General features: G+C 44.2%; 45 protein-coding genes (2 of these 45 running past the window's edge). 21 read left to right on the forward strand and 24 right to left on the reverse strand.

Annotation, left to right across the window (positions count from 1 at the left end):
• Positions 1 to 700, forward strand: the 3' portion of a protein-coding gene (locus AB4513_RS01925) for a NarK family nitrate/nitrite MFS transporter (protein ID WP_009844888.1). The gene continues 770 nt to the left of window position 1, outside the view; the window shows 700 of its 1,470 coding nt (coding positions 771-1,470); its start codon lies off the left edge, out of view; it ends in the stop codon at positions 698 to 700.
• 147 nt (positions 701 to 847) lie between these two features.
• On the forward strand, positions 848 to 2,638 hold the full coding sequence (locus AB4513_RS01930; RefSeq protein ID WP_009844887.1) for a bifunctional protein-serine/threonine kinase/phosphatase: 1,791 nt from the start codon (positions 848 to 850) through the stop codon (positions 2,636 to 2,638).
• Positions 2,639 to 2,694: 56 nt separating this feature from the next.
• On the opposite strand, the gene cra is transcribed toward AB4513_RS01930, so the two are convergent.
• A complete protein-coding gene (gene cra / locus AB4513_RS01935) occupies positions 2,695 to 3,699 on the reverse strand; it encodes a catabolite repressor/activator (RefSeq protein ID WP_009844886.1) in 1,005 nt (334 codons plus the stop codon).
• Positions 3,700 to 4,090: 391 nt separating this feature from the next.
• On the opposite strand from cra, the gene fruB reads away from it, so the two are divergent.
• The 3 genes from fruB to fruA are packed head-to-tail and all read left to right on the forward strand — an operon-like array spanning position 4,091 to position 7,987.
• On the forward strand, positions 4,091 to 5,224 hold the full coding sequence (gene fruB / locus AB4513_RS01940; RefSeq protein WP_102257608.1) for a fused PTS fructose transporter subunit IIA/HPr protein: 1,134 nt from the start codon (positions 4,091 to 4,093) through the stop codon (positions 5,222 to 5,224).
• A gap of 9 nt (positions 5,225 to 5,233) precedes the next feature.
• The gene (gene pfkB, locus AB4513_RS01945) at positions 5,234 to 6,211 is read left to right on the forward strand and encodes a 1-phosphofructokinase (RefSeq protein ID WP_009844884.1); all 978 of its coding nucleotides are present in this window, start codon (positions 5,234 to 5,236) and stop codon (positions 6,209 to 6,211) included.
• A gap of 15 nt (positions 6,212 to 6,226) precedes the next feature.
• The gene (fruA, locus tag AB4513_RS01950; protein WP_009844883.1) at positions 6,227 to 7,987 is read left to right on the forward strand and encodes a PTS fructose transporter subunit IIBC; all 1,761 of its coding nucleotides are present in this window, start codon (positions 6,227 to 6,229) and stop codon (positions 7,985 to 7,987) included.
• A gap of 132 nt (positions 7,988 to 8,119) precedes the next feature.
• On the opposite strand, the gene AB4513_RS01955 is transcribed toward fruA, so the two are convergent.
• The 4 genes from AB4513_RS01955 to AB4513_RS01970 all read right to left on the reverse strand — a co-directional run bounded on the left by AB4513_RS01955 (position 8,120) and on the right by AB4513_RS01970 (position 14,385).
• Positions 8,120 to 9,052, reverse strand: coding sequence for a helix-turn-helix transcriptional regulator (locus AB4513_RS01955; protein ID WP_009844882.1), 933 nt, complete (start codon positions 9,050 to 9,052; stop codon positions 8,120 to 8,122).
• Between the two features lie 104 nt (positions 9,053 to 9,156).
• Complete coding sequence (locus AB4513_RS01960) at positions 9,157 to 12,336, reverse strand: efflux RND transporter permease subunit (RefSeq protein ID WP_009844881.1); 3,180 nt, start codon at positions 12,334 to 12,336, stop codon at positions 9,157 to 9,159.
• A complete protein-coding gene (locus tag AB4513_RS01965) occupies positions 12,333 to 13,508 on the reverse strand; it encodes an efflux RND transporter periplasmic adaptor subunit (protein ID WP_009844880.1) in 1,176 nt (391 codons plus the stop codon). Before AB4513_RS01965 ends, AB4513_RS01960 begins: the two co-directional genes overlap by 4 nt.
• Entirely contained in the window at positions 13,498 to 14,385 is an 888-nt protein-coding gene (locus AB4513_RS01970; RefSeq protein ID WP_240798321.1) for an ABC transporter six-transmembrane domain-containing protein, read from the reverse strand. The genes AB4513_RS01965 and AB4513_RS01970 overlap by 11 nt, the downstream gene beginning before the upstream one ends.
• 180 nt (positions 14,386 to 14,565) lie before the next feature.
• Between AB4513_RS01970 and AB4513_RS01975 the strand changes: the two genes are divergently transcribed.
• The 5 genes from AB4513_RS01975 (at position 14,566) to AB4513_RS01995 (ending at position 18,307) form a co-directional block, all read left to right on the forward strand.
• The gene (locus AB4513_RS01975; protein WP_009844878.1) at positions 14,566 to 15,171 is read left to right on the forward strand and encodes a hypothetical protein; all 606 of its coding nucleotides are present in this window, start codon (positions 14,566 to 14,568) and stop codon (positions 15,169 to 15,171) included.
• Between the two features lie 11 nt (positions 15,172 to 15,182).
• Entirely contained in the window at positions 15,183 to 16,094 is a 912-nt protein-coding gene (locus AB4513_RS01980) for a sterol desaturase family protein (RefSeq protein WP_102257606.1), read from the forward strand.
• Between the two features lie 8 nt (positions 16,095 to 16,102).
• Positions 16,103 to 16,777 (forward strand): response regulator transcription factor, encoded by a 675-nt coding sequence (locus AB4513_RS01985; RefSeq protein WP_009844876.1) that lies wholly within the window; start codon positions 16,103 to 16,105, stop codon positions 16,775 to 16,777.
• Positions 16,774 to 18,066, forward strand: a complete 1,293-nt coding sequence (locus AB4513_RS01990; protein ID WP_009844875.1) for a sensor histidine kinase KdpD — start codon at positions 16,774 to 16,776, stop codon at positions 18,064 to 18,066. The genes AB4513_RS01985 and AB4513_RS01990 overlap by 4 nt, the downstream gene beginning before the upstream one ends.
• Before the next feature lie 88 nt (positions 18,067 to 18,154).
• Complete coding sequence (locus tag AB4513_RS01995; RefSeq protein WP_009844874.1) at positions 18,155 to 18,307, forward strand: hypothetical protein; 153 nt, start codon at positions 18,155 to 18,157, stop codon at positions 18,305 to 18,307.
• 108 nt (positions 18,308 to 18,415) lie between these two features.
• Here AB4513_RS01995 and AB4513_RS02000 read toward each other — a convergent pair whose 3' ends face one another.
• Both AB4513_RS02000 and yghU read right to left on the reverse strand, forming a co-directional pair.
• Positions 18,416 to 18,739 carry a DOPA 4,5-dioxygenase family protein gene (locus AB4513_RS02000; RefSeq protein ID WP_009844873.1) on the reverse strand — a complete coding sequence of 108 codons (324 nt, stop codon included), beginning with the start codon at positions 18,737 to 18,739 and terminating at the stop codon, positions 18,416 to 18,418.
• A 180-nt stretch (positions 18,740 to 18,919) separates the two neighbouring features.
• Entirely contained in the window at positions 18,920 to 19,777 is an 858-nt protein-coding gene (gene yghU, locus AB4513_RS02005) for a glutathione-dependent disulfide-bond oxidoreductase (RefSeq protein WP_009844872.1), read from the reverse strand.
• 275 nt (positions 19,778 to 20,052) lie between these two features.
• On the opposite strand from yghU, the gene AB4513_RS02010 reads away from it, so the two are divergent.
• On the forward strand, positions 20,053 to 20,397 hold the full coding sequence (locus tag AB4513_RS02010; RefSeq protein WP_004730279.1) for a YajD family HNH nuclease: 345 nt from the start codon (positions 20,053 to 20,055) through the stop codon (positions 20,395 to 20,397).
• Between the two features lie 180 nt (positions 20,398 to 20,577).
• Here AB4513_RS02010 and AB4513_RS02015 read toward each other — a convergent pair whose 3' ends face one another.
• The gene (locus AB4513_RS02015; protein WP_102257605.1) at positions 20,578 to 20,958 is read right to left on the reverse strand and encodes an NADH:ubiquinone oxidoreductase; all 381 of its coding nucleotides are present in this window, start codon (positions 20,956 to 20,958) and stop codon (positions 20,578 to 20,580) included.
• A 594-nt stretch (positions 20,959 to 21,552) separates the two neighbouring features.
• Between AB4513_RS02015 and AB4513_RS02020 the strand changes: the two genes are divergently transcribed.
• The 3 genes from AB4513_RS02020 (at position 21,553) to AB4513_RS02030 (ending at position 27,049) form a co-directional block, all read left to right on the forward strand.
• Positions 21,553 to 22,791: an OFA family MFS transporter gene (locus AB4513_RS02020; RefSeq protein ID WP_009844864.1), complete on the forward strand. Its 1,239-nt coding sequence runs from the start codon at positions 21,553 to 21,555 to the stop codon at positions 22,789 to 22,791.
• Between the two features lie 56 nt (positions 22,792 to 22,847).
• A complete protein-coding gene (locus AB4513_RS02025; RefSeq protein WP_102257604.1) occupies positions 22,848 to 24,512 on the forward strand; it encodes a VRR-NUC domain-containing protein in 1,665 nt (554 codons plus the stop codon).
• A gap of 182 nt (positions 24,513 to 24,694) precedes the next feature.
• Positions 24,695 to 27,049 carry a fatty acid cis/trans isomerase gene (locus tag AB4513_RS02030; RefSeq protein ID WP_102257603.1) on the forward strand — a complete coding sequence of 785 codons (2,355 nt, stop codon included), beginning with the start codon at positions 24,695 to 24,697 and terminating at the stop codon, positions 27,047 to 27,049.
• Between the two features lie 259 nt (positions 27,050 to 27,308).
• On the opposite strand, the gene torS is transcribed toward AB4513_RS02030, so the two are convergent.
• Complete coding sequence (torS, locus tag AB4513_RS02035) at positions 27,309 to 30,332, reverse strand: TMAO reductase system sensor histidine kinase/response regulator TorS (RefSeq protein WP_009844867.1); 3,024 nt, start codon at positions 30,330 to 30,332, stop codon at positions 27,309 to 27,311.
• Between the two features lie 64 nt (positions 30,333 to 30,396).
• A complete protein-coding gene (locus tag AB4513_RS02040; protein WP_232281790.1) occupies positions 30,397 to 30,561 on the reverse strand; it encodes a hypothetical protein in 165 nt (54 codons plus the stop codon).
• Here AB4513_RS02040 and torT point away from each other — a divergent pair.
• Together torT and AB4513_RS02050 are read left to right on the forward strand one after the other, a co-directional pair.
• Positions 30,506 to 31,453 (forward strand): TMAO reductase system periplasmic protein TorT, encoded by a 948-nt coding sequence (torT, locus tag AB4513_RS02045; protein WP_231847903.1) that lies wholly within the window; start codon positions 30,506 to 30,508, stop codon positions 31,451 to 31,453. The two genes, AB4513_RS02040 and torT, sit on opposite strands and share 56 nt — an antisense overlap.
• Positions 31,454 to 31,513: 60 nt before the next feature.
• Positions 31,514 to 31,969, forward strand: coding sequence for a methylglyoxal synthase (locus AB4513_RS02050; protein WP_009844869.1), 456 nt, complete (start codon positions 31,514 to 31,516; stop codon positions 31,967 to 31,969).
• A 328-nt stretch (positions 31,970 to 32,297) separates the two neighbouring features.
• Here AB4513_RS02050 and AB4513_RS02055 read toward each other — a convergent pair whose 3' ends face one another.
• Complete coding sequence (locus AB4513_RS02055) at positions 32,298 to 33,860, reverse strand: PAS domain-containing methyl-accepting chemotaxis protein (RefSeq protein WP_012600912.1); 1,563 nt, start codon at positions 33,858 to 33,860, stop codon at positions 32,298 to 32,300.
• A 208-nt stretch (positions 33,861 to 34,068) separates the two neighbouring features.
• Positions 34,069 to 34,536, reverse strand: coding sequence for an Lrp/AsnC family transcriptional regulator (locus AB4513_RS02060; protein ID WP_009844861.1), 468 nt, complete (start codon positions 34,534 to 34,536; stop codon positions 34,069 to 34,071).
• Between the two features lie 151 nt (positions 34,537 to 34,687).
• On the opposite strand from AB4513_RS02060, the gene AB4513_RS02065 reads away from it, so the two are divergent.
• From AB4513_RS02065 to AB4513_RS02075, 3 genes are all read left to right on the forward strand, one after another.
• Positions 34,688 to 35,653 (forward strand): hypothetical protein, encoded by a 966-nt coding sequence (locus tag AB4513_RS02065; RefSeq protein WP_032555001.1) that lies wholly within the window; start codon positions 34,688 to 34,690, stop codon positions 35,651 to 35,653.
• Between the two features lie 558 nt (positions 35,654 to 36,211).
• Entirely contained in the window at positions 36,212 to 36,538 is a 327-nt protein-coding gene (locus tag AB4513_RS02070; protein WP_102257637.1) for a hypothetical protein, read from the forward strand.
• A 47-nt stretch (positions 36,539 to 36,585) separates the two neighbouring features.
• A complete protein-coding gene (locus AB4513_RS02075; protein WP_102257602.1) occupies positions 36,586 to 39,342 on the forward strand; it encodes an immune inhibitor A domain-containing protein in 2,757 nt (918 codons plus the stop codon).
• A 213-nt stretch (positions 39,343 to 39,555) separates the two neighbouring features.
• Here AB4513_RS02075 and AB4513_RS02080 read toward each other — a convergent pair whose 3' ends face one another.
• Complete coding sequence (locus AB4513_RS02080) at positions 39,556 to 40,731, reverse strand: MFS transporter (RefSeq protein WP_009844858.1); 1,176 nt, start codon at positions 40,729 to 40,731, stop codon at positions 39,556 to 39,558.
• A gap of 308 nt (positions 40,732 to 41,039) precedes the next feature.
• Between AB4513_RS02080 and AB4513_RS02085 the strand changes: the two genes are divergently transcribed.
• The gene (locus AB4513_RS02085; RefSeq protein WP_009844857.1) at positions 41,040 to 41,930 is read left to right on the forward strand and encodes a LysR family transcriptional regulator; all 891 of its coding nucleotides are present in this window, start codon (positions 41,040 to 41,042) and stop codon (positions 41,928 to 41,930) included.
• 94 nt (positions 41,931 to 42,024) lie between these two features.
• Here AB4513_RS02085 and AB4513_RS02090 read toward each other — a convergent pair whose 3' ends face one another.
• The 6 genes from AB4513_RS02090 to AB4513_RS02115 form a co-directional block, all read right to left on the reverse strand.
• A complete protein-coding gene (locus AB4513_RS02090; RefSeq protein ID WP_009844856.1) occupies positions 42,025 to 46,995 on the reverse strand; it encodes an ATP-binding protein in 4,971 nt (1,656 codons plus the stop codon).
• Positions 46,988 to 48,013 (reverse strand): HD-GYP domain-containing protein, encoded by a 1,026-nt coding sequence (locus tag AB4513_RS02095; RefSeq protein ID WP_009844855.1) that lies wholly within the window; start codon positions 48,011 to 48,013, stop codon positions 46,988 to 46,990. Before AB4513_RS02095 ends, AB4513_RS02090 begins: the two co-directional genes overlap by 8 nt.
• A gap of 319 nt (positions 48,014 to 48,332) precedes the next feature.
• Positions 48,333 to 49,097 (reverse strand): ABC transporter ATP-binding protein, encoded by a 765-nt coding sequence (locus AB4513_RS02100; RefSeq protein ID WP_102257601.1) that lies wholly within the window; start codon positions 49,095 to 49,097, stop codon positions 48,333 to 48,335.
• A 12-nt stretch (positions 49,098 to 49,109) separates the two neighbouring features.
• On the reverse strand, positions 49,110 to 50,060 hold the full coding sequence (locus tag AB4513_RS02105; RefSeq protein WP_012600923.1) for an iron chelate uptake ABC transporter family permease subunit: 951 nt from the start codon (positions 50,058 to 50,060) through the stop codon (positions 49,110 to 49,112).
• Entirely contained in the window at positions 50,053 to 51,006 is a 954-nt protein-coding gene (locus tag AB4513_RS02110; RefSeq protein ID WP_009844852.1) for an ABC transporter permease, read from the reverse strand. The genes AB4513_RS02105 and AB4513_RS02110 overlap by 8 nt, the downstream gene beginning before the upstream one ends.
• Positions 51,007 to 51,105: 99 nt before the next feature.
• Positions 51,106 to 52,038 carry a siderophore ABC transporter substrate-binding protein gene (locus AB4513_RS02115; protein WP_029223728.1) on the reverse strand — a complete coding sequence of 311 codons (933 nt, stop codon included), beginning with the start codon at positions 52,036 to 52,038 and terminating at the stop codon, positions 51,106 to 51,108.
• Between the two features lie 949 nt (positions 52,039 to 52,987).
• Here AB4513_RS02115 and AB4513_RS02120 point away from each other — a divergent pair.
• Positions 52,988 to 53,197 carry a hypothetical protein gene (locus tag AB4513_RS02120; protein WP_004731601.1) on the forward strand — a complete coding sequence of 70 codons (210 nt, stop codon included), beginning with the start codon at positions 52,988 to 52,990 and terminating at the stop codon, positions 53,195 to 53,197.
• Between the two features lie 230 nt (positions 53,198 to 53,427).
• Here AB4513_RS02120 and AB4513_RS02125 read toward each other — a convergent pair whose 3' ends face one another.
• The 5 genes from AB4513_RS02125 to AB4513_RS02145 all read right to left on the reverse strand — a co-directional run.
• Positions 53,428 to 54,021 (reverse strand): hypothetical protein, encoded by a 594-nt coding sequence (locus tag AB4513_RS02125; protein ID WP_102257600.1) that lies wholly within the window; start codon positions 54,019 to 54,021, stop codon positions 53,428 to 53,430.
• A gap of 253 nt (positions 54,022 to 54,274) precedes the next feature.
• Positions 54,275 to 54,931: a potassium channel family protein gene (locus AB4513_RS02130; RefSeq protein ID WP_102257599.1), complete on the reverse strand. Its 657-nt coding sequence runs from the start codon at positions 54,929 to 54,931 to the stop codon at positions 54,275 to 54,277.
• Positions 54,932 to 56,032: an AI-2E family transporter gene (locus AB4513_RS02135; protein ID WP_017096361.1), complete on the reverse strand. Its 1,101-nt coding sequence runs from the start codon at positions 56,030 to 56,032 to the stop codon at positions 54,932 to 54,934. It lies immediately after the preceding gene.
• Positions 56,033 to 56,054: 22 nt separating this feature from the next.
• Positions 56,055 to 57,074 carry a DUF2955 domain-containing protein gene (locus AB4513_RS02140; RefSeq protein WP_102257598.1) on the reverse strand — a complete coding sequence of 340 codons (1,020 nt, stop codon included), beginning with the start codon at positions 57,072 to 57,074 and terminating at the stop codon, positions 56,055 to 56,057.
• On the reverse strand, positions 57,064 to 57,671 hold the 3' portion of the coding sequence (locus tag AB4513_RS02145; protein ID WP_102257597.1) for an HlyD family secretion protein. 514 nt of this gene lie beyond the right edge of the window; only the last 608 of its 1,122 coding nucleotides appear in the window; the start codon falls outside the window, past its right edge; its stop codon occupies positions 57,064 to 57,066. The genes AB4513_RS02140 and AB4513_RS02145 overlap by 11 nt, the downstream gene beginning before the upstream one ends.

The raw sequence follows: 57,671 nt of genomic DNA on the forward strand, positions 1-57,671 counted from the left end.
GTATGCAGGTTTAGCCGCACTTTACGTGTACGAAGTGTCGCAAGTTTGGAAAGTAAACAAGAACGTATTTAAAGAAGAAGTACCAGAGATTCACCAGTACAAATTCAAGCAAGTTGCGGTACTTAACGTATTGTACTTCGCGACATTTGGTTCTGAACTGGCTGTTGTTTCTATGCTGCCACTGTTCTTCTCTGACACCTTTGAATTAACACCAGTTCTTGCAGGTATGGTTGCATCGGCTTATGCCTTTATGAACCTAATGTCTCGCCCAGGTGGTGGTTGGATTTCAGATAAATTCGGTCGTAAACCAACACTGCTTATTCTAACGATTGGTCTTGCTGTGGGTTACTTTGCAATGGGTCAAGTCGACAGCACATGGCCTGTATGGCTAGCGGTTGTCGCTGCAATGGCGTGTTCTTTCTTCGTACAAGCCGGTGAAGGTGCGGTGTTTGCAACAGTTCCTCTAATCAAGCGTCGTATGACAGGTCAGATTGCTGGTATGACAGGTGCTTACGGTAACGTGGGTGCGGTGGTTTACCTAACTGTGCTTTCATTCGTAAGTTACCAAACCTTCTTCTTGGTGATTGCAGGAACAGCAGTACTAGGCTTCGTTACTCTGATGTTCATGGAAGAGCCTAACGGCCAAATTGCTGAAGTGAATGACGACGGTAGCGTGACCTTGATTAACGTATCGAGCTAACCACTCATTGAATCGGGAGTAGTACCAAGGTGTGTTTCACCACTTTGGTACTACGTTCAAAGGCTCTGCATTCGCTAGAGCTTTTGTTCTTTCTCAGATGTGCTCTCAAGCAAATGAGAAGACGGCCAGTTAAGAAGAAGACCAGTTATGACAATTTCATTCAGCCAAGGGCAAGTCGTCACGCCGGAATCAAACAACCAATTAACGCTTAAGTTTGGCGGTTATTCGAATAAAGGCATACGTGATGAAAACCAAGACGCCATCATTGTAAAGCACCCCAAAACTCGTACTGAGCAAGAGTTGAAAGGCAGTGTCGTCTGCATAGCAGACGGGGCAAGTTGCAGTGAACACGGCCAGAAAGCCAGTCACACCAGCGTGATGCAATTTATCGACGACTATTACGCCACTCCAAATAGCTGGAGTATTCAGCGTTCAGCACAGAAAGTCTTAACCTCACTCAATTCTTGGCTCTTCAACACGTCTGTTTCTAACATTCATCCTGCACAACAAGTGAACCACAACGCCCTCGTTTCGACGTTCAGCAGCGTGATACTCAAATCGAACACCGCACATATATTCCACGTTGGCGACAGTCGCATTTACTTACTAAGAGATGGAGAATTACGCCAGCTTACCCGCGACCACACCCGTAAAAATATGGGGCAGAAGCATTACCTAACGCGAGCTTTAGGGATGGATAATCAACTCAACGTTGACTACCAAACCCTGCCTATCAAGAAAGGGGACTGCTTTATCCTGACCTCTGACGGCGTGCATGAATTTGTTGCTCCCAATACTTTCAAAGAACACATCGATAGACCTGAAGTGGATTTCGAATACGCCGCACAAACGATCTGTAACACCGCTTTAAGCCACAACAGTTCAGACAACGTGAGCTGCTTGATTGTGCAAGTCAGTCACCTACCTAAACCTTCGCTGATTGAATTCCATGAGAAACTGGCTAAACGCGCCATCCCACCCGCGTTAAAGCTCGGGCAAAGTATCGACAACTTTATGGTGCTTGAGGTGTTGTATGCAGGCTCTAGAAGCCATGTGTATCGTGTGATGCAGAAAGAGACACAAACCGAGTTCGTGCTGAAAGTCCCTTCCGTCCAATATCATGATAGCCCTTCGCAACTGAGAGCTTTCTTTAATGAACAATGGGCGGGGATCTTGCTAAACAATAAGAAAGTAATGAAGGTCTACCCTACGCCAGAGAACTCGCAATTCTTATATCAAATCTGCGAATGGGTAGAAGGCATCACGCTAAGACAATGGATGTACGACAATCCAAAACCGTCACTCAATGAAGTACGCGACATACTAGAAAAAATCACACAAGGTATTCGAGTATTACAACGCGCAGACATGGTGCACCGAGACTTAAAGCCCGAGAACATTATGCTTCAACATGATGGTGAGATAAAAATCATCGACCTTGGCGCTGTATTAGTCAGAGGACTTGAAGAGGGAGAGCTCGCAGACAAAGACGACACTCCACTAGGTGCGGTCAATTACATAGCGCCAGAGACCATCAAACATAACAGCGCGACCACCAGCTCTGATCTGTTCTCTATCGCTGTGATCGGCTATGAGATGCTAACCGGTGAATTGCCCTACTCTGAAATGACCGCACAATCGCTTAAGCAATCTCGCCACCATCAATGGGAATACCAACCCATCACACAAAAACGAGCGGACTTACCAAGCTGGGTGGATTTGGTGTTACAAAAAGCCTGTGCCGAATCACCAAGCGAACGTCATCAAGTGTTGGGGGATTTTGTGGCAGACCTTTACACACCAAACCAAAGCTTGGTGAAAAGCAAAGCCAAGCAACCTTTGATAAACCGAAACCCAATCCAGTTTTGGAAAGTGTTGGCTTTGTTGCTCGGCATTGTTGCCATTGTAGAGTTGGGCTTATTGCTTGGTTCGAGTTAACTCCAAGTTCGAGCTAAGTGTCCAAGTCTAACCTAGCTTGTTTAAACTAACTGGAATTAGCCTCGTCTCACTAAACTTCTCGGCACGAGTTCAATACCCGCTTGGTAACGCTTAGCGGATGCATTTAACGCCAAAGCAAAAGCGCTGTCGGCAATTACTTCAAACTGCTGCGGCAGTGAATGGACTTTAAAAGGCAAGAAGTCGAGCAGTCGGTTATCACCAAAGGTTGCCAGTTTTACTTGATTAATCAGCTCTGGTTTTTCAACCATTACATCCAACACACCCTCTAACAAGGTGTAAGACATAGTCACAATCGCATCAGGAACCGTGCCTTTTGCAATCCAACCCTCAAAAACCTCTCGCCCAGATTCCCTATCAAAGTGCTCACCATAACCCACAACCATCGGCTTGTTTTCTGCGAGCCCTGTTTGTTGAGTATGTGCTTTATTCGCAGCTTCAAAACCTAGGTGACGTTCGCGTGAGATATTTAGATCAGGAAGTGCGCCTATCAAACCAACACTATGAATATTGTCATCGAGAATCGAATGCGTCAGTTCAAATGCGGCTTCGAAATCTTCACTGAGTACGCAAGCAAAGTGCTCATCATCTAACGGACGGTCAATTGCGATCACAGGCGTTCCTGAGTTTTGCAACTTTAAGTAGAACTCGTTGGCGTCTGGCATTGAGCTCGCAACCAGCAAGGCATCAATACGACGACTTACCAAAGCTTCAGCCACTTTTCGTTCTGTTTCAGCATCATCATCAGAACAACCAATCAATATCTGGTAGCCCACTTTGCGTGAATTCTGCTCTATCAATTTTGCCAAACGCGCGTAACTGCTGTTTTCCAGATCCGGAATAATCAAACCAAATGAACGGCTATTACCAGCGCGCAACGACGAAGCGGCGTGGTCTGGACGGTAATTATACTCTTCTACAACCGCCATGACTTTCTGTTGAGTCTTTTCACTGATTCTGTATTTCTGCGCCTTGCCGTTGATGACATAACTGGCTGTGGTTTTCGATACTCCAGCCAACTTAGCGATTTCATCAAGTGTCATATGAGTGACCTGTATTTTGTGCGTAGGATCATATAACGAATGATCTGATCCCTGGATTAGTTGAATTATATGCTGAATCGATTCAGTATAAAAGCTGAAAGGATTCAGCAAAATCTGAAAAGTGACTTCAATCATCCTTTTGAATGAATCGAGCGTCATTTGTTGTTAATAAGCTTTCGTTATTTAGCTTTTCGTTATCCACGAATCAGACCGAATTAACGACACGCAGCAAAACTATTTTGAAAATCGAAATTGGCTTTGCTGAATTTTTTTACACTGAATGCTGAACCGATTCAGCTAAAGTAAAGCAAAGAGTAAAGTTCACTAATTCTTGCTCTAGTTGGAATCGTAGCGACACACAAATTCTCAAGCGATACGCTAAAGAGGCACCATGCTTAAATTATCAAAATCTGACATCACTCTAGGCCAAACGGCCAATGATAAGTTCCAAGCAATCCAAAATATTGCAGGCGACCTAACAGCCAAAGGCTTAGTTGACTCTGGCTACGTTGAAGGAATGCTGAACCGTGAAAACCAGAACTCTACGTTCCTTGGCAACGGTATCGCGATTCCTCATGGAACGACTGACACTCGTGGCCTAGTGAAAGAGACAGGCGTTGCGGTACACCACTTCCCTGAAGGTATTGATTGGGCAAACGGAAACCGTGTTTACGTTGCGATTGGTATTGCAGCTAAATCTGATGAGCACTTAGGCATTCTTAAGCAACTGACCAAAGTGCTAGCGGCAGACGGTGTTGAAGAGAAATTAAAGCAAGCAAAATCAGAAGACGAAATCATCGCCCTACTTAATGGCGAAGTTCAGCTAGAAGCAGACCTAGACGCTTCTTTAGTTCAACTACTGTTCCCTGCAAGCGACATGATTCAAATGTCTGCAGTTGCGGGCGGCCTACTTAAGAACACAGGTTGCACAGACAACGCATTCGTTGCCGACCTTGTGACAAAAACACCAACTCACCTAGGCCAAGGCCTATGGTTGTTGGGCAGCGACAAAGGTGTAACTCGCACTGGCGTATCTTTCGTTTCAACAGCGAACCATTGTGAGTACGAAGGCACACCAGTTAAAGCATTGGTAGCATTCGCCGCTTGTAACAGCGCACACCAATCGATTCTGGCAAACCTAAGCAAGATGGTTTTCGAAGGTAAGCAACAACAACTGTTGACTGCAGATGCAGCGCAAGTCATTGGCCTTCTAAAAGGTGAAGCGGTTTCTACAGCTTCTCAAGACGACGACAACTGCGCAGTATTCAAAATCAAAAACGCACACGGCCTACACGCTCGTCCGGGCGCAATGCTAGTCGCTGAAGCGAAGAAGTTTGAATCAACAATCCGCGTGTCAAACCTAGATGGCGACGGAAAAGAAGTGAACGCGAAGAGCTTGATGAAAGTAATCGCTCTTGGCGTTAAACACGGCCACCAGCTTCAATTTGTTGCTGAAGGTGATGACGCAGCACAAGCACTTGAGTCTATTGGCAAAGCTATCGCTTCTGGCCTTGGCGAAGGTTAAGGAATCGATATGTCTGATAAACAAATCAAAGCCGTTACCGTAACCCTAAACCCTGCTCTAGATCTGACAGGTAGCATCGATGTGCTAAACGTAGGTTCGGTTAGCTTGGTGAACAAAAGCTCACTGCATGCAGCGGGTAAAGGCGTAAACGTAGCAAAAGTACTTTCAGAGCTTGGCGCTAAAGTCACCGTAACAGGTTTCCTTGGTCGCAATAACGAAGAACCGTTCTGCCAACTGTTCGAACAGATGGGCGCAACTGACCGCTTTATTCGTGTCGACGGCGCAACTCGCATCAACGTGAAGTTAGTAGAAGAAAGTGGTCAAGTTAGCGATATCAACTTCCCTGGCGTAGCGGTAACACCGATTGCCATCGAGCAGTTTGAGCGCACTCTATTCGGGTTAGCTGAAGACCACGAATATTTCGTGATTGCAGGCAGCTTACCTCAAGGCGTTTCACCTATGTTATGCGCATCTTGGATTCAGAAACTTCACGATATGGGCAAGAAAGTGTTATTCGACAGCAGCCGTGATGCACTTAAAGCGGGGCTCGATGCACAACCATGGCTGATCAAGCCAAACGATGAAGAGCTATCTCAGTTATTCAACGCCGAACTAACTACACGCGACCAATGCCAACACGCAGGCCAAGCCCTAAGTGAAAAAGGCATCGATAACATCGTTGTGTCACTTGGTGCTGAAGGTGTGATGTGGCTTAACCAAGGTGAGTGGTTACACGCTCAACCACCGCGCATGCAAGTAGTGAGCACGGTAGGTGCAGGTGACACCTTAGTTGCGGGCCTATGTTGGGGCCACATGCAACAGATGCCAAAACCAGAACTTATTCAATTCGCAACCGCCCTATCTGCTCTAGCAGTTTCACAGGTAGGTGTGGGGGTAACCAGCCAACAAGAGCTGGATTCAGTACGACAAAATATCCAATTACAGGCGCTTAGTGCTCCAACTAGTCAGTTAGACACAAGTAAATAGGACAAAGGGATTATTATGAATATTACCATCATCACAGCTTGCCCAAGTGGCGTAGCAAACAGCATCATCGCAGCAGGCTTGTTAGAGCAAGCTTCAAAAACACTGGGTTGGAACGCCGCTATTGAATGTCAATCTAGCGTATTACCTAACTCTCCAGTATCACAAGACACGATCGACAGCAGCGACGTTGTTGTTATTGCTGCCAACACAAACGTTGATAAAGCGCGCTTTGTTGGCAAAAAAGTGTACCAAGAAGCTATCTCTGAATGCACAGCAGATGCAAAAGCATTTCTAGAGAAAGCGGTAACCCAAGCAACGGTATTAGACGCTTCTCAAGTTGAGACTACAGTGGAAATTACTGGTACTTCAGCAAACTCTTCTACAACAGCAAGTACAGGCAGCAAAAAGATCGTAGCGATTACCGCTTGCCCGACTGGCGTTGCACACACCTTTATGGCAGCAGAAGCACTTGAAGCAGAAGGCAAACGCTTAGGTCACCAGATCAAAGTGGAAACTCGCGGCTCAGTAGGTGCGAAAAACCAACTGACAGACCAAGAAATCGCAGACGCTGATCTTGTTATCATCGCTGCCGACATCGACGTTCCTCTTGATCGTTTTAACGGCAAAGCGCTATACAAAACCACAACAGGTCCTGCTTTGAAGAAAACAAAGCAAGAGATGGAAAAAGCATTCGCTGAAGCTAAGCCATACCAGCACACAGCGTCTTCAAATTCAGCGCCTGCTGATGAGAAGAAAGGTGTGTACAAGCACCTAATGACAGGTGTATCTCACATGCTTCCTGTGGTTGTTGCGGGTGGTTTGATCATCGCACTGTCTTTCGTATTCGGTATCGAAGCGTTCAAAGAAGAAGGCACATTAGCAGCGGCATTGATGACTATCGGTGGTGGTTCTGCATTCGCACTGATGATTCCTGTTCTTGCTGGTTTCATTGCATTCTCTATTGCTGACCGTCCGGGTCTGGCTCCAGGTCTAATTGGCGGTATGTTGGCTAGCTCAACAGGCGCAGGTTTCCTAGGTGGTATCGCAGCGGGTTTCATTGCGGGTTACGCAGCAAAATTCATTGCCGACAAGGTTCAACTTCCACAATCCATGGAAGCCCTCAAACCAATTCTGATCATTCCGTTTATCGCGAGTTTGTTCACTGGTTTGGTCATGATTTACATCGTTGGTGGTCCAGTTTCAGGCGTGATGAGCGCAATGACAGACTTCCTAAACAACATGGGAACGTCTAATGCGATTCTTCTGGGTGTGATTCTAGGCGCAATGATGTGTTTCGACCTTGGTGGTCCAGTAAACAAAGCGGCTTACACGTTCGGTGTTGGTCTATTGGCTTCACAAACTTACGCACCAATGGCAGCAATCATGGCAGCAGGTATGGTTCCGGCTCTAGGTATGGGCCTTGCAACTTTCCTAGTGAAAGACAAGTTTGAAGCAGGCGAGCGCGAAGCAGGTAAAGCATCATTCGTTCTTGGGCTATGTTTCATCTCTGAAGGTGCAATCCCATTCGCAGCGAAAGACCCAATGCGTGTTATCCCAGCATGTATGGCAGGTGGCGCACTAACGGGCGCTCTATCAATGATGTTTGGTGCACAACTAATGGCTCCACACGGCGGCTTGTTCGTACTGCTAATTCCTGGCGCTATCTCTCCAGTTCTTATGTATCTAGTGGCGATTGCAGCAGGTACAGCGGTAACAGGTTTTGGTTACGCAGCTCTTAAAAAGATGAGCGATTCTAAAGTGACTGCAGAGGCTTAATCCCCCTACTCTGTTTAGCGGTTAAGGCTGACGAACAGAGGCTCTTGATAAAACAGTCCCTTGTTAAAACTGTTCCTTGGTAAAACTGTTCCTTGGTAAAGCAAAAGGCTCCTCAATTGAGGAGCCTTTTTATTATTCGTTGTCTTGGGTCGTTAAGATGGGCAACTGGAATGAGAAGGTCACGCCTTCAACATCATCCATATCGATCTGACGAATCATCTCTACCAAATAACCTTGCACATCTAACTTCAAACCTTGTTGCTCAACCGCCTTAAACAGAGCTTCTAACGCTGTGCTGTACGCCACATCTGAAACCAGATAAACGTCGCTGCATAAGTAGTAGCCTTCAGGAATGGTCATATCATAACGATCTTTCGCGACTTGCCAATTTCCAATTTCAGCGTCGATGTCGTCCCATTTATTATTCATTTGCTTGATCGGCGTAGTGCCCATCAAGTGAGTCGACTTCTGACCATAGATTTCAAATACCGTGTCCCAATCAGGATCTTCCAACTTAAGCTTTTGCATGCCGCGTTCTGGATACCAAACTAGCTCGATCGGCATAGACTTAACTAGCTCTTTCTCCATAGAAGACTGCACACCTGGATGTGCTAATTTCTGGATGAATTCTGCCGTTTCCTTAGGTGTCGCGTTATAGCCCATTTCTCGAATATGTTTTGCTGTAACACCGAGCTCACGCTTGAGCGCCTTACCTAATGACTGTGACGATGAGTAGCCACAATACTGAGCAATTTCAATCACGCTCCACGGCTCATCATTGATCAACAAACCGACCGCGATTTGTAACCGAACACGGCTTAGATACTGGCCAGGAGTTTCATTAAACAACTCGGTAAACTGACGATGAAAGTGATAAGGCGAAATCGCGCTCTCTGTTGCAATTTCTTCCCACGTACGACGCTCACCCCACTCTTCATGCATCAAGGTCAATGCATGCGTAAAGCGTTTTTGAAGGTGCTCTGGCAAAGATTCAATCAATGTAATCTCAGGCACCAGTTTAAAAGCTGGTTCTAAATGCAAAGCAGGTTTATTCTCTTGCGTCATACAGTCTTAGGTCTCTGGTACATTGGCTTGAGTCTTACTGTCGGTTAGCTTCGCTGAATTGGACAGCTTGGCTTCACTATCGTCTTTGTCCTTTATAAAATCAATCACGAGCGCTCCAAAGTGAGTTCTTCTAATGAATCTTGTTCGTCCGCTTCTTTTTCAATTAGATTTTCAACTAGCGGGGGCTTGCGGCAAAACAGGCCAAGCAACACGGGAATCAAAATCAGAGTTACCGCAGTGGCAAACAGCTCACCAAACACCAAAGATACTGCCGCTGGTTTCAAGTATTGCGCCTGCTCTGCGGTTTCGCTTAGCAATGGCAACAATCCACACACCGTTGTAATGGTGGTCAAGAAAATCGCCCTCAAGCGGCTAGTACCCGCAATGACTAACGCTTGCTGTAACGGCACCCCTTGGCGGTATTCACTATTAAAGCGCGTGATCAACACTAACGAGTCATTAATCACGATGCCTGTCATGGCCATCATTCCAAACAACGAAAGAATACTGATAGGTAAGTCCATCAAGTAGTGACCAAAAATCGCGCCCGCAAAACCAAACGGGATCACTACCATGATAATCAGCGGCTGCCAGTAGGACTTCAAAGGCACCGCCAACAAAATGTAGATCATGATGAGCGTTAGTATCATCGCTGATTTGAAGCCGTTCGACACTTCCCCTATCTCTTCAAATTCGCCGCCCGCTTTTATCGTCACACTTGGAAACTGTAAGTGCAGAGATTCAATTGTATCTTCAAGTTGCTCACGTGTTTTCTCCGGTGATTGCAAGTCTCGGTTCTGCTTCCAATACAGGTTGATCACTTGCTCTCGGTCGCGGCGGTAAACCACTTGCGGTTCTTGCTCATGACGAAACTCAGCAATATCCCCCATCATCACACTTCCGCCATTAGGTAACATGATAAGAGCCTGTTGTAGCTGAGCTAAGGTTCTGCGCTCATCTCTTGGATACTGCAGCAGCACCTTGGTCTCTTGCCCGTTTTCTAACAAGCGATGCACTTCTCTTTCGCCAAACGCTTCTCCTGCTAACTTAGCCAGTTTCGCTTGAGTTAACCCAAGTTGCTGACCATATTGATTCAACACCAATCGAACTTGCGGTAAACCATCCTGACCATCGTCGTAGACATCCGATACGCCTTTCAACGAAGCCAAAGTATCCGCTAGCTCCTCACTAACTAGAGAAGCAAGCTCACGATCATTGGAAGAGATCGTTAAGAATGTTCCGCCAGCAGGCTCCTCTGCGGCGCTGAACTTAACTGAATAAGCCCCTTCTATTTGGCCTGTGTTTTCTCTCCATCGCTTCAACAATAAATTACCCGGCAGTGAGCTTAAAGATTCGTTAGTAAGCTCAGCTGTGACTTCGATTTCGCCATAGCCATCAGACCAAGCAAGCAGGTTCACAACAGGCTTTTCCTGTAATGGGTAATCGTCCATCAAGCCTTTTTCTACTTGTGCCATTGCTTGCTCAACTTGCAACAAGGCTTGTCGCTGCAGTGGCAAAGGCGCACCATCCTCTAGCTCAATCACGGCAGAGATGTAACGCCCCGGAATTTCAGGGAACAACGCACTACGAATCGCACCATTCGACCACATGCCATAAGCCAGTGAGATAACTGCCACAAACCCAAGCAAAGACGCCACCTTGTAGCCAAGTGCAAATTCCAAAATTGGCTTATAAATGTTGAGATTGAACCACTGCAAGCCGCCTTGAGCCGCATTCTGAACCTTGGCAAAAATACTGGTCGATGGTTTTTTCACAGAGAGCTGAGCCAAGTGTGACGGTAGAATAAATTTGCTTTCAATCAGCGAGAAGATCAAAGCGAAGATCACCACAGCCGAAAACCCAGCAAGTACTTTAGCTAACTCATTGTTAATCCATAACATTGGAGAAAACGCAGCGATGGTTGTCAGCACACCAAACACGGTAGCCACTGATACTGAGTTAACGCCCTGCCAAGCGGCTGTCTTTCCATTTATATCAGAGGGGCTGTTTATATTTGAGAAACCATTGATATTAGGAGAATAACCGACGTTCCCCGTCCTTTTTTCATGTATCGCTTCACCTACAACAACTGCATCGTCCACCAGCACACCGAGAACCAAGATAAACCCAAATAGAGTGATGTCGTTGATGCTGTAGTTGAACAACTGCATTGCTGCCAACGTTCCAGTGAGCGCAATTGGAATGCCCATCGCGACCCAAAAGGCGAGCCTGATTTCAAGAAAGATCCCAAGTAGAACTACGACGATCAATAAGCCTTGCCATGCATTCTCACTCAAACGAAATAGCTGCTCTTCAATGTAAGGCGCCATGTCAGCCATGGTATTTAACTCAATATCCGACGGCAAAATTGCACGTTGCGCATCCAGTGTTTCACTGATCGCTTCGCTGACTTTAAGCAGATTGTCGGTTTGGCTCGTGCTGACCAATAATGCGATGGCGTTAGAGCCGTTGTTACGCACGATAGAACCACTGTATTGGTAGCCACGACTTAACTTGGCGATGTCTCCCAGTAGTATTTTCCCGTTGCTTCCTGAAATCACAACAAGCTGATTCAACTTCTGTAGATCATCGGCGTATCCGTCACCACGAATCACCATTCGGCCTTTGTCACTAATCAGCTCACCGCTACGAGTCTCAAGTGAACGCTGCTCAACGAGCTCTGCGAGATCTTCTAAGCCCAACCCTAACGCTTTCAGTTGGTCTGGATCTGGCTCGATAACCAATTGAGATGGGCGAGTTCCCCAATTTGATACCTTCGAGATACGCGGATTCTTCTTTAGCGCTTGTTCAAGTTGCTTGGCGATGGGTTGCAGTTCGTCATCGGTTCTCGGCCCAGACACCACCACGAACGCGGCTAAATTAGTAAATTCGTTTCGCACGACTTGCGGCCTTTCCGCTTGCACGGGAAAGCCATTGATGGCGTTAACTTGATTACGAATGTCATCCAACAGCTTGTCTAAATCTGTGCTACTGGTTTTACGGACCATGACCTGAGAAACCCCAGCACTAGACTGACTGGTGATCTGTTTGATGCCTGCAATACCGCTGATTGACTCTTCGATTCTCTGCGTAACACTCTCATCGATCTGTTGCGCGGTACCGCCAGGGTAAGTAACGCTGATACTGATGGAAGACGGTGCGATTTGTGGAAACGACTCGACACGCAATTGTCCGAACGCAAGCACACCACTGATAACAATCGCCATCATCAACAAATTGGCAGCAACAGGGTTATTGATAAACCATTTTGTCATCCAACTCATTGGTTTGATTCCTTAATCTGTGTGACATCAGATTTACCCACGAGCATAGCTTCAGAATGGATTCCATTGAACCTAGGCGCGACTTGTTTGCCGATTAACATCGAAGAAAGCGGATACTGCACCACGCGACGAGCCTTATCACTGCGATCATTGAAGCGAATATCAAGCTCTTGGCTGCCTTGCCCAATAAGCGTTACCGACTCTTTACGTAGACGATCATTGGTGTCTAACGTCCACACATATCCGTCTCGTGTCATCGCACTTAAAGGCACGCTGACTACGTTATCCTTCAGCCCCAGATTAACCACAGCCTGAACCTGTTGATTTGGAAACAATCTTGGCTTGCTTTGATAAGGCGCCTCAACCGACAACACGACTTGTCTTTGGCGAGTGACCGAGTCAACTTGCGGCGACACATAGCGCACCTTTGCAGACCACTGCTCCCCAGAGCGGTTCACCACTGTGATACTCGGCTCAGTAAGGGCTGCTTGAACTTGTTGCCAATGCATTTCAGAAATCGGCAACTCAATATCAATCGAATCACTGGCAGCCAATTCAAAGGTCACTTGCCCCGCCTCTATCCACTCTCTCGGACTGATATGGCGTTTCATGATCACCGCATTAAAGGGCGCAGTAATCACTGATTCGTCCAACAACTTCTGTGCACTCAGGTAAGCCTGTTTCGCTTGTTGTAGGTTAGCTTTCGCTACAAGTAATTGAGGCTCTCTACGAGCAAAAGACGAACTCGTTTTCGGGTTCAGCATTTTTAACGCGACCGTTTGCTCATGCTTAGCTTGCTTCAATTCTAATTCTGCTTGTTTCAATGAGCTCAACGCCTGAGCCAAGTTCGCATCAACCGCGCTAGTATCTAACCTTGCTAACACATCGCCTTTGTTAACCAAATTCCCCGGTTCAACGCTTTCATCTAGCCATTTCAACTGTGCGCTACTGGATGCTTTCAACTGCACAGGCCAACGCGCAGCAGTTACACCTAATACCGTTAACGTCGATTGATGCTGTGATGGTGTCACCTCTAACACTGAAACTGGGGCAAGGACGGCTTCTTTCTTCACTGGCTGGGTAGCTTCAGGTTCCAATTCATCAACAACAACCAACGCGATAAAGATGGCTGCGCAACCGACTAATACAGAAAGTGGCTTTTTAAATTTCATGAGGTATCTCCTTGGTAACCTGTTGAGTGGCGGTGTGATTAAGGCGCTGACTGATTTCAGTGAGACGAGAAAGGGTTTGTAGCGTGATTGGTAGCATCACTGCGGTTTCAACAAACTCGAGTGAATAAGTAACGATGGAGAACACTTGACCAGCGGTCGGTTCGATAAGCTGACTCACCATCCATAAATTGCCGATGACCGCGCCAAACAACACGATAAAAATCAGCCCATAGACAACAGCTTCCGTATCTGAAAGCTTGATTTCACACTGTTTTAAGCGCTCAAAATGCCAACGAAGTGCTGACAAGCGAACACCACTCAGTAGTTTCACCTGCTGTTCAACTTGGTCGTTAAATTGGCCATTGAGTCGTGTAAAGGTTCGGTGGAATACGCCGTAGATAACCAGAATCGACAGCCCTGCAAACAACATGCAAAGTGCCAATGAGAAGTGAAACGTTGAGAGGATAACCACCGTCGCGACCAGCTGAACTATCGCGGTCATCAAAGTAGGCAAATCATCTTCTAGGAAATCAACCAGCTCACGAGACATGGTTAGCCGGGCGTCTTTGGTCGAAATAGACAAACCGCGCAGGTTACGCTCAACAAGGTTTGCCAGTTTTACGCGAATAGCACCATACACACGGGTATCGTAAAAACGGCGAACGACACTGATGATCACCAGTACAAAAAGAATCAGTGCCAACATCATCAAAGGCTGAAAGCTTTGGTTTAGCACTCCGTCTATGGCGTGACCAATAAACAGTGGCAGCAGAATAAACATCACGTTTTCAGCCAATACCATTAACCAAGTCGCGGCGACCTTTAATGGATTAAGCCGAATAATCGTCAGCAGAGAGATGGGATGTTTGAATAGCATTATTGAGCCCATAAATGAATATGGCGCCAGTATTACCAATCCAACATGGAAAAAAGTGTCCCAAATTGCTGTATTAACAAATTAGACGACAGACTCGCTTAGTCACTAGCTCGGTTACCTTTTGTTTACCTCGCCTCCTTTATTGTCCTTGATAAGAAAAATGAACAACAAGGAAAGAGCATGAAATTATTCGCTTCATTACTCACGACAGTCGGTATTACTGGTGTTGTCTGGGGGCTATTACATATTCAGCCTGCGATTGCGGATGCATCGACGGAGCAGCCAATCGCTGAGTTATCAACGAACAAGTCATCAATCGACAAACAGCCAAAAAACAAGTCCGTAGAGGTCAAACAACAGGCGACTGTAAATACCACTTACCTGCAAGGTTTGAGCAAGACTATCCCTTTAGAGGACGTGCCTGAACTGTGGGTCGATTTCTACCAAAACCTGGAAGCAAAAGATGAGGAGATCGCACAGCAACAGAAAGTGGTCGTGATCTATCAGGACATCAGTTCCGACTTCAGCACGGCTACTGTCACCATTGGCTTCCCGACTCAGCAATCAAAATTAAATAAAAAAAAACCATTAATTAAGATTCCAAGCAAATCCAAAGGCACCCTTCTGCTAGGTAAAGGCGAACATACTGAACAAGAACTAGCACATGCTTGGGAAGGTATCGCGATTCTAAAAGAAGTGGATATGGTTATAGAACATCACCAGCTGAACCAGCATGGTTTGCCAGATTCTAGTGAGTTATACGTCTATTATAAGAACAATCAGTAAAGGATTTAGTTATGAATTTCACTATGGATAGCATTGGGAATTTTCTCTCTCAAACATTCACAGAAACGAGCATCATCCTAACCGAAACTTGGGTAGATGATAATTTTCTGCTGCTTGCTCTGGCTCTGTTTATCTTTGAGCTTATCCGCTATGCCTTTAAGAAAAAACTCAGCTGGAATATGTTGGGAGACAGCGCGACTAACTTAGTCACTCTGTTCTTCTTGTTGGTTACCGTTTTCTTTGTCGGGTTAGCCTATGTCGGCGCGTTTGTTTACGCCTACGAGAATTTCAGCCTAACTCAACTACCGATATCCGGTTGGACAATTCTGGGTTGCTTGATCTTGGCCGATCTCGCGTACTACTGGGAGCACCGATTCTTGCACAGCAACGGTTTAGCATGGGGAACGCACTCAGTTCACCATAGCTCGCCTTACTTTAATATCTCGGTCGCTTACCGCTTTGGGCCTTTGGATTGGTTCTTCCCGTTCTTCTTCCACTTGCCGTTAATTCTGCTCGGCTTTAATCCGTTTGTGGTTCTGATGTGTGAAACCTTTGTTCAACTGTTTCAAACACTGCTGCACTCTGAAACCGTTAAACGCTTGCCTCGCCCAGTTGAAGCGGTATTTAATACGCCTTCACACCACCGAGTGCATCACGCAACCAACAAGCAGTATCTTGATAAGAACTATGCAGGCATCTTCATTATTTGGGACAAGATGTTCGGTACCTTCGCTAAAGAAGAGGAAGAAGTCAGATATGGCGTGTTCCCGAGAATCAACTCTGTGAACCCATTTAAGGTATATTTCCACGGCTACGTTAAACTGTGCCAACAGTTATGGCATGCGCCAAATTGGAATTATCGACTACAGCTTCTTATTCAGCCGCCTATTTGGGCTTGGAAAAGAGAACGAGAAACAAAGTAAGGACACTTATGAGCATTAACGCCCTGCTGATTGAAGACGACAGTGACTTGGCAGAAGCCATTGCAGACTATATGGAACTCGACGGTTTCGAATTCGATTTTGCCTACAATGGCTGCGCAGGGCTCAACCTTGCGTTAGAGGGGCGTTATGACATCATTTTGACGGACATCAACATGCCGAAAATGGACGGGCTTGATGTCTGCCAATCACTTCGCCAACAAGGTGTCACGACACCGATCCTAATGTTGACCGCAAGAGACACGCTACAGGACAAGATCGCGGGGTTCGAAGTAGGTTCGGATGACTATCTAGTGAAGCCTTTTGCGATGGAAGAACTGAAAGTACGGTTGATGGCATTAGTGCGTCGTTCTCAAGGTTCAGTGACTTCATTGTCCGTGGCAGACCTCAAACTGGACCTGGACAAGCACCAAGCCATTAGAGACGGCAAGCTATTGAAGCTCTCGCCAGTATGTTGGCGAATGCTCGTAATGTTAGTGCGAAACAGCCCTAACGTGGTGAGCAAAGCCAAGCTTGAGGAAGCATGGGAAGACGAAATGCCAAGCTCTGATAGCATGAAAGCGCACCTGTTTAAGCTTCGACAAGTGGTTGATGCGCCCTTTGATTCAAAGCTAATCCACACGGTTCATGGGATTGGTGTTGTCTTACATGGGGAGTCATCATGAAACAGGCAAACATGAACCGAGTCAGTATCAAGCGTGATATCTACCTCTACTTATTTGGCATCGTCGTATTACTCACAGCCATCTACAGCTTGATGGTGTCTCAGAGCTATCACATCGGTCTCAATGAATCGGCAAAATATGGATTCTTATATGAGTTGGAAGTCGCAGAGCAACAATACATCGAAACAGGGCAATTACCAGACTATCAAAACCCGACATTCCAAGCCTTTCTAAGTTATTCGGAACTGCCCACTAAGTTCCAACAAGCTTTTGATTGGAAAGCATTTGATAACGATGCAATTTATGAACACTACGAGCTTTCATCGAACAGCGAGTCAGGTCAGTACCTCTACGCAGCCAAGCATCCGATATCAGGTAGCGAAGAAGCGCTATACATCATTTCGGAATATGATGAAGCGATTTACTTGACTCTATTCGAGCTGAACCCACCCGATTCAGTGAACCAAATTAACAACGCCTTTATCGCTATAGGTGCCCTTTTACTCTTGGTATTTTTGATCATTCGCCTTCTGATACATCGAGTCACCAAACCGATTATTACGCTATCAAAATGGTCTGAATCTCTGGATGTGGGCAACACTGAAGGGCTGACTCAGTTTCGATACAAAGAAATCGACCAGTTGGCTTCACAGCTTGTTAAGAGCGTACAAGGTGAGCGTCAGGCCAATGAGCGTGAGAGCTTTTTCTTAAGAGCAGCTAGCCACGAATTAAGAACACCGATTGCCACTATTTCAGCCAGTGGCGATATGCTGGTGCGGTTGTCTGAAAGTATTCCCAACAGCGGCCAACGAGCCGTCGCACGAATCCAACGCTCAGCCACCAACATGAAAGCCTTAGTGACAACTCTGCTATGGATGAGCCGTAATAACGAGATGGAAACCAACTATGAGCAAATCAAGCTGACTCCCCTGCTCAATAACATTATCGAAAGCCAACGTTATCTTTTAAAAAACAAAGAAGTGGACATTCAAACCAAGGTTGAGCAAGAAGAACATACTCTGCCGCGCGAGTTAACTGAGGTTGTACTCACCAACTTAATCCGAAATGCATTTCAACATGGTGGTAGCGGAGATATCAGCATCACACTGACAGAACATCAGTTTGAGGTAACCAACCGTTTGGAAGATGAAAACCTAGCAAACGACTCTGAACAACAAACCTCTTTTGGTATCGGACTAGAGCTCATTGATCGCGTTTGTCAGAACCAAGGTTGGCAGTTTACTCATAAAACCAACAACAATGAGTTCATCGTTAAAGTCATACTGTAGCAATTTGCCCAAATGGTTATTTTATGGTGACCAAAAGTTTACCCTTGCTTGGTTATGCTAGTCGCACAATCTAGTTAGGAGTTATTTTATGGGTACTTGGATTTTAGAAACACTGTTATGGGCTGTGGTAACCGTGGCGGTTTGTGTCGCGATTTGGGGTCTTTACTTACCTAATATCCTAATCGCATTAGGCGTGTCGGTAGCGGTATCGCTGTTACTCGGAAATAGCTGGAGAAGCTAGGTATTTAATAAGGAAATCGTTCGAAAATTAGTGAGCTTTGATACACCCGACAGCAGCTATGTTTATTCAGAACATTGGTTAGCTACAAACCGTCGGGCGCAAATTAAATTAGCTACTTAATGTATATTCAAACACACCGAGCTCACGGCCAAGCCAAGTCGCACGTACTGTGTGGTCTAGCGTTTCTTCACCGCCTGTTACCGGGTGAATAAGCACCGACATGTCACCGCGTTCTTTTTCAAGCCATTCAACAATGCCCGACTCTTTGTTCGCAAAGTGAATCTCAAACATCGGCATCTTATGCGGACCAACCAAACGCTGTATTAATGGGAAAGTCTCTAACACATCTTTACGCTCTGAGAGGATTTTCTGACGCAGTGTTTCTGCTTGCTCTGCAAAGCGCAGAGGGAAATAGATATGACCGTGGTACATGGCACCATCCTTTAGAATTATGATGTCGCAAGTTTATACCTAAACCGCCTTTAATAGCTAAATCTAAATAGGTGAGCTTGCTTTCGGAAGGATCAATTTGAAATGAGAAAACTAGAGTCTGTTATTCGAAGTAATCAAAAACAAACTCTAGTTATGTACAGCGAGTTAATTTTGAAGCGACTAAGGCTTAAGCTTTAAAACTCGGTCAATGTCTTCTGCAGAATGGCGCTCGGGGACTTGCTCCCACTCTTCACCGAATGAACGGTTCACTACTCGACCTCGTTGGAAACCTTCGCGCGCTTCTAGTTGCTTCGCCCAGCGCACAACGTTGGTGTAAGACTCAACTTGTAGGAACTCAGCGGCATCGTAGATTTTTCCTAGTACAAGGTTGCCATACCAAGGCCAAATTGCGATATCAGCGATGCTTAGCTCTTCTCCCGCTACAAAATCGCTATTGGCGAGTTGTTTGTCTAACACGTCTAACTGACGCTTAGCTTCCATCGCAAAGCGGTTAATTGGGTACTCTTGCTTTTCATCAGCGTAAGCGTAGAAGTGACCAAAGCCACCACCTAGGAATGGTGCTGAACCTTGCGCCCAGAATAACCAATTAATGGTTTGTGTTCTCGCTGCCCCTTCTTTTGGCAAGAAGTGACCAAACTTTTCAGCTAAGTGCATCAGGATAGATGCCGATTCGAAAACATTCACATCTTCAGCACCAGACTTATCAACGAGTGCCGGTATTTTGGAGTTTGGATTCACTCCAACAAAACCAGAAGAGAACTGTTCAGCTTCACCAATGTTAATCAAATACGCATCATATTCAGCTTCTTTAACACCTGCCGCTAACAACTCTTCCAGCAAGATAGTGACTTTTTGACCGTTAGGTGTACCAAGAGAATACAATTGAAAAGCATGGTCACCAACAGGAAGCTCTTTATCAAAGCGAGCGCCAGATTCAGGACTATTGATATTTGCCCACTTGTTACCACCATCAGTATCGTTAACCCAAACTTTTGGCGGTGTGTATTGTTCTGACATGATATTTCCTCATTAATATAGGGTAGCTTTAACTGATATTAGGTCACGCTCCCTTGGTTAAAACCCCTAAATACAATTTCTTTTCAAACTGTTAAGCATGGCTTATTCCAGAAAGAAATAACCTGCTTTATGAGATAGCACACGTAAAAGATAAGTGTCCAATCAAACCTAAGCCACATAACGGTTAGTACGAAACATGATTTAGTCACGACATGCCTACAGGTTAAAGAAAGCTGTGATAAAATCGGGAGATTACAATTGATAAGGATTTGGCAATGTCTTCTGATTACACTGGCTCGAGTGCAGCGTACGCTCGCCAAGAGAAAGGCTACCGTGAAAAAGCACTGAAACTGTACCCATGGGTTTGTGGTAAGTGCGCGCGTGAATTTGTTTACTCGAACTTAAGAGAGCTGACCGTTCACCACGTCGATCACGACCATACAAACAACCCTGAAGACGGAAGTAACTGGGAACTATTGTGCCTTTACTGTCACGATCATGAACACTCAAAATACACAGACCATGACCGCTATGGCGTTGATGCCAAGGCTCGTTTAGACGACCACCAATCAGCGACGCACAACCCTTTCGCCGATCTAGCGAAGTTGATGAAGAAGTAACACGCGTTAAGAACGGTCTTTGCTAAATGATAGCGGCTAGATAATAGATAAATAACAAGAAACCCCAGTATGTCACCATACTGGGGTTTCTTTTATCTGCAATCATAACCAAATAATAGAGTTAAGAGAGGCCAGATCAAAAAGAGCCTTCCGAAGAAGGCTCCTTTTTAGAATTCTGAATTATACAGCGGCTTGTTTGCGAGACTCTTCTACCTGCTTAGCGCGCTTTTTAAGCGTCAACCTATCGCGGTATGCAAACCAAACGTAAGTCACTACGACCAAGAAGAATAGGTATGACAATGAGAAAATGAACGGCGATTGAATGATATCGTTTGAGATACCCCAAGAAACACCGATAACGGTCACTGCAATTTTTGCAAAAAAGCCACACATCAATAGCATTAATGCCAACTGTGGGAAACGCGTGCTACGGAATGCCAGCCAGTAACAACTACCAACTGCTAACGCCGCAATATAGAAGCCGAATAGGAAAGAGTGAATATGGTCAGCTGCCGCTACACCACCAGAAATTGACATCAATAAAATTAAAAACAGTTTCATAATACTCGCCTCACCATAGGTTGGAAACGCATCCTTTCAAATTTGGAATCTCAGTTTGCGTACTATTTTCCCATTTTTTTTGTTCAACACAACCCCTCAAGTTGAACAAAATGTAAGCAATGGTGCTAACAAAAACCCGAGTTAACAATCATTTAACATACTGTTTTTAATAAACCTCCGTTAACCCTTGTCTCATATGAATAAAGCGTCATTTCGATTTATTTTGTTACACAAAATTAACCTTGGAAAATATTTAAAATAATTCGTAACTCTGTGATATCCGCACGGGATACGTGGACAATCTGAAATGTGTATCGAAGAATCCCTTAAAAAATAAGCCCGCCACGCTAAAAAGAACAAAATAGAAAGGTATTAAACACAACTTACAAACCAACAAAAAACAACCCATTAACAATTTTGAGTTTATTTACCGAAAATGGAAAAAGAGATTCCAATCACATTTTTATTGGTTATAATCCGCGCTCTTTTGCGTTGTCTGTTGATAAACGCAAACTAATTTTGAAGAAACAATCACAATAACCCGTCTTTAGTTAAGTGGCTCACCACTGACCAACGACAAAACTGAGAATAAAAATGAGCAAGATTGATAAAGCATCACGTATCCTGCTAGCAGGCTTCTGTATCAACCTTTGTCTTGGCATCCTGTATGCTTGGAGTGTATTTAACAAGGCGCTAGTTACTGAAGCTGGTTGGAGTGCTGCTGAAGCATCTTCACCTTACGCTATTGCAACTATCACATTCTCTGTTTGTCTTCTTGTTGCAGGCATCCTACAAGACCGTATGGGTCCACGTAAGATCCTTATTCTTGGTACAGCGCTTACTGGCCTAGGTATGATTGCTTCTGGTTTCGCTACGACTCCTATGATGCTAAACCTAACGTTTGGCGTGATGACAGGTGCTGGTATCGGCTTCGGTTACGCATGTCTTTCTCCATCAGCAATGAAATGGTTCCATTCTTCTAAGAAAGGTATGGTTAACGGTCTAATCGCTGCAGGCTTCGGTCTTGCTGCTATTTACCTAGCACCACTAACTTCTGCGCTAATCGATAGCATGGGTATCCAAACAAGCTTTATGATTCTTGGTGTTGGTGTACTTGCAATCGCAGTACCTCTAGCGGCAACGATCAACAACCCACCAGCGGATTACACGCCAGCTGAGCCTAAAGTAAAAGAAGGCCAAGCACCTAAAGCGGTTAAGAAGACTGAAGACCTAACATGGAAAGTAATGCTGAAGACTCCTCAGTTCTACTCTCTATGGATCATGTACGCATTTGCTGCTTCTGTTGGTCTTATGATCATCGGTAACATCACTACGATTGCTAGCGTTCAAGCGAACCTACCAAACGCGGTTTACCTAGCGTCTATCCTTGCTGTATTCAACTCAGGCGGTCGTGTTGCTGCAGGTATGCTTGCAGATAAAATCGGTGGCGTACGTACTCTACTTTTAGCGTTCATCCTTCAAGGTGCGAACATGGCTCTATTCGCTACGTTCAACTCTGAATTTACGCTAATCATTGGTACGGCTATCGCAGCTGTTGGTTACGGTACACTTCTAGCAGTATTCCCAACACTAACTGCGGAATTCTACGGCCTGAAAAACTACGGTACGAACTACGGCGTGCTTTACACGGCATGGGGTATCGGTGGTGCTATCGGTGCTGCGGTTGTTGGTTACTCAATGACGAATGGCGAAGGTTACGGCCTAGCTTACACAATCTCTGCTGCTATGATGGCCGTGTGTATTGTTCTAGCTATCGTGACTAAACCAATCTCAGAAGCGAAAGCAACAGAACTTAAGCAAGCAAGCGCTTAACTCAGTTCTCGATTGATTAAAAATAGAAAGAGCTTAACCTTAGGGTTAGGCTCTTTTTGTATCAAGCGACTAATCCATTGACGATAGAAACCACTCCTCAGCTCTCCCCTACTTATTATCTCGACAACTTCAATCGACTGATTGAACACGCTCAAACACTCTATCCAGATCTGCTGAGTGACGATGAATGCCGTTGGTTGTCTGAATACAAACGTCTTTCAGTCGCAAGCCAGTGTCTAATGATTCGTTTGCTTTCTCGCAAAGGCTGCTGGTTTCGAAGTGATAAGCTCGACTATGCTGAAATTCCAGATCTGAAAAACGCCCTACAAGAGCTAAACACATCGAACTTCATTGCGTTAAGCCACCCTACCGAACAACATAATCTTGTCATTAATGATCTCGAATTAGGATTGCATCTACTGACTAAACCAGAGCTGTTCAGCGCATTCCCATTTCTTATGAACAATCAGACAGCGAAGAAAGACGAACTCTTGGCTTTGCTCGAACACCAACCTTTTGACCAGTTCCAAAACTTGTCATTCGATTGTATTTACGTTGTCGAATCTGAAGTTATTGATGTCTTGCTACTACTGTTCTTTGCCAATACTTATCAAGACCTAAGCCAATTCGTTCTTAGCGATCTTGGACTCAACACCTTCGAAAATTACCCGTTAAGCAAACAGCGTCGTTTCTTCACCTCTAGAGAACAGCTCAATCAACTGCTCCAGATACGTGATATTCAACGCTTGTATTCAGAAGGGGACCGCAAAGACGGTGAGTTTCTTGAGCAGCTTTTAAACTCGATTCCTGAAGAATCAGAGCACAGAAGCATTGCCAGAAAACGATCGCGTTTGATCAATGATATCGCTCGCGATCTAGAAAGGCTCAACCAAAACGATCAAGCTGTCTTTTGGTTCAAACAATCCGTACTTCCCCCAAGCAGAGAACGACTTGCACGCATCTATGACAAGCAAGATGAGCTAAACTTAATGTGTGACATTGTCACGAAAATGAAAGCGAATCCATCAGATGTATCAGAGCTGGAAGTCGCTATTAAGCTTGAAAACAGGCTACTACGGAAACAGGGCCACAAAGTTTCTCGAACCATAAAACCGAGCTGCAAAGAGATAAAACTGGAATTAGACCTCAGCCAAACGCGAGTTGAACTTGCGGTGAAGCAACATTTCGAAAACCAAGGTTGGGAAGTCTACTTTTCAGAGAACAGTTTTTTATGTGGATTGTTTGGCTTAGCCTTTTGGGAAGTGATTTTCGCAGACGTTGAGAGTGCATTTATTAATCGTTACCAACATCGCCCTCTGGATCTGTACCATTCAGACTTCATAGACAACCGAGCTGAACAGATCCAGGCTGTGTTTCAAACCATATCCGAGCAAGGACTAAACCAATTGCTTGATATCTACGACCAGAAATACGGTATCGCAAATCCATTCGTTCATTGGAACCATTTCCCTAAAGCACTCATTGAGCACAGTATGGAGGCTATTCCGAACGCCTTAATCGTCGAGCTATTCAAAGTGATGCTCAGTGATTTAAAGCTATTTAGAACTGGGATGCCGGATTTGATTGCGTTCAAGGACGATGAATTTCATTGGATTGAGGTCAAAGGGCCCGGCGATAAATTGCAAGACAACCAATGGCGATGGATCAAAGAGTTCGAGCGATTATCTGTTCCATTCTCGGTTTGCTACGTCAATCATTAGATAGTTGCCTAGCTCTAGTCTCTAGTCTCTAGTCTCTAGTCTCTAGTCTCTAGTCTCTAGTCTCTAGTCTCTAGTCTCTAGTAAATAACTTACATCAATATCTTATCTATAAAATAGTCAGAACATGAGCTTTTTCAATCATTTTCGATATAATTAGAGAAAATGCCTAATCTTTAATACGTATGAATTTGAAAAAACTCTTCATTTTAGCTTTTGTTAGCGTCTTCTCAGGTTGTGCCGTCTACGCGGGGTTGAACTTCGATCAGCTCTTTGGTGAACAGCAAGTCCGTGATCGCCAAGCGCCTATTCTTTCATCTCAAGCACAGCATTTCATTGACGAAGTAAAGCCTATCATTGATAGCCGCTGTGTTGTTTGCCACGCTTGTTATGATGCACCTTGCCAGCTAAAAATGTCTTCAGTTGAAGGTATCGACCGAGGGGCGAGTAAGGCACTCGTTTATCAAGGCACCCGTTTAACCGCCTCAGCCCCTACCCGCCTGTTTGAAGACGCGATAACCACACAAGAGTGGCGTGATGCGGATTTTCATCCAGTGCTAAACGAACGTATGCAGAATTCAACGGCTAACCTTGATGCTGGGCTTGTTTCTCGTATGTTGATGCAAAAAGAAAACCACCCTCTTCCAGATCAAACGCAACTTGAAGGCTTCGACTTTTCAACCGATCGCGACCAACAGTGTCCAACCATTGAAGAGTACGCTCAATACGAAAGAGATTACCCGACGTGGGGAATGCCTTATGGCATGCCGAACTTAGATAAAACGGAATACGCGACTTTAATGAGTTGGTTGGAAAACGGCGCGTTAATGAATGACCATATTCCACTGAATGATGCGGAACAAGAGCTCGTTGATATCTACGAGGGCTTTCTCAACAAGAGTGACAATAAAAGCCAGCTTTCAGCACGTTATATCTATGAACATCTGTTTCTATCACACCTCTATTTCTCTGATTTAGCTCAGCCAACACGCTTCTTCACCTTGGTTCGTTCTGCGACGCCTCCTGGTGAAGCGGTTCAACGCATCACGAGTCGTCGACCTTACGACGATCCAAAAGTGGATCGGGTTTATTATCGCCTGATTCCAGAGCAAGGCACCATCGTCCACAAAACACACATGCCTTTCGCATTAAATGAAGAACGCCTGAACAATTGGAACACATGGTTTGTGGATGCTCGTTACGCTGTCAAACAACTTCCTAGCTACGCGATTGACGTCGCGGCGAATCCAATGACTTCGTTTGAAGCTCTTCCGGTGAACTCGCGCTTCCATTTCATGCTGGACAATGCACAAAACACCATCATGGCCTTTATCAAGGGGCCGGTGTGTCGCGGGCAGCTCGCACTCAACGTGATCAATGATAGATTCTGGGTACTATTCATCGATCCTGATAAAGCAGATCTGCCTGAAATTAATCAGTTTTATGCCAACCAGAAGCAAAACCTAAAGCTGCCTAGTGAACTAGAAAGCAACACTGTCCCTGTCACAAGCTGGGTGAGCTACGCGAAGCAACAAGCTCGATACCTTAATGCAAAATCAGACTTCACCAATCAATGGTTTGATAGCGGAGTAAATCTAGACACAGATATCATTTGGGATGGCAATGGCACGAACCGTAATGCCGCGCTTACTATCTTTAGACACTTTGATAGCGCTTCAGTTGTTCAAGGTTTAGTTGGCCCACAACCCAAGACAGCGTGGATTCTTGATTACGCCCTTCTAGAACGTATCCATTACCTTCTCGTTGCTGGTTTTGATGTCTACGGTAACTTCGGCCACCAACTGATTACCCGTATGTTTATGGATTTCTTGCGCCTTGAGGGTGAGAGTAACTTCTTGACCCTTCTTCCAAAAGACGTACGACACATTGAACACTCAAGTTGGTATGAAAACCAAAGCTCACAGTTGAGCGACTACTTGCAGCGTAATATTGCACCTTTTGACCAGCCAACCAACGTGATATACAAAACGACAAATCCTAAGCGTGAACTGCTTAATATGATCAAAGATAAGCTCGCGCCGATCCTCGATAATCGCTTTGATATTGTCGAAACAGGTTTCAGTCGGAAAAACGAAGCTCTGCTCAAACAAGTGAATTTGATTAAGGGAGTTGGTCTGCGTCATGTGCCTCAATTAGTTACGATCATGATTGAAAGCGAGAACGGCGATGAGCAGCTGTTCACCATGATTCACAATAACGCTCACAGCAACATTTCAAGCCTGTTCAATGAAGAGGGTAATCGAGATTACGCCAATGACGACTTAACACTAGTACGTGGGGTTGTAGGTAGCTACCCTGCCGCTTATCTGTCATTAACTGAGCGCAATATACCGACTCTGGTTAAAGCACTGCAAAGCTTGGACACAGAAAAAGATTACGTCGCGTTGCTGGATAAGTTTGCAGTACGACGCAGTTCGCCTGAGTTCTGGCCATTCAGCGACCGAGTTCACCGTTGGTATCAACAAGATCAACCGATTGAGTTTGGTTTATTGGATTACAACCGTTTTGAGAATAGATAGTAAAAATAGATAGCGAGTAAACGGTATACCTTGATTCTAGCTTTTGAACATTGAGCACATTGCCTCGAGCGTCGGCTATATTGCCTTGAACGTCGGCTATATCGCCTTAATCGTCGGCCATATTACTTGAAATCTTGGTAAGTCTTTCTTAAAGAACCATTGGTACACATGCTATAAAAAATCCTCTGACGAATAGTCGTTCAGAGGATTTTTTATTTAGCTTGCAGATTAGGTATAAGCTTAAAACAGGCTCACATCGTTAAACGGAAACATAGGGCACAAGTGCCTTCAACGAATCTCTAACTAGTTCCGATAAAGCTTGGTCGTTATCTCGATACTGCAATAATGGTTCTTCGCTTGCTTCAATGCTCTGACACAAGCTGTACAGTGCTGATAGACCCAAACTACCCGCCGACCCTTTAAGTTTGTGCGCCAAGGACTTCACTTCTCGTCCATCATCCGCTTGACTCGCCTCAGCTAATTCATTCAAGGTCAGGTCACTGCTTTCATCAAACAGCGCAACGATCTGTTTCATTTTCTCTAATCCAAGAATCGACAGATCACCCTCTATCACTTTGGAATCAATCAATTTCACCGGAGCATCTCCTCGGTCTTGGGTATCATATTGAGAATCAATTATAGCCGTGTGATTAGCCAATACATCTGCCATCTGTGTGGCGTTCAGTTCATCACTGTTACTCTCAATTACGCGTTTATAGTTTTGTTTGCAAACAGCATCATTCGGATCAGGCTGTGGCAACAACAGTGCTTTACCATCGAGTTGAGTAACGATGAGCTGAGAAAGAGCCTCTTTCTCCAACGGCTTAGGCAAGAAACCATCGAACCCTGATGCTAAATAGCTTTCGACTTCTTCATTGAATACATGCGCCGACACCGCCACCATAGGGGGTATATTTAGCGGCTCAGCCGTGGACGTTTGTTCTAGGATCGCTTTTAACTGTTGAATCAGCTCTATGCCATCACAATCGGGTAGATTGATGTCTACCAGCGCAATATCAAACGCCTGCTCACTGAATATAGCTCTGGCCTCTTCTCCTGTTGTCGCCATCACAACGTCATGGCCTAGGTTATTCAGAAATCCTTCAGCAACAATGCAGTTAACAGGGTTATCTTCAATCAACAGTACTTTGGCACGGATACAAGCTTCAATAGTCGGTGCTTTCGTTTCAATCTTCTCACCCGCGAACAAAGGTACTGAGAACCAGAATTGGCTCCCTTCACCTTCTTCGGAATGAACACCAATATCACCGTTCATTGCTTGCATGATACTTTTGCTGATCGCTAGCCCTAGCCCAGTGCCGCCAGTTTTATTGCGACCACTACCGGTTTGGGTGAATGCATCAAACAGACAAGCTTGCTCTTTGCTATCAATGCCAACCCCCGTGTCTGACACTTCAAACATCACTCGATTTTCATCTTCTATATCTAAGCTGATAAAGATATCGACTGAGCCTGTTTCAGTGAACTTAATCGCATTGCCAACCAGATTGTTCAAAATTTGGCTGATTCGTGTTACATCACCACGCCAATAACGTTGTACGTTACTTTCAATATGGAAATCGAAATTAAGTTTCTTCTCAGCAGCACGTCCCTCCATTAGTTGGTAGGTATCTTTAACCATTTGGTAGAGATCAAACGAAGCCGTGCGTATTTCTAAATGCCCCGCTTCTATCTTTGAATAATCAAGCACGTCATTCAAAATGGCGAGAAGATTCTTGCCGCTGCGGTTAATGATATCGGCATAACCCGATTGCAAAGGATCTAGCCCAGTATCTTTAAGTAATCGAGCCGTACCTAACACACCATTCATCGGTGTTCGTATTTCATGGCTCATCGTCGCGAGGAAGGCGGACTTAGCCCGGCTTGCTTGTTCTGCGGCATTACGAGCCTTAGCGTGATTTTCCACCTCGACATTCAACTTCTCATTGGTTTTTTGCAGTTGATAAGTTCGGTCGGTGACCAATTCTTCTAAGTGCTCTTTATGTTCTTCGAGCTCACGTTTCGCCTTCGCTTCTCCAACGGCAACCACTTGTAGCGCCTGTGCCGTATTTCTCGCTGTAATAATAGCCTCACCCATATGAGCCAGTTCATCATTACCTTTAACCGAGATATCGATATTCAGACGCCCCTGAGCGATAGACATCAAAGCTGAAGAGTATTCAGTAAGACGTTTAACCACCGAGATATAAACCACTCGCCAAACGATAAATGCGACGATAACCAAACCAATAACCGAAATCACAGACAGCGACCATTGAGCCAGATTCAACGTGCTGGTCAGCTCATCAACCGCTTTTTTTGTGCTTCGGTTTGAATCATCAACCAGTTGGTTAACCGTTGTATTCAGCTGAGAGAACAGCTCCAACGTATTTTGCATCAGAAACTCTGACTTTTTGGTGTTCTCATATTGTTCTAGCGAGATATCGAACACGACCTGGCGTTTTCTCAACTCTTCAAGCAACTGAGACATCTGCGCTGAACGAGTCGGATCTTCGACCGCTTTCACACGGCGCGCCATAATTCTTAGATTAGATTCAAACTCAGATTGGATTTGATGAATACGTTCAACGTTAGTGACAGTCTGCGTTTCTTCAATTTGATTAAGCATTTTGTACGCCAACAAATGTAATTCGTGCAAGCGTTCAGACAAATCAAGGTCAACCTCAACAAGCGCATCTAAGGCTTGGTAGGCTTTATCAGTTTGCTTAGTTTCTAGTAGGTCATAGATGTGTGTGACGTTGGCAACTGCGATGGTGGCCGTGTTCAACACTTGGGTTCGGGTTAGCTGCTCTAGCTCTTCCGCAAGTAGACGCATCTCTTCAACACGAGAAGACAGTTCCTTGTTTAACCAAAGCTTACGTTCAACTGACACGCCCAACTCAGCCAGTGTATTAATAACACTTTGGACATTGTTTTCGAGTTTATTAAGAAGTTGGGAATCAAAACTGTCGACGCCAAGTTCTTTGATATGCTGAAGAAGCGACTCAAGTTGACCGAACAACATAGTGCCCGCTTCTTTTCTTTCTGCTTCATTTCTCGCATTAGAAAGCGTTTGTACCGACGAAATAATACGGTTACTCAACTCAGATACTTGACGAGCTTCGATCATGGCAGGAAGAGCAGAATCGACGACGTTTCTTTCAGTCTTTGCTACAAAGCTAAAACCAGAAACACCGATCAATGCAGACAATAAAACCAACAGGGCCATCACTAAGAATGAGGCCAGTAGCTTGCGTCCAATACTCGCTGAAGCTAACAACATAAACTCTAAACCTTAAAACGTTCTTCTTTACCCATGCAGAATACGCTATATTTTGCAGTGTTTCTTATCTAAAACCAATAAAACGGCAATTCATGCTATCTAGACCTTTAACTTCAAAAATTCTTCTCTCATTACTAGCATCAGTCACCACTGTAGTAAGTGCTAGTGAGCCTTTGAGCCCAATAAAACCGGCAGAAGCCACATCACAAAAAGAAAAAATTTGTGCCATTTATCCGCACCTAAAAGACTCTTATTGGTTATCGGTTAACTACGGAATGGTCTCAGAAGCAGAAAAGCAACAAGTCGAACTTAGAGTTTTGGAAGCTGGCGGTTACCCCAACGTAGCCAAACAGGCCTCACAACTGGTGCTTTGCACGCAATGGGGGGCTGATGCCATTATTTTAGGCACAGTTTCGCCTGACGCTTACCATGAGAACCTGACCAACTGGGTCGGAGCAACCCCTGTGTTTGCCACAGTCAATGAGTTAACCGTCAATAAAGAGCAACAAAGAGTATTAAAAGGCACGGTCGGTGTCGACTGGTATCAAATGGGCTTCCAAGTCGGAGAGTTTTTGTCGAAAAGACATCCAAAAGGGTCAGGAGAAACACCTATCGCCCTATTACTTGGCCCACAAGCAAGCGGTGGCACTAAACCTGTGGCGCTCGGGTTTTATGATGCAATCAAATCGAGCGATATCAAAATCGCGATCAGCTATTGGGCAGACAACGATAAAGAACTGCAAAGAAACTTGGTACAACAAGTCATCGAACAACCGGATATTCAATATATTGTCGGAAGTGCAGTCGCGATTGAAGCTGCGATAAGTGAACTAAGAGCTGCGGGTAAAACCAAAGAGATTGGGTTAATTTCAAGTTACTTAAGTCACGGAATCTACCGCGGTTTGCTTCGTAACAAGGTGCTTTTTGCACCAACAGATAAAATGGTTGAACAAGGTCGCTTGTCGGTAAAGCAAGCCACCCATTACTTGCGTGGTCAACCTTATGAAAAACATAGCGCACCCATGATTGAGGCACTGACACCCGCAACACTCAAAGATCAAATTATCGCCGACTCATTGTCACCTTCTGAGTTTCGCCCGGTATTCAGTGTGAATCCTTAGTGCTATATTGACTAAAGAACTCAAAACAATAAAAACGAATCAATCATTTAGGGAACATCCATGCAAAAAACGACGCGTACTATGCCAACGCATAAGAACATCGCTTTGGTCGCTCATGACCATTTCAAACCTGAGCTATTAAGATGGGTCAAAGAGAACAAAGAAAAACTACAAAAGCACTTCCTTTATGCAACGGGCACGACAGGTTCTCTACTCAGTAAAGAAACAGGCTTAGCGATTAAGAGCATGATCAGCGGCCCAATGGGCGGTGACCAACAACTTGGTGCCCTTATCTCTGAAGGCAAGATCGATATGATGATTTTCTTCTGGGATCCATTAAATGCCGTACCACACGACCCGGACGTAAAAGCACTGCTTCGTATCGCAAGTGTTTGGAACATCCCTGTAGCAACCAACCGCGCTACCGCTAACTTCCTGTTTAACTCTTCATTGCTTGAAGAAGAAGTGATCATTGAGATCCCAGACTACGAAGCATACTTGGCAGAGCGCACATAATCACACGTTAAATTAGCCCTTTACTAGGGCGTGTTGATCTTTCGAGCTGATTTTTGCAGCGAATTGCTGGGGATTTCTACAAGGCAGAGGCTTTGATGTGTAGCTAGCCTACATGAGAAGCCGATAACGTAGTAGAAATGGCTAGCAAACGCTGCCCGAAGGGTTCGGCTAAACACACTAAAGAGCCTGCATTATGAACTGCCCCCAATAGTTGGACATCAATTATTGGGGGCTTTTCTGTTTCTGAAAACGATTCTTTTGATCCACAAAAAAGCCTTGCTAGTTTCGCAAGGCTTCTCTTATTTTTCATGCTTCTAAAATCTAACTGCTATTTTTCTTCGAAGCGCTTCGCTAAATGATAGAACTCATTCACTTGCTCTTTTAGCTCTGTGGAGTGGTCTTTCACAGAATGTGTTGCAACCAGGTTTTGCTCTGCGGTAGAAGCGATAGACTGCATATGTAGGTTTACTTCGCTCGATAGTTCACGTTGTTTATGAGCAGAGCTTTCAACAGATTGCATCAGTTCATTCATCGATTGCATTAGATTTTCAACTTCAGATAAACGCTCTGCGCTCACCTTCGCAACATCACCACACGCGTCGGTTTGGTCTCTGTTCGCCAGAATATCTTTCTGCCAGCTTTCAATCGTCGCCAGCATGGTATCGATGCTCTCTTTAATCTGAACTGTGGCCTTTGACGTTCGTCCAGATAAAGCACGTACTTCGTCGGCAACAACTGCAAAGCCTCGTCCTTGCTCGCCTGCTCTTGCCGCTTCAATCGCAGCGTTAAGTGCCAACAAGTTAGTTTGTTCAGCGATTCCACCAATCTCTTCCATTATCTTGCTCACGCTTTGCGCTTGATCGCTCAATTGGTAAGTCGTGTGCGTCGCTTTCTCCGCCTGAGATGCCAAGTTTTCAAGGTTGCGGTGGGTTTGATCGATGCTCTCTTTAGCACCAGCACAAGTTTGCAAGGTAACATCGACAATTTGGTGAGCTTCTTCTGTACGAGAAGATACTTCATTGGCGGTCACTTCAACCTCTTCAGTTGCTTCACGTACCTGAAGAATATCTTTTGTCTGCTGATCGAGCGCTTCAGTTACTTGGTATGACGTCGCATTAAGGTTATCAGCTAAATCTTGCAATGGTTTCGCTGAGTCTGTCATACGGCCTAATACAGTGCGGATTCGGGCAGACAGCAGCTTGAGATGAAAATCGGCAACAGAGAACTGACTATTACCTGAATAGACAAGTCGACTGACGCTATCGAATTTAGATTGCAGTTTTTTTAACTGTAATGGAGTATCAATGAGCTCTTGTCGGAAAAGCAATGCGAGAGCAGAAACAGGAAGAAGACTCAATATCCACTGAGATGCTTGCCCTACTTCTACAAGATTTGAAATCAGAGGCGCAGCCAAAGAGCCGAGTAACACTGCGTAACGAACACTGTCACTGATCTGTAGTGACCATTGGCGACCTGACTTCTCAGCTTTCAATAAGCTTTGATAAGCCTTGTCTGCGACTTGTACCCATTCGTTTTTCGGCTTAACACGAACAGACTGATAGCCACTTACCTTCCCGCCATCATAAATAGGGGTAACGTAAGCATCAACCCAGTAGTGCCCGCCGGATTTAGTCTTGTTTTTTACGATCCCGCGCCAAGCCTTGCCTTGTTTTAGATTCACCCACATATCGGCAAAAGCCGCTTTTGGCATATCACCATGCCTAACAATATTATGGTGTTGCCCTAGTAATTCATCTTGACTGTATTCCGCAATACGGCAAAAAGCGTCATTACTATAAGTAATCACACCTTTAAGGTCGGTAGTCGAGACAAGTTGTTCGTTTTCGCTTAGAAGCGTTTCACGTGATTGAGAAGCTGAACTGACAGTCATTTGGTATTAACTTCGGTTAATTATTATTGTAGCGGAGGAATATATACAATTATTAAAGTTATGACAAAATATGAAAGTAACATTTTGTGTAAATGACTGCTATTTATACAAAAATAACCAATGCACCTCACAAAACTCTCAACGCTAAGCCTCTTCCCTAACTATTATGCCTTTGATCTAATTATTCACACCTCTATCTGGCTAAAGGTCATGACTCATCTAAGTTAACTGCAGTGGTAAATTTCACGGTTCTCATAGAGACTGAGGTATGGAACTTGCGAATATTCAGATCTTTGCGCAATACTCGTTCAACAAAGTCTTCGTAAGCTTGTATATCTTTCACCGTAACAATCAACATAAAATCAAAGCTGCCTGATATCTGATAGCACTGAGTAACCTCTGACGCCTTAGAAATAGAATGGCGAAAAATTTGATAGATATCCCCTCGATCGCGCTCCATTTCAACGGACACAACTAGGGTCATCTTGCTACCAGTAAGCTCAGGATTAATGATCGATACATCACCGACTATCACGCCCTCTTGCCTCAATCGTTTCACTCGCTTTAAGCAAGCAGGAGGTGATAGCCCTACGATCTCGGCTAACGATTGATTAGGGATCCGGTTATTCTTCTGAAGCTCAACCAATATGCTTCTATCTATACGGTCTATTTCCATAATTTCTTAAACCATGATTTTTTGATTGATAATTTCTTACTTTAAGGCAATTTAAAAATTACAGGCAACTTTATAGGTTATTTTTGAAATAATAATCACAACAATCGCGGTAAGATCTTTTTATACAACACAACGAGTTATGGTCGTAACAATGAAATCAACCTATCAATTTTTCAAAGAGCTCCTCAAAGAAATCTTCGATGTCACTTCGACGCTTTTCCGTATCATGATTCCAATCATCATATTGATAAAAGTCGTCGAAGAGCTTGGCGGCATAATGATTCTTAGCGAATGGCTAAGCCCTATAATGGAAAGCGTCGGATTACCCAAAGAAATGGGTCTAGTATGGGCAACTACCATACTCACCAACATCTATGCCGGGCTAATTATCCTTATTAATTCCGATGTTCCCTTAACGGTTGCTCAAGCTTCAATTTTAGGCAGCATGATGCTCCTTGCTCACTCATTGCCAATTGAAGGCGCTATTGCCAAAAAAGCAGGTGTTAGCTGGCTGGCTACCCTATCGGTGAGAGTGGGGGGAAGCTTAGTGCTGGCATGGCTACTCAACCTCAGTTATCAATACGGAGACTGGCTCAACTACCCAGCAACCGTGCTTTGGCAACCTGAAGTATCAGGAGACACAAGCTATTTGGGTTGGGCGCTTGAACAGTTCAAGAACTTTGCGGTTATCTTCATGGTAATCTCAGCACTATTACTGTTACTCAAGATCTTAAAGATTCTAGGTATTGAGAAACTCATGGCAGTATTACTGAGACCATTCTTAAGAGTACTGGGAATCAGCAAAGACGCAACGAACCTAACAATAATAGGAATCACGCTTGGCCTTTCGTTTGGTGGCGGCTTACTGATCAATGAAGCCAAGAAAGGGCATATCTCAGCAAGAGACGTATTCACCGCAATCATGCTGCTCAACTTGCTCCACAGTTTAATTGAAGATACGTTGTTGATCCTACTCATCGGGGCCGATTTCTACACGATATTTTGGGGAAGGCTTGTATTCTCGGTGTTGGTTGTCGCTGTGGTATCAAACGTCATTAAGCGCATGAATCCAAGCACTTGCGAACGGTATTTTTATCGCGATGTCTCTCAGTCATAAGTAAATCTCCAACAAGAATACAAGGAAAAGAACTCAAATACGGGTTCTTTTTTGCGACTTGGCACTCCTATCACCTCCGCTATTGTTAAATTTCACGCCCTTGAAACACTGAAAATCATTCTCAACACCCTAATTATTTATATTTCGTGTGAAAATAATTTCAGCACAGATATTTACTAATAACTCAATTATTAAATGCAATGTTTAAACACAGAGAATATAAAACGCATCTTATTACTTATAACTCCATACCTTGTATAAAGTACTCTAAAGATAATAATTACTTCCCAACCAATATTATTAAAATCCAAACTATCAACTATTAATTCAACAAAACCCACTAAATAGCTGATAATAAAATAAATAACGACCATTGTTTGATATTAACTTTAAATGTTGAAATCGGAACGAACAATTGCTTGTAATAATTATCCATTTGATTGGTTAATTTTATAAATATATTTTGTTACATAATCAAAACTGATGGCTCTTTTGAATATGCTCCTTATAACAACGCCTCTTACAACCGAGGCTCGCACAGCTAAGATTCTTACAAAAATGCCCATAAAAGCAATGACTTTAATGGTTCTAACTTTGTCATCACTGTCACAGGCTTCCACTATTGAGAACGATGAACTATTGCTGAAATCATTGATTAAACGAGGTGTTATCTGTTCTGGCTTAACCTATGAGGAAGATCAAGAAGCTTTACGTATCTATCTCAACGCTAAAAAAGCGAAGAGCACTCCGTTTGGTTCAAAAAGTAGAAAAGAGACAACCAATACAAAGGAGAGCGAAAGTAAAAAAAACGCAACAAACACACGTCAGTTAAATAAGACACCACAAGAGTGTATTAGGCCAAACTCGGACAACAGATCCGAATAAGGCAAGTTGATACTGATATCGACATGGGAATATAAAAGGAAAATATAATGAAAATGATGAGAAAAACATTGTTGGCTTCAGCAATGCTTACTCTATTTAGCGTCAGTAGTTATGCAAAAACACCTATTGATTTAGGCGTTGTTAATGAAGACAAACTCATTGAAATGCTAGTTAGACAAGGCTTAGTCGACCAAGATGCAACCGATGTGGCAAAGCACGACGCACTTGACCGCTACTTGAAGAATAAAATCAATTCCGGTTTTAAAGGTGACGCTCAATTCGGTAAAAAAGCACTTGAGCAACGAGCGAAAATACTTAAAGCCATAGAAAAAGGATCTGGTGTTAAAAAGGCGAGCGTCTTTGCGTTAGAAGTCGGCACCAAGCGTACCGATAAAGTACTCGCTCTGTTAGTCGATTTCCCTGATTTGAACTGGGATAACAACAAACTGACCGAAGAGCACACACAAATGCTCTACGAGAGCTACAACCCAGAACATTATCAAGAGTTGTTGTTTTCAAACTCTGGCTACACTGGGCCAAACGGCGAAAACCTAATCTCGATGCGTCAGTATTACCAAAGCGAATCTGGTGATAGTTACAGCGTTGCGGGCCAAGCTGCAGGTTGGTATCGCGCCTCTAAACCTGCGTCATTCTATGGGGGTAACTCCCCTACTACCGACAACGATCTCAACGCGCAAGAACTGGTTCGCGAAGCACTGAATCAATTGGCTCAAGATCCTAGCATCAACCTAGCCGATTACGATATTGAAGATCGTTACGATTACGACGGTGACGGAAACTTCCGTGAACCCGATGGTGTGATTGATCATCTAATGGTGTTCCACGCATCTGTTGGTGAAGAAGCCGGTGGTGGCGTATTAGGCCCTGATGCGATTTGGTCTCACCGATTCAACCTTGGTCGCACTCATGTACTTAAAGGCACCTCTAGCTCGCTTCCAGACCGCTTTGGTGGCCAATACGCAGCATTTGATTACACGATTCAACCGATTGATGCCGCAGCTGGTGTATGTGCTCACGAGTATGGCCATGATTTAGGCTTGCCAGACGAGTACGATACGCAATATACAGGCAAGGGTGAACCTGTCTCTTACTGGTCAATCATGTCTTCGGGCAGTTGGGCTGGTCAAATTGGTGGCACACAGCCAACGGCATTCAGCTCTTGGGCAAAACACTTCCTACAGAAGTCGATTGGTGGTCGTTGGATTAACGATGATCAAATCTCGATTGATGACCTAGAAGACAACCCACAGGTTTATACGTTGTTCCAAACAACGGATAACAACCGTCCTAACATGATTAAAGTGGATCTTCCAGAAAAACAGATCGAAGGTTTAAAACCGTTTGCTGGTGAGTATTCGTTCCACTCTCAAAAAGGCGATGACCTGAAAAACAGCATGACACGCAAGTTGGTGATTCCAGCCGGCGATTCTGCACTGCTTTCATTCAAAACTTGGTATGAAATTGAGAAAGACTACGACTTTGCACGCGTACTCGTGAATGGACAAGCCATTGCCGGCAACATCACCTCATTGGATGACCCGTACAATACTGGCCTCGTTCCTGCTATTGGCGGCGAATCTGGCGGTTGGATTGATGCTGAGTTCGACGTTTCACAATGGGCAGGCCAAGAAGTAGAGCTTTCGTTTGAATACATCACCGATGGTGGCTTGGCGATGGAAGGTTTCTATTTGGATAACCTCAGTGTAGTCGTTGATGGTGAAGTAACCTTAATAGACGATGGTGAGAGCAACTCCACCTTCGCCCTAAATGGTTACAAGCTGAGTAATGGGTTCCACCAAGCGCAACACTACTACCTGTTGCAATGGCGCAGCCACATGGACGTTGATGAGGGTCTAGCCAACATCAAACGCATGGGCCAACTGATCTCATTCGATCCGGGTTTGATTATTTGGTACGTAGACGAATCTCTGACTGATAACTGGGTAGGCAAGCACCCAGGTGAAGGTTGGTTAGGTGTGGTCGATGCCGACCAGAATGCAATGACTTGGGAAAAATCCGGTGAAGTCGCTCAAACTCGTTACCAAGTTCGTGATGCCGCGTTTTCACTCAAAGATCATACTCCAATGCGTCTTGTAAACAGCGACAATGATGTGCTCGAAGATACCAGTTTAGTTGGCAATGCTAGCTTCTCGGATGACCAAGATTACACATCGCCTCAAGCACCAGACTCAGGACGTATCCTGACGGAGTTTGGTTTAGCGGTCGATATTGTGAATCAGAGTGACAACAACGAATACGGTGTGGTTCGCTTATCTAAAGTAAGCCAACACAACGTCGCTCCTACTGCGAACTTCGAGCTTAATGTGACTGGCCTGAACGTTTCAGCACGTAACTTTAGCTCAGACCAAGACGGTGAGATCACCAGTTATCTATGGGACTTGGGCAACGGAACAACAAGTAACGAAGTGACACCAACTTGGTCTTACGAGCAAGCAGGTGAATACACGGTGAACTTGACTGTTGTCGACGACAAAGGCAATACCGATTCGTTCAGCTCCGTAGTGAGTGTTGAATCTCCAAACGCTCTTCCAGAAGCAAGCGCGAAGTACATTCACTTGGGTCGCTGGGTAACCATGTGGTCAACAAGTTCAGACAGTGATGGTCGTATTGTTGATACCGAGTGGACACTTCCAAACGGAAAGGTGAAACGAGGTCGCACATTCACTTCAATCTTCCCTTCATACGGAAAACACGAGGTGACACTGAAGATAATCGATGACCAAGGCGGGATTACGACTAAGACAATTTTGGTCGACCTGTAAATCATTGCAGGCTCTGTCATGCGTATTTACAAAGTAAGCTTAAGTACTGTTGTCACAGGATATAAGCCAAGACAGCAGTTTTAAGAAAACGTCATTATTTAAGCCGTAAGCAAAAGCCCTACCGATTCGGTAGGGCTTTTTATTGGTCGCAATTTAAGATACTAGGGGTTTAGTCACAGTAAAAAACTTGCTGAACCACCATTCGATGAACCATTACACGGGCTGCTTTTGAATGCGTGATTTACGCGCACTGAATGCAAACAACAAAATTACGGCCAAAACGAATGGTAAAACGTAAACGTTAAGGTTTTGCCAACCTACTGTTGACTCCAACCAACCAGACAGTAGCGCCGTGACAGTTACACAACCAAACACAACAAATTCATTGAACGCTTGTGCCTTGGCTTTATTTTGAGCTTGATACGACTGGCTGAATAAGCCTGTTGCAGCGATGAACATAAAGTTCCAACCCACACCAAGCACAACCAAAGCCGCTCTAAAGTGCCAAATTGATACACCATGGATATTGATGGCAATACTCACCACAAATAACACGCCACCTGCAAGGATCATCATTCTTGAACCGAACTTCTCGATGAGGTAACCCGTAAAGAATGCAGGCACAAACATACCCAATACGTGCCACTCAATCACACCAGCAGCTTTAGTAAAATCGAATCCGCAACCAATCATCGCCAATGGTGTTGCCGTCATCAAAATGTTCATCACGGCGTAAGCAACCATGGCCGCAAACACAGCGCCAACAAAGTTCGGCGCTTTAACGATCACACTTAAAGGATCGGCTTTGGGAGCCTGACTATTAAAAGAGACCTTAGGAAACTGAATGGTTTGTAACAAGGCTAAAGCTAAGATGTTTAGGCCGATCAGCGAAGCAAAAGCACCAATATACAAACCATCTGCTGACCACTGTTGCGACATAATCGCCAAGTTTGGCCCTAATACCGCTGCTAAAACGCCACCAGCCATAGAGATAGATATCGCTCGATGACGGGCATTTTCATCACACACCTCGATTGCAGCAAAACGATAAAGCGTACCAAAACCAATACCTATCCCAAGCAAAAACGTGGCGAAACAAAACAGATAGAAATGTTGCTGAGATAACGCGTAAGTCGCAAGGCTTGCTCCGGTAATGCCAACTACATTGCCGATACTAAACCCTCGTTTTCGTCCTAATTTTCCTGAAATTAAAGATGCAGGAATAGTGGCTGCCATTAAGCCTAAAAACTGCAACGCAACAGGCAAAGTAATCATGCTGACACTGGGTGCAATCTGTTTGCCTATCAAGCCAATCACTGAGATCAGTAATATGTTGCCCGTCATCAACAAGGCCTGACACAGTGAGAGCAGCCAAACATTTCTATTCATCTTCGTTCCTAAATATGGGCACAGCTGGTCAATAGAACAAAAAATCAACAAAGTCGCAACTCTTTGTTACTTTTAATGAACTCACCAAAGCACTCAATTAAAGAGCCACGAGTCTCGACTTCGAAGTGTATTCCGCCAAAGGTGCTTTGATCTTCGTTGCTTTACGCTCTAGAGTTGAAATTATCATTACTTAAGATAATAATAATTTGGTGTTATTCAGAAGCTTTGTTGTTTATAGGCTTTGTTATTCACAGGCTCTGTTACTTATAAGCCTTTTTATCCATAGGCGTTAGCATTTAAAGGTGAGTATGATTAATCCACTTTGGCTCAATACATTTAAGACTCTGGTTGAAGTTGGTCATTTCACCCAAACTGCAGAAAAGCTGTATATGACACAGCCTGGCGTTAGCCAACACATCAAAAAGCTTGAGCAAGCTTGTAACTGTGACTTGTTATCGAGAGAAAATAAGAGTTTCGAACTGACCGAACAAGGTCGGATTATGTATCGCTACGCTCTTAAACTGGAAAAAGACCAAGAAGATTTATTCGAATCTCTGAGTTTCGACAATCCTTATTCTGGGCAATGTCATCTATCCTGTTCGGGTTCACTCTCTTTGCGTCTGTATCCCAAGCTTCTTGAACTGCAGCAGCAACATCAAGACCTGAGCATCAACCTAGAAGCGGCACCGAACAAAAAGATATTGAACGACCTAATCCAAGGCACCACCGATATTGGAATCGTCAGACATTCACCCAATGACAGCTATTATCAGAGCCAAGTTATTGGTAATGAGGCGCTGTGCTTAATCGTCCATCATAGTCTTGCTGACTTAGAGATTACCCCTGAAGCTCTGCACAATATCGGCCTCATAGCCCATCCAGACTCTGCTCATTACCTGTCTTTGTATTTTGACCTATGCGGAGATAAAGATTTAGCGAACATCAACATCAATGAGATCCCGAAGTCTGGCTACATTAATCAACTCCACCAAATTCTATTACCCGTATCAAAAGGGCTTGGGTTCACCGTGTTACCCGCAGGGGCTGTCGAAAACTTTCCAGACAAAGAGAAGTTGCATGTTGTGCCACCTAAAGTGAAGGTTGAAGAAACACTGTATTTGGTTCAGAAAAGAAATCGAAAACTGCCGCACAGATACAACACCCTTATCGATCTAATCAAACAACACGTCAGTAATTAATCCGAGACACAGAAAGAAGTAAAGCCTTTAGCTAGTTCGTTATTTCGCAGCAAGAGCTAAAGGCTTTAATGTTGGAGTGATGTTCAAAAGACAGCTACTCAGAAGCACTCAGAACCTCTTTGGCTCGTTCAAAGTCGTAATTATCTAACGCACTTTGGACATCTTTAAGAACTGCTGAATATGGATACTGTGCCAGTAATTCAGTCACGTATTGGGTCGCATCGTTATCATAAGCATCCAACAGCGAATACAACTTAGCACGCTGCTCTTGAGTGATATTAGGCGAATTCGATGCATCAGCGCTTCTCACCTCAGTTTCTTGAGTACATGCCGTTTCAACACCTTGAGCACCAGAGCCATCAAAGCTGCTCTCTACCGTTTTGATCAATTCGATTAACCCAAGCTCAGCTTGTTTAAGATCCTGCTCATCACACGCCTTGTTATGCGCTTTGCTTTCAAGACCACCGAGTTGTTCAGCCAATTGCAACCCGCCAATAGAAGCCGCCATGCTTTTTAACGTATGTAGGTTCCGCTCTAACGTCACCCATTCATCTTGCACTAGGTTGTCGAAGGTATCCGACATAATGTCAGGCGCCCCTTGGCAGAATCTACCAAGCATCTTCTCTTGAAGTTTCACATCATGATGAGTCAGCTGACCGAACCTTGGCAATGAGAAAACAGGGAGAACCATCAGAGTATCAGAGCTTAATGTCGAACTGTTAGAGCTGCTATCTTGCACCCTAACTAAAGGCGACTCTGATGACGCTTTACCTTCAACCAGAACCTCTGGCACGATGTATTTCGTAATCAAAGAGGTGGCTTTATCGATGATAATTGGCTTATCCAAGAAGTCCGTGACTCCAGCCTCTCGCGCTCGCTGTTTGGCATCAGCAAACACATTGGCCGACATCGCAATAATTGGTACATCTTTATCAAACTCACGAATCAAACGTGTAGATTCGAAACCATCCATGATCGGCATTTGCAGATCCATAAAGATCATCTCGTATTCGTTGCTTTGAGCTAACTCCAGTGCCTCTTTTCCATTCTCTGCCAAGTCGGCATTCAGATTAGAGCGGGTGAAGAATGCCAAGGCTAAGTCTTGATTTAACTCATTATCTTCAACGAGCAATACCTTTTGACCTTTGAACTCTATCTGGTAATCCAGTTGCAGCTCTTGGGCTTTAAACTCTGCCAATTCTTCAACACTTGATCTTGGCAATGTTAGAACAAACGAAAACTCGCTGCCTTGCCCGAAAACACTCCCAACACTAATTTGGCCACCCATTGCACGAACCAATTTCTGACTAATATTGAGTCCTAACCCTGTGCCACCGAATCGGCGCGTGGTTGTACTATCGGCTTGGCTAAATGCTTCAAAGAGCTTGTGTAGATTCTCATCAGAAATTCCTATGCCAGTATCGGCCACCATCACCTTCATAGTCAGACTGTTATCATCTGATTCAACAAGGGCTACAGTTAACGAGACACTGCCAGTTTCCGTAAACTTAATCGCATTACCAACAAGGTTAAGTATTACTTGGAACAGCCTTAATGGGTCACCAATCAACGGAGTGTTTAACTCTGGATCTATCGACATAGACAAGTTAAGTTGCTTCTCATTCGCTTTGGGTTCCATCAACTCAATGACATCTTGGAATGTCGTCACGGGATCAAATGGGATGCTATCAATGACAAGCTGTCCCGCCTCTATCTTAGAGAAGTCGAGGATGTCATTAATGATGCTTAACAGTGAATGCCCCGAACGGTGCACTTTCTCGATGTAATTTCGAGCGACCGGATTAGATATTTCGCCAATCGCCAGATAAGACAAACCAATAATAGCGTTCATTGGCGTTCTAATTTCATGGCTCATATTGGCTAAGAATTCCGATTTAGCTTGGCTCGCCAAATCGGCCCTCTGTTTCTCTTCTTCTAATTGCTCATTAAGGCGCTTCATTTCTGAAATATCGAATGCCCAAAATAGCGTGGCTATCTCGCCATCTAGCTCAAACAAATAATAGCTGACGAGCGCAACGAAACGGGTTCCATCAGGTTTTCTAAGCACCAACTCCCGGTTTACTACCTTGCCATTGAGCATTAGCTCCTTATGTACATCATCCCGAACGGATAAAGAGTCATGAATAGAATCTACATCGATAGAATCAAGATCAAGACCTTCAACCCCAAACAGCCGTTTCGCAGTATCGTTGGCATAACGAACTTTCTCTTCAAACACAACACTCGCGGCGATAGGAGAGCTGTTAAGCATATTATAGAGCTGCTCCTGAGCCTTCTTAAGCGCCTCTGTTGCATCATTGGCAATGCTTATTTGTTTCGAGAGTTTTCGATTCCAGAAAACGATAAGTAAAACGATCACCAAAGCAAAACCTGAAATGGTATAAACCAATTCATAGTCAACTCTTTCTATCGCTTTTGGCGCTGCCCACTTCGCCGATATCTTTTGACGTTCTTCAGCAGAAATGCTCTCAATCGCCTTATTCACAATGGAATAAAGCAAAGGTTCAGACTTAATGACGTGTAAGGTTGGAGAAAGGAAAAAATCAAGTCGTCCGATAATTCCGACCTCACGATGACCAAATGAATCAATGAGGTAGTTTAGGACTTCGACAGTATCGATCATGCCATCTAGGGTTTCATCATCCAGTCGGTTAAGCCCATCTTCAGTGGATTCTACTTTCACCCATTCAATATTCGGGTATTTCCCGACAATCGCATCGGTATTTGCTGCGTTCTTCAAGATACCGATTTTCCATCCTTCAGCTTCCTCAAGCACCAAGCTACTTATGTCTCGTCTCGATGCAATAGCTAAACGGCTTGAAAACAGGCTCTTGACTGCTTTGACGTTGTCTCCTAACGAACGGTTCTCTTGTGCTGCGGAGACCAGTTCTACTTCATGATGATCAACCAAGCTTCGGGTCTCAGACCAACTTGCAACGTCTACATGGTTGATACTTAACCCTGTTTTCTGCTCAATGAGCGTTAGGTAATCGTCAATCATACCGATGTATTCACCGGTATTGGATACCGCCTCATAAGGCAACGAATTTGGATCGATACCTATCCGAACATCCGGATTGTCTTTGATCCACTTCCTCTCTTTTTGGCTTAGATTTAAGATCTCTCCTGTCAAATTACTCGCTTGATAAACATCCGCAATATAGCGTTTCGCCGCATCTCCGAATGAACTAAATTGTTCGACTGATGGAAAATAAACATGGTTCCGCTCTAACGACTGAACATCAAAGTAGAAAGTCATCGAACCAGAATTGGTGCTCCCTCCTTTGGTTCGATAATTTGCGACCTTGGTGACTGATGAAAAGTGAGAGGTGTTTTTCTTCTCTCCATATTCATCAACTAGGTTACCGATGTACCAAGATTTGATTGGACGATTACTATTATCCGCCTGTGCAGTGATCACCTGAAATGAACTGTCCGTATCGAAAATTTCAAAAACTTCGGTTAACTCTTCAAAGCGGTCATTGACGATAAAATACGCGGATATTTGCGCTATGATATTCGCCTTTTTAAGCACTTGGCTTAGATCATTCTGAACCTGCATCTCGATAATTTGGCTTAAACCGTCATCGGCCTGTTTAAGGTTGTTAATCGCGGCATTGAAGCTGTCTCTGATTTCCTCACTCTTAAAGTCAACATAGATCGGATACTCAACTTTATACTCGTCATGTAACGTTAGCTCTGCCATTTCAATAAAACGAGTATTGGTGATAAACCACTCCAGAACTCTTCGTTCAACCATTAACAGGTCAACATTTTGAGCCCTCAATTGTGAGAATGCCGATTCAAGACCTTCGTAATCTTCGACACGACCAATGTCTAACTTACCCTTCAGTACTTCAACAGACTTTTTAATTGGTGAGGTCTCGTCGAACAATAACGCCCCTAGTGATAGGTCGTTCTGAGACTCAAGTTTGAGCTTGCGGCGAGTCAGTGAAACAGGAACAAACTCAACATTAAGAACTTTATCACTTAGGAAATGAGCATTAGGATCATCAAACTGAACGCCAGAAACAAAGGCAATAGAATTATTGTTGTCGATGGCCTTTCTAGCGGCACTAGGAGGGAGAGTGACAACGTCACCCAGCTTATACCCCATATCATTAAGGGCACGTTGAATAATGTCGTGTTCTAGCCCGACCGCGGTGCTGTCTGGATACATATACGGAGGGTTGCCAAAGCCAAATACGCCTTTTAGTGGCACTCGATAAGGAGAGGTATCTAGCCACTTTGATAAAATCTGGTTCTTATTTGCAACGTCAAAAGTTTCAATTTGTTTGTTGATTAGCGTCAGTAGCTCTGGTTCGTCATTTCGAATCACCATCGACGCTTCTAACTTTTTCCAATGCTCCAAAACATAGTTGACCGCTAGATCATGAACGCCAATCTTTTTCGCAAGATCCATAGTGGTGATAGGTTCACCGACCATGCCTTCAACATCACCAGACCCTAACGCACGCACCGCATCAATAACATTCTCAAAATCGACTCTTTCGATAGAGCTCAACCTCACTCCTGCACGCTCCAAGTCTATGTTTTCATTTACCATCGCAATGCGGCGTTTATTATTTTGATCTAGATTTCCATCGAGTTTTTTGTCGATAGGGACTATCACAGCCACCTGATAAGGAATATAGGGATCACTTGCAAGAAAACGTCCACCTTCACTTGGGTCGAACTGTTGGAATGGGAACACGTCGCCTCGCCCATCGACTAACGCCGCTTTGGCCTCGACGCGCGAGTTAACTGTGATAAACCGAACATGGACACCAAAACGCTGTTCAAGATCCAATGTCCAATCTTTGATGATCCCAGAAACCAGCCCGTCGTCATCGATGAATGAGTACGGGTAATGGTCGGAAAGCGCAATAAATGTGATGGTCGGTTGGTTTTCCAACCACTGGTTTAACTTAGCATCGGTCACTTCAGCCGCGTTTACACTGCGAATGACTAGTGACCACACCAATAAGCCAATGATAAGAGATAATACAAAACGATTTAGTGACAACATCAAGCCATCACTCATCGCTAAACTTCTCTTTAATCGCAAGAATCTCGGGCAACTTAAGAAAGAACAGATCAACGATAGTTGGATCAAAATGTTTGCCTTTCTGTTCTTCAAACAAGCTCAGTGCCTCATCGACACTCCAAGCCTTCTTATAAGGACGCTCTGCTGTCAGGGCATCAAACACATCAGCCACCGCAGCGATTCTTCCTACCAAAGGAATTTCTTCACCCGCGATCTGGTTTGGGTAACCGCTGCCATCCCATTTCTCATGATGATATTGCGCCACCTGAATCGCCATACGCATCAGTTTGGAATCACTCTGCCTACCAAGAATTTCAACACCGTACTCGACGTGTTTCTGCATGGTATTCCACTCACCGGCATCCAACTTACCAGGCTTTAGCAGCACACTATCGGGAATGCCAATCTTGCCAATATCATGCATTGGTGCTGCATCACGCAACGTCTCGGCATCTTCGTCAGTCATTCCCAAGGCTTTAGCTAGCACTTCACAGTAGTGACTCATACGCTTAACGTGCATGCCTGTTTCATTGTCTTTAAATTCAGCAGCTCTACCCAGTATGTTCAGTGTTTCTAGCTTACCGAGATTGATCTCTTGAGTTTTCTCTTTTACCTGACTAAACAACGCGCGTTGTTGGTCATAAAGTGCGATATGCGTTTTCACACGCTGGAGTGCAATAGCAGGGGTTATCGGTTTGGTTAGGTAATCTACAGCCCCCAAGGAGAGCCCTTTTACTTCGGCTTCAGGTCCAATTTTGGCAGTAACGAAGATAATGGGGATATGCGCGGTGTTGGGCTGTTCTTTGAGCTGTCTGCAAACTTTATAACCGTCAATATCAGGCATCATGATATCGAGGAGAATGAGGTCTGGCTGAGGCACCATCTTGGCTATCTTGATGCCAATGGTACCGTTAATTGCTACTTTGACTTGATAGGTATCTTTAAGTATTGCAGTCAACACATCCAAATTGCTTGGGGTGTCATCTACGACTAACACTATGGGTTTACGACTCATTGATACCTCGTATAAAAATCAAACAGTTATAAATATAGTGTAGAACGATTTTTAGAGGTTAATCAGAAAAAATAGCAATTGTTTATTGAAAATGAAGAGTAGATCTTCGAGTGACATCAAACCAACGTTTGTCGAAGTATGACCAGTCAATATTACGTCGATTAAGTCATTATAATACAAAGGAAATTATACAGATTACTTTTGAATCCAGACCTTTTATTAACAAAATACAAACTGGCAAAGACAAAAAGAACTCCTCACTCGGGAGCTCTTTTCACTTAAGTCATTAGAGAATCAAATAGCCTAGCGAACCAGCAACCTAACGACCTGAATAATACATACAGATTCGAACACCATCGAACTCACGAATCTCAAATGGGATCTCGTAGATCGACTCCATCACTGACTTTTCAACCACTTCAGAGACCTTGCCCGACTTAACCACTTGGCCCCTCTTCATCGCGACAATGTTATCTGAGTAACAAGAAGCAAAGTTGATGTCGTGAATCACGATAACGACCGCCTTATTAAACTCATGCGCTAGGCGACGTAGCGTCTGCATGATTTCAACCGAGTGTTTAATATCTAGGTTGTTTAGTGGCTCATCCAAGAACACATAATCCGTATCTTGCGCCACAACCATCGCGATAAACGCCATTTGACGCTGACCACCACTCAATTCATCAAGGTATCTGTTTTGGATATCGGTAATGCCAAGGTGCTCTAGTGCCGTATCGACGATCTTATGATCTTCGTCTTTCAAGCGACCTTGAGAATGTGGGAAACGCCCAAAACAGACCAACTCACGAATCGTAAATCGCATATTGATGTTGTTTGATTGTCTTAACACAGCAAGGTGCTTCGCAAGCTCTTTGGTATCCCATTCAGCCAGTAATTTATCGCCAATAACGACCTCGCCCGCATCACTTTCGGTTAAGCGACTCGCCATAGAAAGCAGAGTACTTTTACCCGCACCATTTGGGCCAATGATAGAAGTCACTTCCCCTTTAGGGAACATGGCACTGGCATCATCCACCACAAGTGTCTTGCCATACTTCTTACTCAAACCTGTTAATTTAATCACTACTTATTACCTTTACTGAATTCTGGTGCGTAACAACAAGAACATAAAATACAAACCGCCGACCAAGTTAATGATCACGCTCACAGTGGTTTCAAACGCCATTACTTTTTCAATGAACCATTGGCCTGAAACCAATAGAACGACCGCTAACAAACTGCTCGCGATGATAAGCACACGATGTTGATAAGATTTGAATATCTGACGAGCTAAGCTCACGGTGATTAAACCAAAGAACAGCACAGGGCCAACCAAAGCCGTCGATACTGCGACCATCACTGACACAATCACTAAGGTAATCTGAGTCAATCGCTTGGTGTTAACGCCCAAGCTTGTCGCGTTATCAACACCAAGCCAAAGCACATCAAGCTTGGGAGCCAACAACCACAGGCCAAGCAAGCTCAAACCCAGTGGAATAAGGCTGAGGTAAACCAGTTCACCTTTCACGTTATTGAAGCTCGCGAACATCACATTTTGCAGCACGGCAAACTCGTTCGGGTCAATCAACATCGCAAGGAAGTTAGCCAAGCTTGAGAATACGCTGCCGCACACAATACCAATCAACAACAGTGTAAATACGTTGTTTCGCTTGCTCTTGAAGTAAAAATGGAACAGCGCAAACGAGAACAAGATCATCACAGTCACAGACAATGAAAAGTTTGCGATTGAATCAATCACCCAGAAACTGGTACTGCCAAACACAAACAGAAGCACCGTTTGAACCAGCATATACAGACTGTCAAAGCCCAAGATGGATGGGGTTAGAATTCGATTATTAGTGATGGTTTGGAACACCAATGACGATGCAGAGATCGCCACCGCCGCCAACACAATCGACAGCAGTTTTGGTAGTCGCAAAGATAAGAAGAACTCGTAGTTATCCCACGTAAGTCCTTGCCCCACAAATACTGCCGCCATCCCCAAAGACGCGATAGCCAGAATCGCAATTTTTACTGAATCACGCATTCGACTTGTCTCTCATGATTAGGTAGATAAAAATCAAGCCACCAAAGATGCTGATTACCATCGAGATTGGTATCTCATAAGGGAAGATGACGATTCGAGCTAACAAGTCACAAACCAATACCAAGATCACGCCCCAATAGGCTGTCCAAGGCAGAATCTTCTTCATGTTATCGCCCATCATCAGCGACACGATATTCGGCACGATAAGGCCAAGGAATGGGATAACACCGACGATCATCACTACAGAAGAGGCGCAGATAGCAACCAATGCCACACCAATGAAGACGATCTTCTGATAATTGAGGCCAATGTTTTTTGCGAAGCTTTCACCAATACTTGCCGCACTGAACTGACTCGCAAAGTAATAAGCCAACACACATGCAGGAACCGCGAGGTAAAGGATTTCATAGCTGCCTTGCAATACACTCGCAAAGTTCGCCATCGTCCAAGCTGACATGGTTTGTACTAAATCGTATTTGTAAGCGATAAAGGTTGTTAGAGAGGAAATAACGTTGCCATACATGATGCCAATCAAAGGTACCAACACCGCATTCTTGAACTTCAAGTGTTGTAGAAAGCGGACCAATAGCATGGTGCCTAACACCGCAAACGCAAAGATAAAGCCTAAGTAGCTCCATTGAGCGGCATTACCCAGCACCAGAATACCGACGATGTACCCCAACATGGCGCAATCAATCGTGCCCATCGTAGAAGGTGCAGCAAACTTATTCTGAACAATCTGTTGCATTATCAAGCCAGCAACACTCAAGCCAGCACCGGCAAGCACAATCGCGAACAGTCGAGGGATCCGACTAACAACATAAATAGAGTTGGCGTGTTGGTTGCCATTGAAAAAATCGCTAAAACTGATCTCAGCGACTCCAATCATTAATGACGCAACGCATAACACAACAAGAAATACAGCAGCTGCAATGGGTTTTAACATAGAAGTAATACTAAAGGTAGGATCGGGGAGACCGTATAAAAAAGTGAAAAAGGGCTTATAAGAACACTCTTATAAGCCCGAGAATCTGATGACTAGTAACTATTGAATCGTACGTTCAATGTCACCCAACATTCTGTGAATCGCTGTTACGCCGCCACCTACCAGATACCAAGCACTTGAATCAAGGTAAACGATGTTGCCTTGCTGCGCTGCAGGTGTTGCTGCAACCAGTGGGTTGTCAAACAGCTGTTGTGCGCGCCCTTCTGACTTACCGATCGCTTTTTCGCGGTCAAGCACGTAAAGCACTTCAGGTTTTGCGTCAGCAATATATTCAAACGAGATTAGATTGCCGTGATTCCCTTTAATCGGAGCCACTGTCGCACTCTTTGACTCCACAAAGCCAAAGTCATCAAAGATGATTGAGAAGCGACTGCCCTTATTGAACATCGCAATGTTGTTGCCGTTGTTCATTAGCATCATTGCTGACGTTTCGTCAGACGCGACTTTGTCGTTAACCGCCGTGATAGACGCTTGAGTCTCTTTAATGAGCGCTTCTACTTTAGCTTGCTTACCGAAGAGCTTGCCTAACGCGCGCCAGTTTTGCTGAGCATCAGCCCAGTATTTGTCACCTTCAATAGAGAACATGATGGTCGGAGCTATTTTTGCTAGTTGATCGTAAACCTTAAGCATACGGTTTTCGGCAATGATGATGTCAGGCTTCAGCATGTAGATAGCTTCAAAATCAGGTTCACTCAATGAGCCCGTATTTGCCGTCGTATCTTTGTACGAAGCTAGATAGTCAGGCATTAGGCTGTGAGGCGCGCCAACTGGCTGTATACCAATCTGATCAAGCACATCTAAGCTACCAAAGCCAAGTACTACAACGCGCTGTGGTACTTCGGTAAACTGCACCGTGCCCTTTACGTGTTCAATAGTGATTGTTTCCGCTTGAGCGGTCATTATCAATGATGATGCAAGAGCGATAGCAAGCCCACCCAATAACTGACGAACTGAATTGATTGTTTTCTTCATGTGTCTTCCTTTGCCAAGGATACAAACCACCACTCATGACAATAAAAGTCACATTACTCATAGATGAGCATGGGGCGTACACAACGGCTAAATAACGATAATTTAAAGTCTGTCATTGCTTTGACAACAAACTTGTAACGCAAGTGAGAACTATTATCAATTATATTTGCGTTAAATTAGCGACACAACAACTTTATTATTCAGAAATGTAAAAGTGAGTATTCATGTTTTGCGTAGTCGGGAGATATATTAGGAATCAAAAATAGCAAAAAGTGCGAAGAGGAAAATGATCATCAATCTGAAGAAAAAACCTGATGGGGGAAAATGTCCGAAAACCCTGTAATTACAACGCTAAACCTCATAATTACAACGCTAAACCTCAGAGTCACAAATTGTAATTTACAATGTAAAGACCAAGTATAACAGACACTTAACCACCACTAAATTAATACCTCAATTAAAACCACCAATGACAAAGAATACGAAGCGGTGCAAAACAGAGCCTCAGTCAGATACCTTGGTCAATCCCCTGTCCTTCGTTCATTTAACTATCAATAAGCGACGGCAAATCATTCAAAAATATTTTTAAATTTAATTAGAAATAGGGTTGTAATTTAAAAAACTAGGCGTATAGTTCGCCACCTGGCTCTAATCTATAGAGCTGTTAATGCTAAAGTAAGTCCAAGTTCCACATAGACAGTTCTCGATTCCCTCGTTACACCATCTCTGCGTCAGCTTTCACCCAGATAGTCATTCAATAGCTTTTAAATTCGATCCTACTACCGATCTCTCGTCATTCGCTCTTTTATCAGCGAAGTCAGAATAGATCGATCACTTAAATACAAATGTAATAAACACAAGGCACAGTTATGTCACGCAGAACAACACGACAAACCCATTGGTACCAACTATCACGCGAAAAAACAGTCAATAAACTAAAAGGTAATAAATGCTCAAGATTAAAATAGACTTACACAAAGAAGAGATTTCATGGGTCACCGAGATTCGACAGCTCAATAGCGATATACTCCACCGCCACATATTGCCCAAGCTACAACATCACAGTTATCTCATCGACTTTGAATTTAATGAACGAGAAAGCATCGGAACTATCGTTTCAGGCAACGGAAACACCCTAGGACATTTCACACTCCTATAGCATTTCCCATAAGCTACAAAAGAAACACCACCTAGTCCCAAAGATGTAAAAGATGTCACCCTCAATTCGCTCTAGCAGAACAAAATAGAGTAGAAGTAAAACAGATCAGAAACCTAGCCCTTTTTGCATTTCACACGCGGCTAACGCTAGCTAGGTTATCGTGCTTCTATTGAAACCAACTTATATCAAACTCTGAATCACCAATGAGTCATTGTCATTGCATTCATGGACTAATAAGTTAACGGCATCGACCTTAACTTTTGATCAAGAGTATATAAGTGTTCTGCAGCTTGCATGTGTTGAGGGTAATCGCTGAATTTCTCACGATTCTCCTCATTCATCTTACATGTCTCATCCACCAGCATTAACTTCCAATACAGCTTTGTTGTATGCAGCATCGCCAGTAAAGGTTTGAACACCTCTTTCTCATAAGCTTGAATCAACTCTTCAATCAACTCGTCACGCTCGTTTTCACTTGCGATTGAACCATTGGTTGCCGACAACACTTTTTGATACTTCAGGTTTTGTTGCAGCTTATCCATCACCGTTTGGTTTTCTTCCGCTAACTCAACAAGCTTCGACTTAATGATATTTACCCAATTCTCTTGGCTCAGAACTGTGTCATCAACACTGTTAAAGTCTTCTCGTATCTGTCGTTCAACATCTTTTTGAGCTTTCTTTAAAACCGCACGCACCTTTTGGAAAGGCAGCTGATATTCCTTACTTAGCTCGATAATCAGTTTATGAAAACCACCGTTTGGAAGGTGTAAGTTTTCCTTAAACGTCGCCATTGCAGCTTCTTGCTGCTCTGTAAGGTGAGTCATTCTGTTTCCTATTCTTTATCACTTATGGTGCTGAGCCCGCGATCATACCACTATATAACCTCGTTTTTTCGGTAACTTGATAGGTTATATCTAGGTGCGTACTTAAATTCTCTCAATACGTTATCTTTTGGCTACTTATTAATCCACATGGCGTTAAATGGTAAAACTGGTCATCGATTAAAACCCATACTGCACCTGTTCCAACAAAACAGACTTCTAACTTATACAGGTACTTAAATGAAAAAGATTGCACTTAAGATTGAGACTGTGCAAGTCGAATGCTCACCAAGCTCGCGACCATGATGGCTAAATAGAAACTGCCGATAATGGACTCCATGAACACAAAGAATTGAGCAATAGGCAAAGCCGGTGATATGTCGCCATAGCCAACCGTGGTCAAGGTGATAAAGCTAAAGTACATCGCATTGAACAAGTTGGTCAGCCAGGTTTGCTCTTCTAACCCGTTAAATGCATTAGGGAAGATTTCTAAAATCAACAAGTAGATAGTCGACCAAGCGAACCCTAACAACAAGTAAATACAGATAGAACCAATAATGTGATTGGGCGTCACCGTCTTTGCTTTCATTACCTGTTTGAGAGCGGAATAAATATGTGAGAACAGAAACACCGCCAATGCCGTTAACGTCACTATCGAAAGGTTATAGTCCTCCAAAAACGAGAATACCCCCGACACCGTAGCGGTTATCAATAACAGACCATACCAAGAGCGATACAAGGCTCGCTCTTTATGTATTCCCACTATCGAAACAGCCAAAGTAATAATGATCAAAAACAGAATGGTCTTTTGACCTTGCGGATAAAACTGCTGCATCACCGCGCAACCAAAAAACAACACCAACAGTGCATAGAATAAGAAGTAGAAGTTGTCGTCTTTAGAGACTGGCTTCATCTATTTTTCCTCTGCCTCTGCTGGTTTTTTCTCAGTTTCTTCTTGGTTTTTCTCTTCAAGTCCAAGCCATGCCATCATCAGCTCATAGCTTAAACTCAGTATAACTGCACCAACAAACAGACCAACGATTCCTGACATCGCCATTCCGCCCAATGCACCCAGTAGAATAACCAACATTGGGATATGAGAGCCGCGGCTCAATAGCATCGGTTTCAAAATAGCGTCACTGCCACTGACCAAAATACACCACACTAAGAACAGGCTCGCCGCTAGCGTCGATTCAACACTGAACATGTAAATAATTGCAGGCAATAAAGCAAGAATCGGCGGAAGTTGGATAATAGCAATGAGCAGAACAGCTAATGCCCAAAACGCAGCCGCAGGAACGCCAGCAATCACTAAACCAATTGCTGACATAATGGATTGAATCACAGCAACACCTATCACACCCTGCACGACACTACGTACCGTTGATTTAGATAACTGTACCAACTCTTCACCTTTACCATCGGTTAGGCGAGCCACTAAGTGAGTGACCCCCGTTTGGCACTTATCGGCGTTACTCATAAATGCGCCAGCAATGATGGTAGAAATAATAAACTGAATAAACCCACCGCCGAGAGAGCCTAAAACAGAAGCAGCTTTCGTCGCAAACTGTTTCAGTTCGTCAGCATACTTTATGAACGTACCTTCAATATTATTGGAGGCAGCTACCAAGGTTGAATATACCTTCTCCCCAATGAATGGAATATCTTGTAAAGACTCTTTGGGTTTCGGCAGAGACAGGGTTCCGTCCTGTAGCCCTGTCATTAGGTCCGAAGCACTGGTGTAAATACCGGAAGAGAGCGCAACTAAAGGAATGAGCAGTAACAGTACTCCGATAAAGCTCAGTAATGCGCTGGCTTTTCCTTTCGACATTCCCGTCTTATTTGAAATCGCGACAGCAACTGGATAGAGCGCAGTCGCAATGATCGCCCCCCAAATAACCAATAGAATGAATGGGCGTAAAATCGCAAAACACCAGTAGACGAGCATAGCAATCGCTGCAATTTTGATGGCAGCGTCTATCGCCTGTTTTGAAAAATCATCGGTTAACTTCATGAAACGTCCTTGTTAGACAAGATTAAGGCTGATTTTGTAGGAACTTCCAATTCCGTGTTTCTAGGAATAGAGAAGCCAAAATCATATATATTCCAATTAACACTAATTGGAATATGCGTATAAGGGTGTTGCTATCGATATCACCGGAGCTCATCAATGTGCTACCAACAAGTACGAGCAAGGTACTAAATGCAGTGGCGAAAATCGGTGCTTTTTCGGGAACCGTGTAGATCTTCTTAGCAATCACAATAGCGACCAAGCCTATGAATAAAGAGTAGAAGATAATATTCGGAACAATCGAAAGGATTGAAAAAGCAGCTATCGCTAGCAAGCCACCAATGCCATTACTGATCACCAGAAATGCACTTAATTTGACTGATTTTTCTGAAGTGATCATTAACGATAACAACGCAATAAACATCATGGTTAACAATGCTTCAGATATCTGAAAAATAAAGAAAAAGCACACAACGGGATAAGAGATAATCATCGCACGGAAAGCCGCATACCAGCGCTCTGTCTTATTGAAAGGTACCGACGCAAAGCCAGAGAACTCCGACTTAGGTTCAGGGAAGAAGACATGAACCAGCGCAAAAATAGTCACCGACACTACACCAGAAGTCGCTAAACCTGATGCCAACAATACAGAGACTCCGGGGTTATCAATCGCCATAAAAGGCAGCATCAAGACAGCAATCAACAATATGGTGGCGAAAAGGTTCCATTTAGGGTCTACAAACAAGTAGTAACCCCAAAGCATCATTAGCCCCACTAAAATCAGCAATGGGATCGGGTAATGGGTAATTCCTCGCGACAGCAATAAACCTAACCCCATGGTGACAACAACAGCCAATAACAATTCGTAGACCGTTTCCTTATGGAGGTTTGGTTTATCAATTAAGAACTTAGCAGTGAACACTGGCGCCACAAACGCAAGTGGCCAGTTTATCCATGCCGCCAAGAAAACAGCCAACGTGACCCCTACGGTAAATCGCAGGATCCGTTGCTGTGTTTGTTGGTCAGGAATCGGCTTATCGGACATAAGACAATACGCTAATCAGACGAATCCATACTTTGCCTATCGCGTTGAACACAAAGTTGTCGCCGCTATAAACAATCACATCCGCTTGGCCGCCCACTCGAAGCATGCCTTGCATCTCATCTCGTTCAAATTCGATAGTGATAGGAAGCATCTGTGTTTGACGCAACCAACCCGTTTGTTGGCTAGCTTGAGCAAGCTTACCTGCTTGATCATTTTGTCCCCAATCAACACCCCAATCGATGCTACTCACTCGCCCTTTCACGATTTGTCCTGGAGCGAAATCCAATGCCACTTCCACTTCATCACCGACGGTTACGTTACCAAGGCTATTTTCACGATAATAAGCTTCAATCCAGATATCTTCCGTCGAAACAAAAGTCATGATCGGTTGACCTGCTGATGCGTAAAAACCCTCAGAAAGGCTAAAGTTAGAAACGCCACCTTGTGTCGGTGCTGTAATCACGGTGCGCTCTAGGTTCAACTGTGCCTGTTCAAGTGCTAACAACGCCGCTTTCACTTGGCTGTTTTCCTGACCTTCTTTACCCATTTGTTTCTTAGCACGGTCAAGGTCAGCTTCTGCATTGACAACCGCCGCTC

Origin of the sequence: Vibrio sp. 10N.222.54.E6, from assembly GCF_041473955.1 — a bacterium.
In the GTDB taxonomy this organism is placed as follows: Bacteria; Pseudomonadota; Gammaproteobacteria; order Enterobacterales; family Vibrionaceae; genus Vibrio; species Vibrio tasmaniensis_A.

What these genes read in the sequence shown, in the direction of transcription:
- AB4513_RS01960 (WP_009844881.1), bottom strand. Translation starts at nt 12,336, where the DNA reads ATGAGTTGGATGACAAAATGGTTTATCAATAACCCTGTTGCTGCCAAT.
- AB4513_RS02010 (WP_004730279.1), top strand. Translation starts at nt 20,053, where the DNA reads ATGTCTTCTGATTACACTGGCTCGAGTGCAGCGTACGCTCGCCAAGAG.
- AB4513_RS02040 (WP_232281790.1), bottom strand. Translation starts at nt 30,561, where the DNA reads ATGGCACAAATTTTTTCTTTTTGTGATGTGGCTTCTGCCGGTTTTATT.
- AB4513_RS02135 (WP_017096361.1), bottom strand. Translation starts at nt 56,032, where the DNA reads ATGAAGTTAACCGATGATTTTTCAAAACAGGCGATAGACGCTGCCATC.
- AB4513_RS02125 (WP_102257600.1), bottom strand. Translation starts at nt 54,021, where the DNA reads ATGACTCACCTTACAGAGCAGCAAGAAGCTGCAATGGCGACGTTTAAG.
- AB4513_RS01995 (WP_009844874.1), top strand. Translation starts at nt 18,155, where the DNA reads ATGGGTACTTGGATTTTAGAAACACTGTTATGGGCTGTGGTAACCGTG.
- fruB (WP_102257608.1), top strand. Translation starts at nt 4,091, where the DNA reads ATGCTTAAATTATCAAAATCTGACATCACTCTAGGCCAAACGGCCAAT.
- AB4513_RS01990 (WP_009844875.1), top strand. Translation starts at nt 16,774, where the DNA reads ATGAAACAGGCAAACATGAACCGAGTCAGTATCAAGCGTGATATCTAC.
- AB4513_RS02020 (WP_009844864.1), top strand. Translation starts at nt 21,553, where the DNA reads ATGAGCAAGATTGATAAAGCATCACGTATCCTGCTAGCAGGCTTCTGT.
- AB4513_RS02140 (WP_102257598.1), bottom strand. Translation starts at nt 57,074, where the DNA reads ATGTCCGATAAGCCGATTCCTGACCAACAAACACAGCAACGGATCCTG.
- AB4513_RS02000 (WP_009844873.1), bottom strand. Translation starts at nt 18,739, where the DNA reads ATGTACCACGGTCATATCTATTTCCCTCTGCGCTTTGCAGAGCAAGCA.
- pfkB (WP_009844884.1), top strand. Translation starts at nt 5,234, where the DNA reads ATGTCTGATAAACAAATCAAAGCCGTTACCGTAACCCTAAACCCTGCT.
- AB4513_RS02105 (WP_012600923.1), bottom strand. Translation starts at nt 50,060, where the DNA reads ATGCGTGATTCAGTAAAAATTGCGATTCTGGCTATCGCGTCTTTGGGG.
- AB4513_RS02055 (WP_012600912.1), bottom strand. Translation starts at nt 33,860, where the DNA reads ATGACTGTCAGTTCAGCTTCTCAATCACGTGAAACGCTTCTAAGCGAA.
- AB4513_RS02030 (WP_102257603.1), top strand. Translation starts at nt 24,695, where the DNA reads ATGAATTTGAAAAAACTCTTCATTTTAGCTTTTGTTAGCGTCTTCTCA.
- AB4513_RS02130 (WP_102257599.1), bottom strand. Translation starts at nt 54,931, where the DNA reads ATGAAGCCAGTCTCTAAAGACGACAACTTCTACTTCTTATTCTATGCA.
- AB4513_RS02065 (WP_032555001.1), top strand. Translation starts at nt 34,688, where the DNA reads ATGAAATCAACCTATCAATTTTTCAAAGAGCTCCTCAAAGAAATCTTC.
- AB4513_RS02075 (WP_102257602.1), top strand. Translation starts at nt 36,586, where the DNA reads ATGAAAATGATGAGAAAAACATTGTTGGCTTCAGCAATGCTTACTCTA.
- torS (WP_009844867.1), bottom strand. Translation starts at nt 30,332, where the DNA reads ATGTTGTTAGCTTCAGCGAGTATTGGACGCAAGCTACTGGCCTCATTC.
- AB4513_RS02110 (WP_009844852.1), bottom strand. Translation starts at nt 51,006, where the DNA reads ATGTTAAAACCCATTGCAGCTGCTGTATTTCTTGTTGTGTTATGCGTT.
- AB4513_RS02090 (WP_009844856.1), bottom strand. Translation starts at nt 46,995, where the DNA reads ATGAGTGATGGCTTGATGTTGTCACTAAATCGTTTTGTATTATCTCTT.
- AB4513_RS01955 (WP_009844882.1), bottom strand. Translation starts at nt 9,052, where the DNA reads ATGACGCAAGAGAATAAACCTGCTTTGCATTTAGAACCAGCTTTTAAA.
- AB4513_RS02080 (WP_009844858.1), bottom strand. Translation starts at nt 40,731, where the DNA reads ATGAATAGAAATGTTTGGCTGCTCTCACTGTGTCAGGCCTTGTTGATG.
- AB4513_RS02015 (WP_102257605.1), bottom strand. Translation starts at nt 20,958, where the DNA reads ATGAAACTGTTTTTAATTTTATTGATGTCAATTTCTGGTGGTGTAGCG.
- AB4513_RS01975 (WP_009844878.1), top strand. Translation starts at nt 14,566, where the DNA reads ATGAAATTATTCGCTTCATTACTCACGACAGTCGGTATTACTGGTGTT.
- fruA (WP_009844883.1), top strand. Translation starts at nt 6,227, where the DNA reads ATGAATATTACCATCATCACAGCTTGCCCAAGTGGCGTAGCAAACAGC.
- AB4513_RS01980 (WP_102257606.1), top strand. Translation starts at nt 15,183, where the DNA reads ATGAATTTCACTATGGATAGCATTGGGAATTTTCTCTCTCAAACATTC.
- AB4513_RS02120 (WP_004731601.1), top strand. Translation starts at nt 52,988, where the DNA reads ATGCTCAAGATTAAAATAGACTTACACAAAGAAGAGATTTCATGGGTC.
- yghU (WP_009844872.1), bottom strand. Translation starts at nt 19,777, where the DNA reads ATGTCAGAACAATACACACCGCCAAAAGTTTGGGTTAACGATACTGAT.
- AB4513_RS01985 (WP_009844876.1), top strand. Translation starts at nt 16,103, where the DNA reads ATGAGCATTAACGCCCTGCTGATTGAAGACGACAGTGACTTGGCAGAA.
- AB4513_RS02085 (WP_009844857.1), top strand. Translation starts at nt 41,040, where the DNA reads ATGATTAATCCACTTTGGCTCAATACATTTAAGACTCTGGTTGAAGTT.
- AB4513_RS01965 (WP_009844880.1), bottom strand. Translation starts at nt 13,508, where the DNA reads ATGAAATTTAAAAAGCCACTTTCTGTATTAGTCGGTTGCGCAGCCATC.
- AB4513_RS02095 (WP_009844855.1), bottom strand. Translation starts at nt 48,013, where the DNA reads ATGAGTCGTAAACCCATAGTGTTAGTCGTAGATGACACCCCAAGCAAT.
- AB4513_RS02115 (WP_029223728.1), bottom strand. Translation starts at nt 52,038, where the DNA reads ATGAAGAAAACAATCAATTCAGTTCGTCAGTTATTGGGTGGGCTTGCT.
- cra (WP_009844886.1), bottom strand. Translation starts at nt 3,699, where the DNA reads ATGACACTTGATGAAATCGCTAAGTTGGCTGGAGTATCGAAAACCACA.
- AB4513_RS01970 (WP_240798321.1), bottom strand. Translation starts at nt 14,385, where the DNA reads ATGCTATTCAAACATCCCATCTCTCTGCTGACGATTATTCGGCTTAAT.
- AB4513_RS02070 (WP_102257637.1), top strand. Translation starts at nt 36,212, where the DNA reads ATGCCCATAAAAGCAATGACTTTAATGGTTCTAACTTTGTCATCACTG.
- AB4513_RS02050 (WP_009844869.1), top strand. Translation starts at nt 31,514, where the DNA reads ATGCAAAAAACGACGCGTACTATGCCAACGCATAAGAACATCGCTTTG.
- AB4513_RS02060 (WP_009844861.1), bottom strand. Translation starts at nt 34,536, where the DNA reads ATGGAAATAGACCGTATAGATAGAAGCATATTGGTTGAGCTTCAGAAG.
- AB4513_RS01930 (WP_009844887.1), top strand. Translation starts at nt 848, where the DNA reads ATGACAATTTCATTCAGCCAAGGGCAAGTCGTCACGCCGGAATCAAAC.